The 57,671-nt window shown below is 42.6% G+C and carries 56 protein-coding genes (1 of these 56 only partly in view); 23 read left to right on the top strand and 33 right to left on the bottom strand.

Annotation, left to right across the window (positions count from 1 at the left end; genetic code table 11):
* Positions 1–150 precede the first annotated feature (150 nt).
* The 13 genes from IEW93_RS11600 to IEW93_RS11540 form a co-directional block, all read right to left on the bottom strand.
* Positions 151–648 carry a DUF3833 domain-containing protein gene (locus tag IEW93_RS11600; protein ID WP_223420116.1) on the bottom strand — a complete coding sequence of 166 codons (498 nt, stop codon included), beginning with the start codon at positions 646–648 and terminating at the stop codon, positions 151–153.
* A gap of 111 nt (positions 649–759) precedes the next feature.
* On the bottom strand, positions 760–1,404 hold the full coding sequence (locus IEW93_RS11595; protein ID WP_188739482.1) for a chalcone isomerase family protein: 645 nt from the start codon (positions 1,402–1,404) through the stop codon (positions 760–762).
* Complete coding sequence (locus IEW93_RS11590; RefSeq protein WP_188739481.1) at positions 1,401–1,919, bottom strand: DUF2878 domain-containing protein; 519 nt, start codon at positions 1,917–1,919, stop codon at positions 1,401–1,403. The genes IEW93_RS11595 and IEW93_RS11590 overlap by 4 nt, the downstream gene beginning before the upstream one ends.
* Before the next feature lie 24 nt (positions 1,920–1,943).
* Complete coding sequence (locus tag IEW93_RS11585; RefSeq protein WP_188739480.1) at positions 1,944–3,182, bottom strand: SAM-dependent methyltransferase; 1,239 nt, start codon at positions 3,180–3,182, stop codon at positions 1,944–1,946.
* Positions 3,183–3,291: 109 nt separating this feature from the next.
* Positions 3,292–4,104, bottom strand: a complete 813-nt coding sequence (locus tag IEW93_RS11580) for a DUF1365 domain-containing protein (protein ID WP_188739479.1) — start codon at positions 4,102–4,104, stop codon at positions 3,292–3,294.
* Positions 4,101–5,369 carry an NAD(P)/FAD-dependent oxidoreductase gene (locus tag IEW93_RS11575; protein WP_188739478.1) on the bottom strand — a complete coding sequence of 423 codons (1,269 nt, stop codon included), beginning with the start codon at positions 5,367–5,369 and terminating at the stop codon, positions 4,101–4,103. The genes IEW93_RS11580 and IEW93_RS11575 overlap by 4 nt, the downstream gene beginning before the upstream one ends.
* On the bottom strand, positions 5,370–6,146 hold the full coding sequence (locus tag IEW93_RS11570) for an SDR family NAD(P)-dependent oxidoreductase (protein ID WP_188739477.1): 777 nt from the start codon (positions 6,144–6,146) through the stop codon (positions 5,370–5,372). It lies immediately after the preceding gene.
* Positions 6,146–6,544, bottom strand: coding sequence for a nuclear transport factor 2 family protein (locus IEW93_RS11565; RefSeq protein ID WP_223420118.1), 399 nt, complete (start codon positions 6,542–6,544; stop codon positions 6,146–6,148). The genes IEW93_RS11570 and IEW93_RS11565 overlap by 1 nt, the downstream gene beginning before the upstream one ends.
* A 318-nt stretch (positions 6,545–6,862) precedes the next feature.
* Positions 6,863–8,272 (bottom strand): ammonia-forming cytochrome c nitrite reductase subunit c552, encoded by a 1,410-nt coding sequence (locus tag IEW93_RS11560; RefSeq protein ID WP_188739475.1) that lies wholly within the window; start codon positions 8,270–8,272, stop codon positions 6,863–6,865.
* Positions 8,273–8,358: 86 nt separating this feature from the next.
* Positions 8,359–9,570, bottom strand: a complete 1,212-nt coding sequence (locus IEW93_RS11555; RefSeq protein ID WP_188739474.1) for an NnrS family protein — start codon at positions 9,568–9,570, stop codon at positions 8,359–8,361.
* 238 nt (positions 9,571–9,808) lie between these two features.
* The gene (gene phrB / locus IEW93_RS11550; RefSeq protein ID WP_188739473.1) at positions 9,809–11,242 is read right to left on the bottom strand and encodes a deoxyribodipyrimidine photo-lyase; all 1,434 of its coding nucleotides are present in this window, start codon (positions 11,240–11,242) and stop codon (positions 9,809–9,811) included.
* A gap of 11 nt (positions 11,243–11,253) precedes the next feature.
* Entirely contained in the window at positions 11,254–12,216 is a 963-nt protein-coding gene (locus IEW93_RS11545; RefSeq protein ID WP_188739472.1) for a YbgA family protein, read from the bottom strand.
* Between the two features lie 337 nt (positions 12,217–12,553).
* Positions 12,554–13,489 (bottom strand): polyprenyl-phosphate transporter, encoded by a 936-nt coding sequence (locus IEW93_RS11540; protein ID WP_463008540.1) that lies wholly within the window; start codon positions 13,487–13,489, stop codon positions 12,554–12,556.
* A 150-nt stretch (positions 13,490–13,639) separates the two neighbouring features.
* Between IEW93_RS11540 and IEW93_RS11535 the strand changes: the two genes are divergently transcribed.
* From IEW93_RS11535 to bamJ, 6 genes are all read left to right on the top strand, one after another.
* Positions 13,640–14,119: a hotdog fold domain-containing protein gene (locus IEW93_RS11535; RefSeq protein ID WP_188739471.1), complete on the top strand. Its 480-nt coding sequence runs from the start codon at positions 13,640–13,642 to the stop codon at positions 14,117–14,119.
* A gap of 47 nt (positions 14,120–14,166) precedes the next feature.
* Positions 14,167–15,054 (top strand): prohibitin family protein, encoded by an 888-nt coding sequence (locus IEW93_RS11530; RefSeq protein WP_188739470.1) that lies wholly within the window; start codon positions 14,167–14,169, stop codon positions 15,052–15,054.
* 160 nt (positions 15,055–15,214) lie between these two features.
* Entirely contained in the window at positions 15,215–16,384 is a 1,170-nt protein-coding gene (locus IEW93_RS11525; RefSeq protein ID WP_223418659.1) for a DUF418 domain-containing protein, read from the top strand.
* A gap of 28 nt (positions 16,385–16,412) precedes the next feature.
* Positions 16,413–17,039 (top strand): YceI family protein, encoded by a 627-nt coding sequence (locus IEW93_RS11520; protein ID WP_188739469.1) that lies wholly within the window; start codon positions 16,413–16,415, stop codon positions 17,037–17,039.
* 20 nt (positions 17,040–17,059) lie between these two features.
* The gene (locus IEW93_RS11515; protein WP_223418661.1) at positions 17,060–17,416 is read left to right on the top strand and encodes a DUF1294 domain-containing protein; all 357 of its coding nucleotides are present in this window, start codon (positions 17,060–17,062) and stop codon (positions 17,414–17,416) included.
* A 112-nt stretch (positions 17,417–17,528) separates the two neighbouring features.
* Positions 17,529–17,999, top strand: coding sequence for a BamJ family beta-barrel-assembly machinery protein (bamJ, locus tag IEW93_RS11510; RefSeq protein WP_188739468.1), 471 nt, complete (start codon positions 17,529–17,531; stop codon positions 17,997–17,999).
* A gap of 77 nt (positions 18,000–18,076) precedes the next feature.
* On the opposite strand, the gene IEW93_RS11505 is transcribed toward bamJ, so the two are convergent.
* Positions 18,077–19,291, bottom strand: a complete 1,215-nt coding sequence (locus IEW93_RS11505) for a M24 family metallopeptidase (RefSeq protein ID WP_188739467.1) — start codon at positions 19,289–19,291, stop codon at positions 18,077–18,079.
* Positions 19,292–19,496: 205 nt separating this feature from the next.
* On the opposite strand from IEW93_RS11505, the gene IEW93_RS11500 reads away from it, so the two are divergent.
* A complete protein-coding gene (locus IEW93_RS11500) occupies positions 19,497–21,284 on the top strand; it encodes an aminopeptidase P family protein (protein ID WP_188739466.1) in 1,788 nt (595 codons plus the stop codon).
* A gap of 234 nt (positions 21,285–21,518) precedes the next feature.
* On the opposite strand, the gene IEW93_RS11495 is transcribed toward IEW93_RS11500, so the two are convergent.
* Entirely contained in the window at positions 21,519–21,881 is a 363-nt protein-coding gene (locus IEW93_RS11495) for a LysR family transcriptional regulator (protein WP_188739465.1), read from the bottom strand.
* Between the two features lie 423 nt (positions 21,882–22,304).
* On the opposite strand from IEW93_RS11495, the gene IEW93_RS11490 reads away from it, so the two are divergent.
* From IEW93_RS11490 to purT, 3 genes are all read left to right on the top strand, one after another.
* Positions 22,305–23,606, top strand: a complete 1,302-nt coding sequence (locus IEW93_RS11490) for a DEAD/DEAH box helicase (RefSeq protein WP_188739464.1) — start codon at positions 22,305–22,307, stop codon at positions 23,604–23,606.
* Positions 23,607–23,766: 160 nt separating this feature from the next.
* Entirely contained in the window at positions 23,767–24,396 is a 630-nt protein-coding gene (locus tag IEW93_RS11485) for a peroxiredoxin-like family protein (RefSeq protein WP_188739463.1), read from the top strand.
* 260 nt (positions 24,397–24,656) lie between these two features.
* On the top strand, positions 24,657–25,832 hold the full coding sequence (purT, locus tag IEW93_RS11480) for a formate-dependent phosphoribosylglycinamide formyltransferase (protein ID WP_373284915.1): 1,176 nt from the start codon (positions 24,657–24,659) through the stop codon (positions 25,830–25,832).
* A gap of 102 nt (positions 25,833–25,934) precedes the next feature.
* On the opposite strand, the gene IEW93_RS11475 is transcribed toward purT, so the two are convergent.
* From IEW93_RS11475 to IEW93_RS11460, 4 genes are read right to left on the bottom strand one after another with little or no spacing between them, the layout of a single operon-like run.
* Positions 25,935–26,888 carry a D-2-hydroxyacid dehydrogenase gene (locus tag IEW93_RS11475; RefSeq protein ID WP_188739461.1) on the bottom strand — a complete coding sequence of 318 codons (954 nt, stop codon included), beginning with the start codon at positions 26,886–26,888 and terminating at the stop codon, positions 25,935–25,937.
* 45 nt (positions 26,889–26,933) lie between these two features.
* Positions 26,934–27,707 carry a co-chaperone DjlA gene (gene djlA, locus IEW93_RS11470; protein WP_188739460.1) on the bottom strand — a complete coding sequence of 258 codons (774 nt, stop codon included), beginning with the start codon at positions 27,705–27,707 and terminating at the stop codon, positions 26,934–26,936.
* Positions 27,708–27,738: 31 nt separating this feature from the next.
* Entirely contained in the window at positions 27,739–28,425 is a 687-nt protein-coding gene (murU, locus tag IEW93_RS11465; protein ID WP_188739459.1) for an N-acetylmuramate alpha-1-phosphate uridylyltransferase MurU, read from the bottom strand.
* Entirely contained in the window at positions 28,422–29,459 is a 1,038-nt protein-coding gene (locus tag IEW93_RS11460; RefSeq protein WP_188739458.1) for an aminoglycoside phosphotransferase family protein, read from the bottom strand. The genes murU and IEW93_RS11460 overlap by 4 nt, the downstream gene beginning before the upstream one ends.
* Before the next feature lie 144 nt (positions 29,460–29,603).
* On the opposite strand from IEW93_RS11460, the gene lptD reads away from it, so the two are divergent.
* The 7 genes from lptD to IEW93_RS11425 all read left to right on the top strand — a co-directional run bounded on the left by lptD (position 29,604) and on the right by IEW93_RS11425 (position 38,698).
* Positions 29,604–31,904, top strand: coding sequence for an LPS assembly protein LptD (gene lptD / locus IEW93_RS11455; RefSeq protein ID WP_188739457.1), 2,301 nt, complete (start codon positions 29,604–29,606; stop codon positions 31,902–31,904).
* Positions 31,905–32,048: 144 nt separating this feature from the next.
* Positions 32,049–33,356, top strand: a complete 1,308-nt coding sequence (gene surA / locus IEW93_RS11450) for a peptidylprolyl isomerase SurA (RefSeq protein ID WP_188739456.1) — start codon at positions 32,049–32,051, stop codon at positions 33,354–33,356.
* Positions 33,357–33,365: 9 nt separating this feature from the next.
* Positions 33,366–34,349 (top strand): 4-hydroxythreonine-4-phosphate dehydrogenase PdxA, encoded by a 984-nt coding sequence (pdxA, locus tag IEW93_RS11445; RefSeq protein WP_188739455.1) that lies wholly within the window; start codon positions 33,366–33,368, stop codon positions 34,347–34,349.
* A gap of 9 nt (positions 34,350–34,358) precedes the next feature.
* Positions 34,359–35,165 carry a 16S rRNA (adenine(1518)-N(6)/adenine(1519)-N(6))-dimethyltransferase RsmA gene (gene rsmA, locus IEW93_RS11440; RefSeq protein ID WP_188739454.1) on the top strand — a complete coding sequence of 269 codons (807 nt, stop codon included), beginning with the start codon at positions 34,359–34,361 and terminating at the stop codon, positions 35,163–35,165.
* A 54-nt stretch (positions 35,166–35,219) separates the two neighbouring features.
* Positions 35,220–35,600, top strand: coding sequence for a Co2+/Mg2+ efflux facilitator ApaG/CorD (gene apaG, locus IEW93_RS11435; RefSeq protein WP_223418736.1), 381 nt, complete (start codon positions 35,220–35,222; stop codon positions 35,598–35,600).
* Between the two features lie 3 nt (positions 35,601–35,603).
* Positions 35,604–36,422 (top strand): symmetrical bis(5'-nucleosyl)-tetraphosphatase, encoded by an 819-nt coding sequence (locus tag IEW93_RS11430; protein ID WP_188739452.1) that lies wholly within the window; start codon positions 35,604–35,606, stop codon positions 36,420–36,422.
* A 254-nt stretch (positions 36,423–36,676) separates the two neighbouring features.
* Positions 36,677–38,698 carry a methyl-accepting chemotaxis protein gene (locus IEW93_RS11425; RefSeq protein WP_188739451.1) on the top strand — a complete coding sequence of 674 codons (2,022 nt, stop codon included), beginning with the start codon at positions 36,677–36,679 and terminating at the stop codon, positions 38,696–38,698.
* A gap of 213 nt (positions 38,699–38,911) precedes the next feature.
* On the opposite strand, the gene IEW93_RS11420 is transcribed toward IEW93_RS11425, so the two are convergent.
* The 7 genes from IEW93_RS11420 to rplU form a co-directional block, all read right to left on the bottom strand.
* A complete protein-coding gene (locus tag IEW93_RS11420) occupies positions 38,912–39,319 on the bottom strand; it encodes a DUF3718 domain-containing protein (protein WP_188739450.1) in 408 nt (135 codons plus the stop codon).
* A gap of 97 nt (positions 39,320–39,416) precedes the next feature.
* Complete coding sequence (gene folA / locus IEW93_RS11415) at positions 39,417–39,899, bottom strand: type 3 dihydrofolate reductase (RefSeq protein ID WP_188739449.1); 483 nt, start codon at positions 39,897–39,899, stop codon at positions 39,417–39,419.
* A 189-nt stretch (positions 39,900–40,088) separates the two neighbouring features.
* On the bottom strand, positions 40,089–40,559 hold the full coding sequence (locus IEW93_RS11410) for a threonine/serine exporter family protein (RefSeq protein WP_188739448.1): 471 nt from the start codon (positions 40,557–40,559) through the stop codon (positions 40,089–40,091).
* Positions 40,559–41,317 (bottom strand): threonine/serine exporter family protein, encoded by a 759-nt coding sequence (locus IEW93_RS11405; protein WP_188739447.1) that lies wholly within the window; start codon positions 41,315–41,317, stop codon positions 40,559–40,561. Before IEW93_RS11405 ends, IEW93_RS11410 begins: the two co-directional genes overlap by 1 nt.
* Before the next feature lie 20 nt (positions 41,318–41,337).
* Positions 41,338–42,504 (bottom strand): Obg family GTPase CgtA, encoded by a 1,167-nt coding sequence (gene cgtA / locus IEW93_RS11400; protein WP_188739446.1) that lies wholly within the window; start codon positions 42,502–42,504, stop codon positions 41,338–41,340.
* Positions 42,505–42,706: 202 nt separating this feature from the next.
* Complete coding sequence (gene rpmA, locus IEW93_RS11395) at positions 42,707–42,961, bottom strand: 50S ribosomal protein L27 (RefSeq protein ID WP_011621691.1); 255 nt, start codon at positions 42,959–42,961, stop codon at positions 42,707–42,709.
* Between the two features lie 16 nt (positions 42,962–42,977).
* Positions 42,978–43,289, bottom strand: coding sequence for a 50S ribosomal protein L21 (gene rplU / locus IEW93_RS11390; protein WP_188739445.1), 312 nt, complete (start codon positions 43,287–43,289; stop codon positions 42,978–42,980).
* Between the two features lie 449 nt (positions 43,290–43,738).
* On the opposite strand from rplU, the gene ispB reads away from it, so the two are divergent.
* On the top strand, positions 43,739–44,710 hold the full coding sequence (gene ispB / locus IEW93_RS11385; RefSeq protein ID WP_188739444.1) for an octaprenyl diphosphate synthase: 972 nt from the start codon (positions 43,739–43,741) through the stop codon (positions 44,708–44,710).
* Between the two features lie 49 nt (positions 44,711–44,759).
* On the opposite strand, the gene ung is transcribed toward ispB, so the two are convergent.
* Complete coding sequence (gene ung, locus IEW93_RS11380) at positions 44,760–45,422, bottom strand: uracil-DNA glycosylase (protein WP_188739443.1); 663 nt, start codon at positions 45,420–45,422, stop codon at positions 44,760–44,762.
* A gap of 287 nt (positions 45,423–45,709) precedes the next feature.
* Here ung and IEW93_RS11375 point away from each other — a divergent pair, with 287 nt between their 5' ends.
* A complete protein-coding gene (locus IEW93_RS11375; RefSeq protein ID WP_188739442.1) occupies positions 45,710–46,027 on the top strand; it encodes a DUF3144 domain-containing protein in 318 nt (105 codons plus the stop codon).
* A 62-nt stretch (positions 46,028–46,089) separates the two neighbouring features.
* On the opposite strand, the gene IEW93_RS11370 is transcribed toward IEW93_RS11375, so the two are convergent.
* Positions 46,090–46,707 carry a LysE family translocator gene (locus tag IEW93_RS11370; RefSeq protein ID WP_188739441.1) on the bottom strand — a complete coding sequence of 206 codons (618 nt, stop codon included), beginning with the start codon at positions 46,705–46,707 and terminating at the stop codon, positions 46,090–46,092.
* Between the two features lie 98 nt (positions 46,708–46,805).
* On the opposite strand from IEW93_RS11370, the gene IEW93_RS11365 reads away from it, so the two are divergent.
* Positions 46,806–47,333 (top strand): thioredoxin family protein, encoded by a 528-nt coding sequence (locus tag IEW93_RS11365; RefSeq protein WP_223418740.1) that lies wholly within the window; start codon positions 46,806–46,808, stop codon positions 47,331–47,333.
* Positions 47,334–47,388: 55 nt separating this feature from the next.
* On the opposite strand, the gene IEW93_RS11360 is transcribed toward IEW93_RS11365, so the two are convergent.
* Complete coding sequence (locus IEW93_RS11360) at positions 47,389–49,962, bottom strand: TonB-dependent receptor plug domain-containing protein (protein WP_188739439.1); 2,574 nt, start codon at positions 49,960–49,962, stop codon at positions 47,389–47,391.
* A 468-nt stretch (positions 49,963–50,430) separates the two neighbouring features.
* On the opposite strand from IEW93_RS11360, the gene IEW93_RS11355 reads away from it, so the two are divergent.
* Positions 50,431–52,029 carry an AMP-binding protein gene (locus IEW93_RS11355; RefSeq protein WP_188739438.1) on the top strand — a complete coding sequence of 533 codons (1,599 nt, stop codon included), beginning with the start codon at positions 50,431–50,433 and terminating at the stop codon, positions 52,027–52,029.
* 61 nt (positions 52,030–52,090) lie between these two features.
* Here IEW93_RS11355 and IEW93_RS11350 read toward each other — a convergent pair whose 3' ends face one another.
* The gene (locus IEW93_RS11350) at positions 52,091–53,884 is read right to left on the bottom strand and encodes an ABC transporter transmembrane domain-containing protein (RefSeq protein WP_188739492.1); all 1,794 of its coding nucleotides are present in this window, start codon (positions 53,882–53,884) and stop codon (positions 52,091–52,093) included.
* A 330-nt stretch (positions 53,885–54,214) separates the two neighbouring features.
* Here IEW93_RS11350 and IEW93_RS11345 point away from each other — a divergent pair, with 330 nt between their 5' ends.
* Complete coding sequence (locus IEW93_RS11345) at positions 54,215–54,706, top strand: prepilin-type N-terminal cleavage/methylation domain-containing protein (RefSeq protein ID WP_188739437.1); 492 nt, start codon at positions 54,215–54,217, stop codon at positions 54,704–54,706.
* A 148-nt stretch (positions 54,707–54,854) separates the two neighbouring features.
* Here IEW93_RS11345 and IEW93_RS11340 read toward each other — a convergent pair whose 3' ends face one another.
* Both IEW93_RS11340 and IEW93_RS11335 read right to left on the bottom strand, forming a co-directional pair.
* Entirely contained in the window at positions 54,855–55,016 is a 162-nt protein-coding gene (locus IEW93_RS11340) for a hypothetical protein (protein WP_188739436.1), read from the bottom strand.
* 145 nt (positions 55,017–55,161) lie between these two features.
* A complete protein-coding gene (locus IEW93_RS11335; RefSeq protein WP_188739435.1) occupies positions 55,162–55,572 on the bottom strand; it encodes a hypothetical protein in 411 nt (136 codons plus the stop codon).
* A 189-nt stretch (positions 55,573–55,761) separates the two neighbouring features.
* On the opposite strand from IEW93_RS11335, the gene IEW93_RS11330 reads away from it, so the two are divergent.
* Positions 55,762–56,907, top strand: a complete 1,146-nt coding sequence (locus tag IEW93_RS11330) for a methyltransferase (protein WP_188739434.1) — start codon at positions 55,762–55,764, stop codon at positions 56,905–56,907.
* A 434-nt stretch (positions 56,908–57,341) separates the two neighbouring features.
* Here the strand turns inward: IEW93_RS11330 and IEW93_RS11325 are convergent, their stop codons facing one another.
* On the bottom strand, positions 57,342–57,671 hold the 3' portion of the coding sequence (locus IEW93_RS11325; protein WP_188739433.1) for a FadR/GntR family transcriptional regulator. The gene runs 411 nt beyond the window's last position; only the last 330 of its 741 coding nucleotides appear in the window; its start codon lies off the right edge, out of view; its stop codon occupies positions 57,342–57,344.

The following is a 57,671-nucleotide window of genomic DNA, read 5'->3' as shown; positions in this document are numbered from 1 at the left end:
AGTGTTAGTGGCCGAAAACCATAAAAAGTAAAACGCCTGGGTCCCGGCTCAAAAGCATTGCCGGGACGACGTGAGAGTTGGACGGCGAGAAAGTAGCTAAAACACTTTTACCCATAAATCAGTTAGCAAATGCTCAACGAGATCATTCTCTTACATTTGCTTTGATATCACTAACGTTACTTGCGCAACTGTCACGCCAAACTTGATAATGTCGCTTTTATTAATGATGGTATTTTGGTCAACCAAAAACATCCAATCGTCAAAATGCACTTCGTATTCGCTGCCATCGACTGGCAAAATCATATCGTAACGCCAGCGCAATGCACTGCCCTGCGCTTCGCCTTGGGCAATACCTAAAATGTCATTGGCGGAGCCTTGATATTTACCGTTGCCTTTATCGATGATAGTCCACACTCGTGTTTGCTTTTCTCCATCATCATAAACAAACCACTCATTGATCACCCCTTGTTTACCTTGTGGGGTATCGCTCCAATGTGCTTCCATGGTTACGGTAAATTTACGTGTCACCTTGCCTGAGAAATCTTGCACAATACCGGCAGCGGTTAGCTTACCATCAAAAAATTCTGCTAGATCGAGCCCTGGAGTGGTATCTGCATAATCATCTATCGATGCTGACGAACATGACATAACGCATAGCACTAATAGTGAAAATAACGCTGTTTGACGCCAATTTTTTAGCCACGATGTTGTGCGCACAAATGGAGTGATTTTAGCTATCATATTTCAACCTTAGTTTGTTCAGTTCATGCCAATCAATTGCTGACGCAGTTTAGGCCGACTGGTTTTTTCAGATAACCATATCGCCAAAAAATCAGCAGGAAAGTCTGCATTTGTCACGCCAAAGTAAGGCTTATCATTAAATAAAAACTCAGCTTGAGTGGCTGAGTTCACCATAAACGTTAACCTGTCGCCCTCTTTCACATCGGGCCATGCCTGAGCTAACTGGTCGTGATACTCATCAATTTTTTGCTTTGATAACCCTATGTGCAACCATTGATCAACAGTGGCGTCGATTAAATCTTTGGCTTCAATGTCGCGGTGATATTCTATTTCAAGCTTAATTGGCAGTTGGTTGGCTTGGTATTTACCGTCGAGGCTGTATAAAGTTGCACTGTAAATATCTAACCACAGCACGCTCATACTCGCAGCCCCAACTTGCAATAAAGCCGTTGGTGCTGTTGACATGCTAACGCTATTTTTTACACCATTGGAACTTTTAAGGCTACTCGCATTGTTTGCTAAGGTTTGATTAGCCATAGCATCGCTTATGCTTAATGCCACAACAAGCATCACTACCACGGCCCCTACAACACCAAATAGCAACTCAACTAACCATTGATAGGCATTACGGGTCACATTAACTGCTTCATTTACCGATTTCATTGCCGAGTCCTCTGTGTAATGTTAGGCATGTATTCACCGCGACTTATTAACAATAATACGGGAAACAACACACTCCAGATCACCGCAAGCACAATACCGCTAAACCAATGACCGTGTGGTAACACTACCGCGCCAAACTCAGCACCTGCGATATAGCTTAGCGCCCCAAATATGCCACCAAACAATGCTTGTAATACTAAATTAAGCTGCTGAAAAAACACTAAACTGTAACCCAAACTTAATGCGAAAATTAACCAAAGCAACGCTAACCAATAAGGCGTTTGAGCAAACACAAACAGACCAAACCAGGTTAATAATGTATCGACACTCATGCCAACTAAAGCACAAAAACACATTAACTGGGCGTCTTTTTGGGGCGATTGCGATAACAGAAAGTGCCCAGCAATAAGCAGAATAGACAATAAAATAAGCTGATTACCCGCCAGCACACCTGCCCACCAAACTAACTGAAACGATAACGCGTTTAGGATAATAAATAGCTTGGGGTTAGGCATAAGCACCTCGTCGCATCAGCAAGTTTATTTCAAGCGATATTGCGGCCTAACGGCAACCAAGTGCACAGTACTGGTTGTACGTTCTAAAAAGCCGCCTTCGCAGTAGCTTAAGTAAAACTTCCACATTCTGATAAAGTCATCGCCGTAATTTAACGCTTTAATTTTATCGTAAGCTGCATCAAAATTTTCATGCCAGTGTTTTAACGTACGAGCGTAATCTTTACCCATGTCACTCACAGACCAGGTGACCATGTCTGTTTTTTTGGCAATGTGTTTGGTCATTTCGCTCACTGAGGGTAAGCAACCACCAGGGAAAATATAACGTTGAATAAAATCAACACCCTTGCGGTAGCTGTCGTAACGCTGATCTGCAATGGTAATGGCTTGAATAAGCATAAGACCATTGGGCTTGAGTAGGTTTTGTAGCTTTTCGAAGAACCCAGCGAGGTATTCATGACCAACCGCTTCAATCATTTCGATTGATACCACACGGTCGTATTCGCCCGTTAACAGGCGATAATCTTGCTTAAGCAGGGTTATTTTGTCTTCTAACCCTTCTTGCTTAACACGGGCAACAGCATAGTCATATTGCGCGTCAGAAATAGTTGTGGTGGTAACATTAACGCCAAAGTGCTTAGCTGCATAAATGGCTAATGCGCCCCAACCTGTGCCGACTTCAAGCAGGGTTTGCCCAGGGGTTAAATCTAAACGCTCACAAATGGTGTGCAGTTTATGAATTTGCGCTTCGTTTAATGTACTGTCATCGCTAGGATATAACGCACTTGAGTACATCATTTCTGGGTCTAAAAACTGCTGATACATGTCATTACCTAAATCGTAATGCGCCAAAATATTGCGCTTAGAACCCGCCTCAGAATTACGATTTAGCACATGTTTTACACGGCTAATGCCGTTACTTAGCCACGAAAAATAACGCTCAATGTTGTCGAGCAAGGCTAAGTTGCGCGCAAACACTTGCACCACTTTTGTTAAATCAGGGCTGCACCAATGGCCTTGAATATAGGCTTCACCGGCACCAATTGAGCCCCCAAATACTACCTGACGGTAAAAACTAGCATGCCTAACTTGCATTACGGCATGAATATCGCTTTTAGTGTCGCCAAAAGCTGCGGTATCCGCCCCATCGACAATTGTTAAATGACCTTCTGCAAGATGCGCCAGTGCACGTAATAAAATCTTTCTTGCAAGACTGTCTGATAAACCAGCTTGAGCCATGCTACTTTCTGTGGCCGTATTTTCCATTTTTTGTCTCCAGTTCATCACTGTTATAGGCTTTTTAACCTTATTAAGTGTTTATACGCTGCAGTTGTCCATTTGGTTTACAATTGATTGTTGGCTATGGGTGCTCAAATTACAAAGCTTTGGTGGCTTGTTTACTCACAAAAGGAATACGTTTTAAAAATAGCTTTAATGCCTGCCAATAAATACCTAACATAATGTTTGCTGTCATCAGCGGAAAATGCAGCATAAAACCTCGGATACTTTTCGCGCTTATCTCCTGGCGTTTAAGCACCACACCAGCATCAAAGAGTTTATCGTTGCTCGCGTTGCGGTTTTCAATGGTCACCTTTAAAAACTTAGATGGCGCGGTAATTCGCCATAAGTAATGCATGTCTAAATTCATAAACGGCGACACATGAAACACCTTGTCGGTGTGGGTAGTATTGGCCATGTCCACTAGATAGCAATGGCGTTCATTCCAGGGGGTATTACTTACCTCTGCCAGCATATAAACCATTTCATCTTGGTGGTAACAAAAATAAAAATTCACCGGGCTAAAATAAAATCCGCAATGACGAATTTGCCCCGAAAAAATCACTTTATCGCATACTTGGCTCGCGCCTAAATGCTTAATGGTGGCTAACACCCGGTGTTTTAACGCACTGGCATCATCACCATGACAGGCTGGCGGCAACACGAATGCATCAGCAAATTGCTTATCCAATTCGTTAAGGTAGTCGCTTGGTTTAAATTTAAGCGGAGTAAACCTGTCTGTCGAAAACAGCTTACTGCTGGCACATATGGCATCGACTTCATCTAAATCAATTGCCATCATCGCCAACTTGTAACCAAAACTGTGCACTTTAGGCACGTGGCGACGATGGCTCACCGTACCGGTATAAATGCCGCTATGTAAGGTCTGTGGCGATGATGTTAATGTCATAAGGTGATCCCAAATAAGTTACATACGTCAACTGCGCTTCGCACCCCGTCTTCATGAAAACCATTGTGCCAATAGGCGCCCGCATAATAAGTATGACGTTTTCCGTTGATTAGCGCTTTTTTAGCTTGAGATTTCATGCTGGCGTCATTAAACACCGGATGAGCATAATTAAATTTACGTAAGATTTTAGTTTCATCAATTAAATCAGTTTGATTTAACGTCACACAAAAGGTTGGCGCATCTTTGGGTAAACGCTGCAATATGTTCATGTTATAGGTGACGCTCGCTGGACGCTGGGCAACATCTAACTCATTTTTACCATCAAGACGATAGTTCCAACTTGCCCAAGCCGCTTTGCGTTTTGGCAATACATTAATATCAGTATGAAGCACGACCTCATTATTTTGATAGGCCATTGGTGCCAATATATCTGTCTCGTCTTGGCTTGGATCGCAAAGCATGGCTAATGCTTGATCGCTATGGCAAGTTAATACCACATCATCAAACTGTTGCCACTCGCCATGAGACACTTGCACCTGCACGCCATCGTCACTGCGTTTAATGCCTGTAACGGGTGAGTTAAGGTGAATGCGCTCTTTAAACGGGGCGGTTAATGCCGGAATGTAACTGCGTGAGCCGCCTTCAAGTACATACCATTGTGGGCGGTCATTAATGTTGAGCAGACCGTGGTGCTGAAAAAAACGAATAAAAAACCGTAATGAAAAACTGCGCATATCATCAATACTGGAAGACCAAATTGCTGCGCCCATGGGCAAAATATAATGCTCGCAAAAAAAGGCAGAAAAGTTGTTTTGATCTAGGTATTCACCCAATGTGGCGTTAGGGTAGTTGTCGGCTTCATAAATCGCTTTACAGCCGTTATTAAAGCGCACGATTTCGCCAAGGAATCGATAAAAGCTGGGGCGGAATAAATTTCGGCGTTGGGCAAATAAACTCCATAAATTATGACCATTATATTCAAGCCCTGTAATGGCGTTGTTTACACTAAAACTCATTTCAGTCGGCATGGATTTAACTTTGAGCTGCTCCATGAGTTTTTCAAATCGTGGGTAAGTACGGTCGTTAAATACAATAAAACCGGTATCAATGGCATACGACTTACCTGCCACTTCAACATCAACCGTTGCTGTGTGTCCGCCAATATAATCATTAGCTTCAAACACGGTAACATTGTGTTTGCGGCTCAATAGATGTGCGCAAGTTAAGCCAGAAATACCCGTACCGATCACGGCGATATTTTTCATTTAATCATCCTTAGTGCTATTTTTGTTATTTTTCTTTGCTAGTAAAGACACCAGCAATGACTCTGGTAATAACGAAGCCAATTTAAGTAACCAGGTAAATTTGCCCGGAAAGTGAATTTCATTACGTTGGCGTTGCATGCCGTTATAAATAGCCACTGCTGCTTGCTGAGCAGTAATTTGCATTGGCATGGCAAAATCGTTTTTATCGGTTAAAGGAGTTTTAACAAATCCTGGGCAAATAACACTCACGCCAATATCGTGCTCGGCCAAGTCGACCCGTAAACTGCGACCTAGATAACTAATCGCCGCTTTTGATGCTCCATAAGCTTCAGCCCGAGGAAACGGTAAGTAGGTCGCACTTGAACTCATCAACCCAAGTTGAGCGCCACGGCTAAGTAACGGTAAAAAATGTTCTAGACAATAACCCATCGCAATCACATTAGTGTTAATCACTCGGGCAAATAATGCCGAGTCAAAATGCAATGCATCGTCGATATATTCGCAACTGCCGGCATTGAGTATCACGTGCTGTAATTGCCAATGGTTATCGAGCAACAACCGCTTAAGTTCAGTGGCCGCAATTTGCACTTGTGCATTGTCGGTAATATCAAATGCAAGTGGTGTCGCGCCGCTAATGTTTTGCAGCGCCTCGCGGTTACGACCACAAGCAATCACTTGCATACCTTGAGTAAGGTAATATTCTGCCAACGCAAAGCCGATGCCTGAGCTAGCACCAGTGATGAGTACTGCCGGCGTTTTAGCGGTTGTCATCACCATTACTTGGCCGCCCGATTTTTTAACAGACCAATCAACCCACCTAAAAATGGCACCTGTTCATACAACATTTGCCCAAGGTCAAAATAGTCGCGATGGGCATAGATTTTGTCATCAAACTTAAGTTGCGACATGCCGTCAACCTGAATCTGCTGGCCTTTGTTTAACTTAGGGTGCGAATAAGTCATGGTCCAATATAATGCCGCCTGGCTATTGTTATGACTCACAACCACTTCTTTAATATTAAATTCAATGTGGGTAACGTTAAGGTACATATTGGCAAAGTAACGAGTGAGATCGTCGATGCCATTAACCTGATGCATAGGATCGCGAAAAGCGATATCGTCGCGATAAACTTGGCGTAGCAAATGCAAATTGTCTTTGTTAAGTTGCTGATACATATTAATAAATGCATCTACAATAGCAGGGTAGCCATGACTAGACGTTGCATTTACGCCATTTGATGGTTCAGCTGATATATCAACTACCGATTGTGCACCTTGCATTAACCAACTCCTCTAATGCTATTCTTGTGAGCATAAAATAAACAATGCCTTAAATCACAATAAGATCAAAGTGTTTCATGCATTCAAATTCAGACTTATTTAATTAAGAGATAATACGAGATAAGGTAAAATACAGATCACTATGGTAGATAAATAGCAAAACGCCCAAGCTAGGCTCGGGCGTGTGGTTATTCAAAGGGTTAACAAAGCAAATTAATAACCGGTTTTAGCCACCGGATGCCAATGCTTATCCACTTCGTCTTTAATAAACGCTTGTTTTGCTTTAATCGCGTCGGCTTCAATAAATCCTATAGCAGCATGGGCAGTTTGCTTTGTCGAAATATCAGGATACTCAACTTGAGTAACCGAAAGTTGCGCTAAAATTCGAGCTAATGCTTCACGACCATAAGTAATTTGCTCTGTTGCTACGCTCAACAGTGCCACACCCTCTTTAGGGTTATGAGCATATAATCCATGTGATGCCATGGCAAAATCCCAACGCCACTGCGCATGACGGATAGCCATAATAGAATCATTCATTTGTGGCCATGTCGCGCCTGCATCCCAAGCAGCTTTTGCTTCGTAATGGGCTTTAACCAGTAATAACTCTAGATTTCGTGCCCGCTCGTTTATGTCATTTTTAGCGTTATCGAGTTTCTTGGCTAATGCGGTTTTACTGCTATGACAACTAATGCAGGTTTTATCAAAATTATCCATGGCGCCAGCCACTTTATGATCGGTAAAGGTTTGCCCTTTATCATCGCTCACTTGTGGCATATGACAGGTAATGCAAGTCACCCCTTTTTTAGCGTGAGTAGAACGACTCCAGTGTTCAAATTCTGGGTGACGAGCCTTTAATATAGGTGTTTTTGAAATAGGGTGGATCCACTCATAAAAGCGGCGAGTGTCATAGTATTTTTCAATGTCATCAGCTGTGCTGCCAAAAATCCACGGTATATTTACCTTATTGCTTTTTTCTGGCTGAAAGTAATACGTTACATGGCATTGGCCGCATACCTGCGCCCCTTGCATTGTGCTGTCTTGCTTATCAAATGGCAGTTTAATTTTTGCCATGGCATCTTGAGCATATGGACGAGGTAAGGTTAACTCCGCACTGCCATCGACATGGCAATCACTGCAATACACGACCGATTTTATTTCACGGCCTAAATCGACAAAATTAGCACCAGAATACCCTTCAATCCCCATTTGTTTCATCAGTCTTGGGGCGTCTGGTGTTTTACAGGTCCAGCAACTGGCTGATAAGCCTTTGTCACCTTCAGCCACTGCAACACCAGTACGTAAAGTATGAGTAACGTCTGCAACCGCAAACTGGTGGCCACGTGGGCTATGATATTCTTTGGCAAAAGATGAGCCTGCCCACAAAATAATACTGGCAGGATATTGCGCCAACATATCTTCGCTTTCGTCCTGCTCTACTGTGGCCTCCCAAGATGCAAACTGATTAGGAAACTTAATCTGATTTGGGTCGAGCTCTTCACTTTGTAAAGACCAAGAGGTCAGTGTCAATAATGCCAGCCCTGCGACCAGTATTGTAATCCCTGTCTTGCTACGTAATGGCCGAGAAACTTTCATCATCACGTCTACTAATAAATTAATCATACCGTTGCCTTAATACCAATCAGTAATCTCTAATCACTTATTTATCCTGATTGATATAACAGATAAATGTGACACATCAGTTGGCGTTACCCAGGGCGGCCATCAAGCCTTGGGCGAGTTAAAATTGGCGCATAAAACCACACAAACATACCAAAGCCAACAAACCAAAACGCCCCAGCAATCCACAACCACATTTGGGTGTGCTCTGGCATTAGCAGCGGCATAATCGCTCGAAACACCGCAGCCAAAGCAAGGCTCATAAATGCAAACGCCATATTGGGGCCTTGATAAATATTGCGACTGGTATGCCCAAGAGATACACGAGAGATCATTGATAAACACAATGCTGCAATGCCGCCAACAGCAAAGAGATGCAACAAGGTTCGATAGGCATATTCGTTGTTAATGTTAATTGCCATCAAAATAAGCGTGATTGGCAATGACACATACGCCAAATGCAAAGACCATAACATAGGCTCTTTCAAGGTTTTATGCGCTTGCCATCGAGCAAAACGAACAAGGTGTAATCCACCAGCCGCCGCCAATAACACTTGCTCTACACTTTTAGGAAACCAATGTGTAATTGCTTGTAAAAACAATAATCCCATGGCCAATAATAATGTATTTTCTAATACACTTATGGGATCTGGCTTGGGTTGTTGAATACGCATGGCGGTAAAAAACGGAATGACTCGTCCCCCCACAATGGTAATCACTAACGCTAGCCACCAAATCATGGCTTGCCATAGCTGAGTCGAAAGCGAAAAGTCTCGTTGGTATAATGCATAGTAACTGGCTAGATTGACCACCAGAGCCACCATAAGCAGAATAGGAAACCCGATATTTCGCCATTGCTTAACCGGATAGATACAACGCCATAATGCAAACGCACTGAAGCCTAAAAATAAGCTGTCAAAGAGTGCCGGAAGCACTAATGGAATATTCATGGGTAATAGCAGCATGAGCCTGGCGATTAACCAACAAGCAAATGTCAGCATCAAACTTCGGCCTTTAATGGTCGGTTGATTAGTCCAGGCTTGCACTGCGGTCAGTAAAAAACCACACACAATTGCCATGGCGAAACCAAATAACATTTCATGTGGATGCCACCATAACGGCACAACATTAGCCCAAAACTCACTGTTAAATAAGCTATATTGCGGCGTAAACCAGCCCATTAACCACAGTGGAATATACAGCGCAGCCACAGCAGCCCCACCAAGAAAAAACGGCCTAAAGCCTAAACGCCAGATTGCAGGGGTGTTATCAACATCAGCAGGATCATCAATATTTAGCATAAGTAGCACACTCATTTAGTGAGTTAAGAGCACAAGATTTAAACATGCATTATATATAAATCTTTAAGTAAGGCTATTGTATGCTGCCCATTATGTTACTTCAATCATTACTCATCGCTAATGCAAACTAGGCAGGTCATAGTGTGATCTAACGCAAAAAAGCCAACACCGAAAACGGGTGCTGGCTTTATATAAAACGATATCTACGGGGATTAGCGAGAAAGGATTAATGAGGAAACTAACCGCGCTTTAATGCACTTAGCACTTCAATGGCTCTTAAGCGTGCCATTTTGTGTTCAACAATTGGCTTGGGATACCCTTGATTATCTGGCTGGGCAAATAAGTCGTGCATATTAACCGATTTAGGCTCATGGATATCTTTAATAGACCAGGAGGCAATTTCAGGAATGTAGCGTTTAATAAAGCTGGCATCGGGGTCAAACTTGCTACTTTGGGTCATGGGGTTAAACACCCTAAAGTAAGGCTGCGCATCACAACCGGTTCCGGCCGACCATTGCCAGCCGCCATTATTAGCGGCTAAATCACCGTCAATCAATTGTTGCCTAAAATAGCGCTCGCCCCAACGCCAATCTACCAACAAATGCTTGGTTAAAAAACTGGCCACCACCATGCGTAAACGATTATGCATCCAGCCGGTTTGATTTAACTGACGCATTGCGGCGTCGACTATCGGGTAACCAGTTCGGCCTTCGCACCAGGCTTGAAACTCCTCAAGGTTATTGCGCCACACAATGCCATCACCTAACTCATTAAAGTTTTGTGCCATCGACAACCGTGGAAACGCCACCAGCAAATGGCGATAAAACTCTCGCCAAATAAGCTCGTTGAGCCAGGTTTTAGCTGGACTGGTATCGTCAACTAATGCTTCAGGGTAACGCGTTAAAACAGCCGCAACACATTGGCGCGAACTAATAACACCCAGAGCTAAAAAAGGCGATAAACGACTGGTGCCCTCCAGCGCAGGGAAATCTCTTTCGTTTTGGTAGTCGGCAACTTGACTGGCTAAAAACTGATCTAAAATACGCTTGGCAGCCCCCTCGCCTGCAGCCCATTGCTCACTACTGCGTTTATTGCACTCAAACACAATAGCCTCAGGTTGTGCTAATGCTGGCGCAACGGGTGCCGGCGCGGCAACTGGCAATATGGCTCGTTGGCAGGTGATACTTTTCCATTTTTTAGCAAATGGTGTAAATACCTTGTACATGTCACCCGACAAATTTGACACGTCGCCGGCTGCAAGCACACAATCTTGCTCGAGTAATCTCAGTGGTACGCCCTGCTCGATTAACAGAGCATCGCGGCGTCGTTCATTTATTTCGGGCTCACTTCCTGCAAACACCGCACTGATGTTGTGTTGTTGCAAATAATCACTCAATGCTGCATGGGTATCACTAAACCAATGTAAATGCAGCACGTCTAATGCAATGCCTAATGCTGCAAGCGACTGAGCTAATAAATTGACATGACGTTCAATAAAATCAATCTGAATAGGCGCAACATCATGCTGCGCCCATTGCTGTGGCGTCACTATGTATAGGGCTCTCACATTGCCTTGATGTTGCTTGGCAAACTCACAAGCCGCCACTAACGCAGGGTTGTCGGCAACGCGCAAATCTTGTCTAAACCACATCAAGCTATTCATGTTAATCATTAACCCTCAACCTAGTATGCATAACGAAGTTTTAACGCTTCAGGATGCGGATTTAAATACACTTGATCTTCAATATAAGGAGTATGAAACTCACGAACATAGTGGTTAATCAAGGTAATAGGCACAAGTAAAGGCAGTAATCCCTGACGGTATTTTAAAATTGATTCGGTCAGTTCTTCTTTTTGATCTGCACTTAATTGCTTCTTAAAATAACCTTGAATGTGCTGCAAGGTGCTAGTGTGATTTTTACGCGTCGCGATGATTTTAAGTGCCGTCATAAAGCCCTCAAAATACTGTTGTGCGGTTTGCTCTAAATCTTGAATGTCAGCCAACATTGGGCCTAATTCGCGATACCATTTAGGGCTGTGCGCCATCAGTAAATATTTGTAACGCGAATGAAATTGCATCAATTTGTGCTTAGTTAAGCCCGACTCAATCATCTTTTTCCAATCGTTGTAGGCAAACACGCGAGTAAAAAAGTTTTCTCGGATGGGTAAGTCATGCAATCGGCCTTCTTCTTCTACCGGTAAAAATGGATAGCGTTCCATTAATGCCTTAGCAAAAACACCAACGCCGGTTTTTGAGCCATTGTTCGTGCCGATTTTATATTCTGTAACCCGCTCCATTCCGCAGGTGGGTGATTTGGCACATAAAATATAACCACCAAGATAGTCGAGCTCTTCTACTTTATTTTTAGAATACTCATTGAGCTTATCAGTAACATCTAGGGTCCCATCTGCACTGCGAATATACACAATATCGCCATCGCGGATTTGACGAACACTTTTACGTGGTGCGCCCATACCAATGGCCATTTCTGGGCACACTGTGGTGTATTCAAAAAACGGTTCAATTTCTTGCTTGCAGTAATATGAGTTTTTATGGCCGCCATCAAAACGAACTTGATTACCCAAGAGACAACTACTGATCCCAATTTGGATTTTTTCTGGCACAAATGTGGCTGTATTTGGCATGCTTTACACTCCTGGACCGAATGAGATTTTGCCTATGATTGGCAAATTATTATGTAACTTTAACCATGATTAATAGCATAGTTATTATGGCTGACAATACGACATTTGAATCAATTAAGTTCATTATTAATAATATGTTTCTATTAAAAATTGAAGTAATACTAGGCTTGCCAATCTTTGCTGGTTGAATTTTATTCAAACTAAAACGTGCTAATCGAGGCGAATGGATTGATGCCAGTCATCAACGCTGTAAAGAATCGCTCAACAAAGCAAATACGAAAAAAAGCAGAACCTAAGTTCTGCTTTGATGACCTAATTTAGCTTAGCTTCAGTTAGCTTAGGTTGCCTGAGCCTTGGCTTTGCCGCCTACATACTCTAGGCCCCACACCAAACCTATGCCGACACAGGCGCACAAAACCGCCAAGGCAATTTGAGAGGGTTCGCCTGTAACCTGCTCAAACTGAAACGGCGATAAATTTTGCTCTAGCAAAGGCACTTGCTCACCTTTGCTGTTTTCACGCCAGCTAATGACTTCTTTCCAGGGCCAAATTTTACCTAAAGTACCTAGCATTAATCCGGTTAAAAACAACACGGTTGCATCGTGAAACTTACGCAATAAGGCCGACAATACATGGCTAAAACACAGCAAACCGATAGCGGCACCAGCAGCAAAACACGCCAAATACACAATATCAAAGCTCTTTGCCGCAGCTAATACCGCAGGGTACATGCCTAGCAACAGCAAAATAAAACTGCCAGAAATTCCAGGTAAAATCATGGCACATATGGCAATAGCGCCACAAAAGAAGAAGTTAAGGTAGGTTATCTGGATTTCAATTGGGTGTAATACCGTGATTGACCAAGCAAACACAACCCCAAGAATAAACATCACGATGCGCATTGCGGTGTATTTGTCGACCTGTTTAACCATGTGTACAACAGAGTAGATAATCAACCCAAAAAAGAATGACCAAACCGGAATAGCATGGGTTGCTAATAACCACGAAATCAACTTAGCTAGAGTAAAAATACTGGTTAAGATGCCGCCAAACACACAGACTAAAAAGGGACCATTAATGTGCATAAAGGCCGCTTTAATCCCTTGCTGCTTAATAATCCCAAACAAAGATAAATTAATTTTACGGATACCATCTAGCAACGGGTCTAAAATACCGGTAATAAATGCAATGGTTCCGCCAGATACACCAGGGACAACATCAGCCGCTCCCATGGCCATGCCTTTGATATAATTCAACAACAGGTTCGATTTCAAAATTTATCCTTAAATAAACAACGCTAGCAAAATTATACCTGTAGCTAAGCAAATGAGCGATGAAAAAGAGTGGTTGTCACTTCACCCAAGGTTACAACAATGTTAACCTCGTCCGACCAGATAGTTTTTCTCACACGAAAAGAGTTTTATATGACACCAACAAAACCTAACAAAGTCATGTCGCTTTACAAAAAAGTGACATCATACCCTCTTGGAAAACACATTTTCTCTAAAATGGTCGCCCGCATGGCACCTTATTTTGGCACCATTCACCCTTACATTAGCGACTTAAAAGTTAATCGTTGTGAATGTCTTATTAAAAAACGTAAAAAAGTGCAAAACCATATTGGTACCGTGCACGTGATTGCAATTTGTAATGGCTTAGAAATGGCAATGGGCACCATGGCTGAAGCCTCCATTCCAGCTCATTTACGCTGGATCCCTAAAGGTATGTCGGTAGACTATACCGCCAAAGCAGGGACCGACATTTTATGTGTCGCAGAGGTAAAACCAGAGCAGTGGCAAGTCGGTGATATGTTAGTCGACGTAAAAGCCTATGACACGAACGGTATAGTGGTAGTACAGGGCCATATTAAGCTGTGGATTTCTGAAAAACCCCAAAAACACTAAAACATCCATAAAATGATATTCATTTTATTTTTTGCTAGGGAAGCACAATGTTAAAAAACGATCTTTCAAAAGTCAGCACCAACCATTTAGGTAAAATTATTCCTGTGTCGATATTGCTAATATTACTTATTGGCTTGTACGGCAGCTGGTATACGATCGACCAAGGTGAGCGTGGTGTGTTATTGCGCAACGGTAAAATTATCGACACGGCTGAACCTGGGCTTGGATTTAAAATTCCGCTAATGGACACTGTTGTAAAAATCTCAACTCAAACGCACACCGCAAGCTATCAAGCATTACAAGCCTATAGCCGCGATCAACAACCCGCAACGTTGCGCGCGTCAGTGACGTTTAGTGTGCCGCCCGATCGCGTTGAAGAAGTCTATGCCAAGTTTAAAGGCATCGACTCTATGGTGTCGCGACTACTCGATCGCCAAGTACCGACGCAAGTGGAGAACATATTTGGTAAATATACGGCGATTTCTGCAGTACAGGAGCGGATTAAGTTTGGTATTGATGTGACCGAGGCTATCACTAAATCAATTAAAGGTCCGGTAACCATTACCTCAGTACAGATTGAGAATATCGACTTTTCTAATGCGTACGAAAAGTCAGTAGAAGACAGAATGCGCGCCGAAGTCGAAGTGCAAACACAATTGCAAAATCTTGAAAAAGAACGTGTTAGCGCACAAATTGCGGTCACTCAAGCACAGGCTGAAGCAGACTCACAATTAGCCCGCGCGATTGCAGAAGCTGAAAGTATTCGTATTAAGGGTAACGCTGAAGCCTCGGCAATTAAAATCCGTGCAGAAGCGTTAGCGCAAAACCAAAATTTAGTTGAATTGACCAAAGCTGAGCGCTGGGATGGCAAGCTGCCAACCACCATGCTGCCAACGGGTACGATTCCGTTTTTAGAAGTACAAAAAACGAAATAACGCTTCTACAGCGTTAAAGAATAACCCGCAGTAAAAACCAAGCTAAGTGCTTGGTTTTTTTTATTATGGTGAAATCTGATTGACTGGCATGTTTACAGTATTGATGATGTAATCAACCTCAACTTAACATTTAGTGGTCGCGTATTATATAAGGAATTCTGTGATTAACAGTAACACCAACATGGATGAACATAGCGAGCCAACGCCCAAAAAACGTCTAGCCAACCTTGACGCCATTCGTGGTGTGGGTGTGCTGGGTATTTTCTTTTTAAATATCTATTTTATGGGCAATAGCTTTTATGGCTATGCCCCCCATGCTGTACAGCCGGTTAGCGATATTGCCATAGAGCTTACGAGTAACTTTTTCTTAGAAGGACGCTTCTTTAGCTTATTCGCCATCATTTTTGGCGCGGGTATGTTAATTCAATTTGAAAAATATCAATCTCAGTTAGCACTGCCGTCAGCACAAAAGTCACTTAAACAACAAAAGTGGCGTTTATATTGGTTGATTCTATTTGGGGTTATTCACGGGGTTTTTATCTTCCCGGGCGATATTTTACTGTCGTATGGTGTCAGTGGATTACTGGCTTTTAAATACCGCTATCTCGATGCAGATGCGTTAATGAGGCAGGCTAAATGGTTTATCTTTTTGTCGCTTATTCCTATCGCGTTGATATCACTAACGCCAGACGAGCAGGTGTACCTGCGTGGTTCAGCTTTATTTATTGAACAATTATCGGCATGGACAGGCAGTTATTCTGAGCAATTATTAATGCATTTAATGATGTTTGGATACATGATTTTGGTCATTCCACTCACGCTAATGTGGTTTATTGCTGGGCTGATGTTACTTGGCATGGCGCTGTATAAACGAGAGGTATTTAGTCACGGTTTTGATAATATCACAGTCAAAAAATGCATTTTTTGGGCTGTATTATTGTCGGTAATTGACTCACTTTTTAGTTTCAGTGAAAACCCCATGCTGGTCAGTTTTTCTGATGTGGTTTTACTGCTCAGTGCCATAGCCTGTGCTTTGGTGTACATCCATATTATTTGCCTAGTTTGCCGCAACAAACCAAACCGTTTAACAGCACTGCAAAATGTCGGCAAATTAGCTTTTAGCTTATACATATTACAGTCAATCGTCGGCATTTTACTCTTGCGTTACTTTGCCCCGCAATGGCAGCAAGAACTCGACCGTATTGGCTATCTCTCTATTGCCATTATTTACAGCATGGTGCAATTAGGGTTAGCGCAGGTGTATTTACGCCACTTTAACCAGGGGCCGTTAGAAAAGCTTTGGCGTTATTTGGTGTTAACACGTGGATAATCGACAGCAATATTAAGGACACAGCACCATGAAAATCACGTCTCGTTCATTAGCGTTGGGCTTAAGCTTCGCGCTGTGTTTTAGTCTCAGTAGCTGTGTTAGCTGGCTGGCACCCTCGGTTAACGCAGATCTCGCCACACTGGAAACCGGCCAATATAAACTCGACCCAAACCATGCGGCATTAATATTTAAAATACAACATTTAGGGTTATCGACCTATTTAGGACGCTTTAACCAATTTGATGCCAGCTTACGTTTTGATCCGCAAAATATCAGTACATCCCGTTTACAGGCGCTGGTCGATATCCCTTCAATTGATGTCAACAACCCAGACTTAGCCGACACTTTACAAGGCAGCGATTGGTTTGACAGCCAACAATTTCCTCAAGCCCTATTTATCAGCCAAGGCGTTAACCCTTTAGTAGATGAACAATTTGAATTTTATGGCCAACTCACCTTGCATGGTGTTACCCGCCCTGTCAGTTTTATTGCTCGTTTTCATGGTGGTGCAGATAATTGGATGACAGGAAAATACACCTTGGGATTTAGTGCAACAGGCACCATAAAACGCTCAGATTTTGATATGGCAAGTTACATTCCGTTAGTTGGCGACGAAGTGCAACTCGAGATTTACGCTGAATTTTTAAAACAATAACCCATAAGATAATCATTCATATGAATAAATTTGCTTGGCTAATGTTGGTGATATTGACACTCAACAGTACACTTATTGAACTTTGGCTTGGCGTAGCATTTTTGATACTTAACTTACTCACGTTGGGTTTGTATTACATCGACAAGCGCGCATCAATAAAAAGTCATCAGCGGATCAGTGAAAAAACATTACATGCTGCCGCCTTACTCGGTGGCTGGCCTGGCGCATTGCTAGGCCAACACCACTTTCGTCATAAAACCCAAAAGGCATCGTTTATTCGTATTTTATGGTGCTGCATATTAGCCAATATCGTAATGGTTAGCGCTGCGAGCTATTTATTTTATTCATGGTTCAAATTGCAATACTCATTTGCCTGAACTCAGAATATAAAACGCCAGTGTTCTTGTGGTTTTGGCTACACCAGCAGTGTTAGCCTAGGTTGTTTTACGGTAAACTCATGCTACATAAAACCAATAGTAGAGAGCGACTATGCGTATGATTTTGGCCGTGGTGGTCATTGCTGGAGTGATTTTTTATTTTTTTACTCAGGCAAACAACTCAAAAGCAGCGAAAGAAAACATCGAAAAAGGTAAGCAGTTTTTAGCTGAAAATGCAAAACGCGAAGGCGTAGTACAAACCTTGTCAGGTTTGCAGTATGAAGTCCTCACCAAAAGCGATAACACAGAACACCCAAAAGCCAACAGTAAGGTGACGGTACACTATCATGGCACATTAATCGACGGCACTGTATTTGACAGCTCAGTTGATCGCAATGAAACCATTAGCTTTGGCCTAAATCAAGTGATTAAAGGCTGGACAGAAGGCGTGCAATTAATGACTGTGGGTGACAAGTTCCGTTTTTATATTCCAAGCCAGCTTGCCTACGGTAACCGCTCAACTGGTAAAATTGTGGGTGGCTCGGTACTGATATTTGATGTTGAGTTATTTGCGATTAATTAATCTAGTGCTACCGACCAACATAAAAAGCCTCCGTAATGGAGGCTTTTTGGTATCAACAAATTAGCTTTAACCTATGCTCAAGCCAAATAAAACGGATCATCAATTGATTTGGCAGGTGGCGTAAACCACTTTGGCCCTTGAGCCGTCATGTAAAAATGGTCTTCGTGTCGAATACCAAACTCACCCGGCACGCACAACATGGGTTCATTACTAAAACACATACCACTGGCCAGTAAAGTTGAGTCATTACCCACTAAGTACGGCCATTCATGTATGTCTAACCCTATGCCATGTCCGGTGCGATGTGGTAAGCCAGGTACCTGGTAACCTGGGCCAAAACCTGCATTTTCTAACACCTTGCGCGCAGCAACATCAACCTCACAGCAAGGCGTACCGATTTGCGCAGCAGCAAATGCCGCAAGCTGTGCATCTTGCTCTAATTGCCATAACTGGCGTTGGCGTTCATTGGGTTCACCAAACACGTAAGTGCGAGTAATATCTGAGTTATAACCATGCAACTGACAGCCGGTATCAATCAGCACTGTATCATTAATCGCTAACGACTTTGGCGACTTAACTCCGTGCGGATAAGCGGTATCTTCGCCAAATAATACAATACAAAAATACGAGCCTTTTGGAGCACCTACCGCATAATGTGCTTGGTCGATAAAGTCTTCAACCTCAGCGGTGGTAATCCCTTCACGCAATATACTCGCAGCCGCTTTATGCACCTCAAGCGTCATGTCTTTTGCGCGTTGCATTAAGGCGATTTCGGCAGCAGATTTAATCATTCGACAACCTGCAGTAACGGTTGTTGCACTAACAAGTCGATGTTGAGGCGCAGCTTGAGCGATGCCGTCGCTAATAAAAAACGGAGTCGATTCATCAATGCCGATCTTGGCTTGCTTAAGGCCCATTTTATCAAGCAAATGGGCAAATAATTGATAGGGGCTTTGATCTTCATGCCAGGTGTTTACTTGACCTTTAATGGCCATATACCCTTGCAAAGTATCTAGCTCAAACGCTGGGGCAATGTACTCAATCGCGCCCTCTGCCGGAATGATAGCCCCGACCATACGTTCACTTGAAAACCAGCGTGTACCGCTAAAATAATACAAGTTAGTGCCCGCATTAACATAAATAGCATCTAAGCCATGTTGTACCATTAACTCTTGTGCACGCTTTATGCGTTGATTAAATTCATCCTCGCTTATGGCTGCAACACCGTCTGTCATTTTACATAATTTAGCTAATGCCTGCTGCGGGCTAACACCACCAACACCGATTGTCATCACGAGTCCTTTATTATTGTTATTGTCAGATAAATGCCGATAAGCATAACGCCTACAATGTAGAGTTACCATTGTATACAATATAAGTTTACAATTTAAGCCAAGCAAATCTTAGCAACTACGCTTGCAAGGCTGCTGTTGCCCTTGCGATAATTGCACCTCATTTACAGAGCTGAGTTCATCAGTCGCCTCCAACGGAGAAACCATGTCCAATATTATTGCCACCCGCCTTAGTGCTATTCGCCAACAACTTGAAGTTAACCAAATCGATGCCTTTATTATTCCCCGCGCCGATGAATACTTAGGTGAATACGTGCCTGCCCGCAATGAGCGTTTACACTGGGCTACTGGCTTTACCGGCTCAGCAGGTATGGCGATTGTATTAAAAGACCGCGCAACCATTTTTACCGACGGTCGTTACACTGTGCAGGTGCGCCAGCAAGTGGATGGCAGTTTATTTGAGTATTTAAGCCTGCATGACGACCCACAAATTGACTGGCTAATCGACACCTTACCCGCTGGAGCAAATGTGGGTATCGACAGCCGTTTACACACTCTTGCCTGGTACCAACAAACCAAAGCGCAATTCGATAAAGCTCAAATCAACTTGGTTGAAGTAAACGACAACCCGATTGATGTGAGCTGGCGAGATCGCCCTGCACCATCAGCATCAACCATGACATTATTTAGCCATGAAGGTGCGGGCCGCAATAGCATTGAGAAACGTCAACAAATTGGGGCATTAGTTAAAAAACAAGGTGCCGACATGGCACTTATCGCGGCATTAGATTCATGCTGTTGGTTGTTAAACATCCGTGGCAACGACGTGCCACGTTTTCCGGTTGTCTTGGGCTGTGGTTTACTATCTACCAATGGCGACATGACCTTCTTTACCGACTTAGGCAAAGTACCGCAAAATATTGCCGAGCATGTGGGTGAAGGGGTGAGCTTTAAAGAAGAGTCTGAATTAGCCAGCGTGTTAGCGCAAATGGATGGGGTTAAATTGCTAGCCGATCCTCATTCTGCCAATGCATACTCACAATTATTAGCGCAAAAAGGCGGTGCCAAACTTATTGCTGGGACAGATCCTGTTGCATTACCTAAAGCGCAAAAAAATAGCGCAGAACTTGCCGGTATGCGTGCCTGCCATATTCGTGATGGTGTTGCGGTTAGCCGCTTTTTAGCCTGGTTAGACAGTCAGGTTGAGCAGCACATCATGCACGATGAAGCACAACTGGCAGACAAATTAGAAAGCTTTAGACTGCAAGACCCACTGTATCGTGAGCCAAGTTTTGACACTATCTCAGCCACCGGTGCTAATGCCGCCATGTGTCATTACAATCATAACAATGGCACCCCAAGTACTATGACCATGGACAGCATTTACCTGGTTGACTCTGGCGCACAATATATCGATGGCACTACCGATGTCACTCGCACTATCGCCATTGGTAAAGTAACCGACGAGCAGAAAAAAATGGTCACCTTAGTATTAAAAGGTCATATTGCACTTGATACTGCACGTTTCCCTAAAGGCACCTCGGGCCAGCAACTTGATGCCTTTGCACGCCAATATTTATGGCAACACGGTTTTGATTATGATCATGGTACCGGTCATGGTGTAGGCCACTTTTTGAGTGTACACGAGGGCCCACAGCGTATTGGTAAAAACGTCAATGGCGTTGCGCTGTTACCTGGCATGGTATTGTCGAACGAGCCTGGTTATTACCGCGCCGACGGTTTTGGTATTCGTATCGAAAACTTAGTGGCAGTACAACCTTGCCAAGCCCTGCAAGGGGCTGAGCGTGAAATGTATGAATTTGATGCATTAACCCACATCCCAATGGATGCACGCTTAATCGACAAATCATTATTAACTGATGTTGAAGTAAATTGGTTTAATCAATACCAACAAAAAGTACGCAACACCCTAGCGCCATTAATGCAAGGCGATGAACTAGCCTGGTTAAATAAAGTGACTAAGGCGATTTAAGCGCTAGCTTTCAATAGATGATAAAAGGCTTAGAGTAGTTATCTCACCTAAGCCTTTTTTAATCGCGTTAATATATACAACATTGACAAAGGAAGCCGCTGTTTTTGTGTTTAGGTTTAGTGTGGAGTTTTACTAACTCACATTTGTCCTCAACCTTATATTGCTATCAATAAAAATGAACGTTGCAGCAAGGAATATTTTAAACAACGTGCCGGTAAAGACGAGCAACAATGACTAACGTTTTTTGAAACGCCCGATTAATTTTGCTATGCCAACCGTAATTAACATGGGCACGCCAATTAAAATCAACTCTTTAACAAAAGGTAATATGTACCTCAGTATTGAGGGCATGTTTCCTCGACCTTCCCCATCGCCATGAGAATATCCCTGGGCATTTATTTGCTCAGCCCAACTTGTCCACTCTAGTGATACCAGCAAGATGTGTTGGTCATCAAAAAGCACTCGCAGCTTTGCCAAAGACCGACTAATTGATGGTTGGCTGATACCTAACGTTAATGCGGTATTACTGATATGCTTTTCTTCAAGTAACTGTTTTAAAATAATCAGTAGATTAAGATCGAGTTGATTTATATTCATAAAAGAAGGTTGCTACGTCGATGATGCACTTGATGTCATAGTCTATCATTGATTTACCATGCAATTTAGCAAACATTTTTACCTCCCTCTACTCAAGAATTTGCGTTTATGTGAAACACCGCCTAAACCGCAATAACAACAAAAGCGCAAGCTTAAAAAATCTTATGAGTAAACACAGATAAAGTTCAGGATTTAGGCAAAAGTTTGTTATACTCCGCGGCCGCTTATCGATGGCGTCCCAATCGGGTATTCTGCTCAAGCTTAACGTTTTTCAACTATCCTATGAAGTTAACAACATTGTTAAGCATGAATTTAGCCATCGAGTAAGGCTAACGGGCCCAATTATCTAGATTTACCTTGCTCAGCTAATAAGCTGGACGTAACTAAATCGCTTTGTTTTGATGTACATACAGGAACCGCACCATGAAATTCGAATCTTTTAGCTTCGCCCCAGAAATATTACGCGCGATCGCTGAGTGCGGTTACCAATCGATGACACCAGTTCAAAAACAAGCGATCCCAGCTATCCGCCGCGGCGAAGATGTACTCGCCAGCGCGCAAACGGGTACCGGTAAAACCGCAGCGTTTGCTTTACCTATTTTACAAAAAATGTGTGAAGTGCCAAAAGAGACATTACCATCAAACACACGCACGTTAATTCTTACACCTACCCGTGAACTTGCGGCACAGGTTGCAGACAACATCAGTGCTTACAGCAAACACCTTAACTTCACCGTATTAACCATTTACGGTGGCGTTAAAATGGACACGCAATCGCAAAAGCTAAAACGTGGTGCTGATGTTATTGTGGCCACCCCAGGCCGTTTGCTCGAGCACATCACAGCTTGTAACTTAAGTTTGTCAAACGTTGACTTTTTAGTGCTCGATGAAGCTGACCGTATGCTTGATATGGGCTTTAGCGCCGATATTAAAAAAATCCTCCAAGCGGTAAACAAAAACCGCCAAAACATGTTGTTTTCAGCGACGTTTTCTAGTGAAGTAAAAAAACTCGCTAACGACATGCTTGATAAACCTAAAGTCATTACTGTAGATAAACAAAACACCACGGCGGCGACCATTAGCCAGGTGATTTATCCGGTTGAACAACGCCGTAAGCGTGAATTGTTGTCTGAACTGATCGGCACAAAAAACTGGCGTCAAGTACTGGTGTTTACCGCCACTCGTGACGCAGCAGACACCTTAGTAAAAGAATTAAACCTTGACGGTATTCCATCAGGTGTTGTTCACGGAGAAAAAGCTCAAGGTAGCCGTCGCCGTGCATTACGTGAGTTTGTTGAAGGTAAAATCCGTGTATTAGTGGCCACTGAAGTTGCTGCTCGTGGCCTTGATATTCAAAACCTTGAATACGTGGTTAATTATGATTTACCGTTTTTGGCAGAAGATTATGTCCACCGTATTGGCCGTACAGGCCGTGCAGGTAAAACCGGTGTGGCTATTTCGTTTGTCAGCCGTGAAGAAGAACGCACGTTAGCCGACATTGAAAAACTTATTGGCCAACAAATTCGCCGTATTACCGTACCGGGTTATGAGGTAGGTAGCCGTGAAATGTTGCTTAAACAAATTGAAAAGCGCCGTAGCTTCGCTAAAAAACAGCAACGTAGCGACAACGTTGGCGCTCAAATGATTGCCGAGAAAAAAATGGATGGCCGCCGTGTTAAAGTGGGTAAAGCCAGTAGCACAGTAAAATACAAAAAAATTAAGTAACTTAGATTCGATATATTTTACCTTTCCCGCTGTAAAGGGGAGGCAAACTAAAAGACGCTACGGCGTCTTTTTTGTCTTTGAATGAAATTTATTTTGTTATAACGTATGCGTACTATTGTGATATCGAGTACGTTAGGACAACACCACACAAGGACTTATCATGTTAAAAACTTTGCTTATTGCTAGCGCGTTAATGTTAACCAGCTTTACCAGCATAGCTAAACCTATTGCCAGTGACGAAAACAATGTCATGCCACTGCTCAATGGCCACCAAATTCCCTCGGTCACTTTGCAAGATGTTGATGGCAATGCCGTTGATTTAGCTAAATTGGTGTCACAAAAACCCACTATTTTCTTTTTTTACCGTGGTGGTTGGTGTCCATTTTGTAATTCACAAATGGGACAACTAAAAGCCATTGAACCAAAACTTATCGACATGGGATTTCAACTTGTGGGGATTTCACCCGACACGCCCGAAAAAATGCGTGCATCACTGAACGATCAAAAGCTTGATTACTTATTGCTATCAGACAGTTCAATGGCCGCATCACAAGCCTTTGGGTTAGCCTATTACACCAGTGCCGATATCACAAAAAAATACACAGCCAGTGTAGTTACCAATGAGTTATTTACCACGCCACAAGGTGACAAACGCCTGGTGTTGCCGGTACCTGCTGTGTACTTAGCAGACACAAAAGGCTTAATTCATTTTCAATATGTAAACCCAAACTACAAAGTGCGCCCAGCCCCTGAGCTTATTTTGGCCGCGGCAGGTCTTTTAGCGAAATAATCTGCACGCAATCATTATCAAGCCAGTATTGGTTTTACTGGCTTGATAACCTCCACTTATATACCCACTCGTATTAAGCCTACTCAAACCACTTATCGCTATTAAACACAATCTCACATCACAAAAAATCATACCTATTGCCATAAAATAGCGATTTATTGGTTTTTGTATTGGATTTTTTATCCTAGGGATCGTTACACTGTTCGGCATATAAAAATATCCCTACATAAAGGCCATAAATCATCATGTCCATTCCTACTATATTCGGCACGGCAAACACACCTGGCACAGTAAAAGCCATGTTATTAGGTTGCGGAGAGCTTGGTAAAGAGGTCGCGATTGAACTGCAACGTTTCGGTATTGAAGTGATTGGGGTTGACCGCTACCCTAACGCCCCGGCAATGCAAATTGCGCATCGATTTCATGTGATCAATATGCTCGATGGCAATGCGCTAAAAGCGGTTATCGAATTAGAAAAACCAGATCTGGTTATCCCTGAAATTGAAGCCATTGCCACTCAAACCTTAGTAGAATTAGAGCAGCAAGGCTTACATGTTGTGCCAACGGCAAACGCAGCTAAATTAACCATGGACCGTGAAGGCATTCGCCGCTTAGCGGCTGAGACTTTAGCCTTACCTACGTCAAAATATTTCTTCTGCGATACCCAAACCGAGTTCGAGCAAGCTGTTGCAGACATTGGTATTCCTTGTGTAGTTAAGCCGGTCATGAGCTCGTCAGGTAAAGGCCAAAGTGTGATTAAGTTGAGCGATACCATTGCCAAAGCATGGGCTTATGCGCAAGAAGGTGGCCGCGCAGGGCAAGGCCGAGTGATTGTTGAGGCCTTTATTCCATTTGATTATGAAATTACGCTACTCACCATTAGCGCAGTGAATGGTATTCATTTTTGTGCCCCTATTGGTCACAGGCAAGAAGACGGTGATTATCGCGAGTCTTGGCAACCACAAGTCATGTCTGATGTTGTGTTACAAAAAGCCCAGGTCGTGAGCCAAAAAGTGGTTGAAGCCCTAGGCGGTTTTGGCTTATTTGGTGTTGAACTGTTTGTGAAAGGCGATGACGTGTATTTTTCTGAAGTGTCTCCAAGACCTCACGACACAGGCCTAGTAACGTTAATTAGCCAGGACATTTCTGAGTTCGCGTTACATGTACGTGCCATATTGGGTTTACCAATAAGCAATATTGTTCAGCATGGCCCAAGTGCTTCTGCGGTCATTTTAGCCGAGGGCACCTCGACCAATATTCGTTACCAAGGCATGGCACAAGCGTTAGCGCCAGTCGACACTCAATTACGCTTATTTGGCAAACCTGATATTGATGGTCGCCGCCGGTTAGGTGTTGCCCTAGCACGCGACAACTCAATAGAAAGCGCCATTGAAAAAGCCAAAACGGTTGCCAGCCACATTAACGTGTTATTTTAATCTTTACAGCTTTGAGCTTGTTATAGCCCTTAAGATAAGCAAACAGCCTTGAGCAAAGCCCAAAAAAAAGCCGCAAATCATTGCGGCTTTTTATTGCGTAAGTCAACCGTTTACACAATTAACCACATCCTCCAGCAGGAACTGCTTAATATTATTAACGGCAATGTTGAGCAGGTTTTGTCTTGCTTGTAATGTTGCCCAGGCGATGTGCGGCGTAATGGTGATATTGGCGGCACTTAATAACGGATTGTTTGGGCTTGGCGGCTCAGTTGATAACACATCAACAGCAGCAAAGCCGTTATTTTGATTTAGCCATTGTGCTAAATCGGCTTCGTTAATTAAATCGCCGCGAGCGGTGTTCACCAATAAACACCCCGCCTTAAGCAAGGCCAAACTGTCACGGTTTATCATGTATTTGGTGGCTGCCGTGAGCGGGCAATGCAGCGAAATAATGTCTGCTTGTTTAAGAAGAGTATCGCGCTCACACCACTGAATAGCAGGGGGGAGATCCGTTTTAGGCTTGGCACTGGTCACCAACACCTTCATTCCAAATGCGGCACCTAAATTAGCCACTTGCTGGCCAATATCACCATAACCCACAACCCCTAGGGTAAGTCCTTTTAGCGACGTTAACGGCGATAAGGTAAAGCAAAAGTCACGATTGCGGCTCCACTGCCCTGCTTTTACCGCTTGGTCGTGCAATGAAACCTGTTGATGGTGATGTAAAATATGGGCAAACACCATTTGCGCCACAGCATCTGGGCCGTAAGCGGGAATATTAGTGACGCAAATACCATGTTGACTGGCACAAGCAATGTCGACAACATTGGTCCCTGTTGCTAATACGCCAATATATTTGAGTTGCGATAATTGGCTGAGTATTTGTGCATTTAACACGGTTTTATTGGTTAATACTATTTGTGCATCCTGGCAGCGCGCCACCACCTCATCTGCTAGGGTATGATCGTAAATAGCACACTCACCAAGTGACTGTAACCCTTGCCAATCTAAATCGCCCGGGTTGAGCGTATAACCGTCTAATACTACTATTTTCATTTATGGCTTAGCCTCTATTAAACATCAATTACTGCACCCTTAGATTTAGCGCATTCCCCGAGCCGTTTTAATGCGCTCATAGGCGGCTTGAATGTCTTGTGCTTTGGTTTTGGCAAGCGCCATCATTTCTTCTGGTAGCCCTTTAGCCACTAACTTATCAGGGTGATGCTCATTCATTAATTTACGATAAGCCCGCTTAATGTCTTGATCAGATGCCGAATCAGCAAGTCCTAACATCACATAAGCATCAGTCAGTGGCATTTTATTGCCCTGTGGCGATTGATGGTGGCTAAACTCAGCTTGCCAGCGCGCTAGCAGCGCATCAAGTTGCGATGCCATACCCAGTTTGTTGGCAATAGTCGATAAGATTTGTTTCTCATTAGCGTGCAGTTCGCCGTCTGATAGCGCGGTCTGAATTTGAATTTCTAAAAACATTTGCGCTAATTCAGCACGACCTTGAGTGACGTGACGAAATTGCTCTAACTGCTTAGCTAAATCAAAGTCAGCCTGGCGCCCTTGCCTAAAGGCTTGTTGAGCATCAAGGCGCGATTGGCCCGATAACTTCATCTGATCCATCAGCATGGTGGCAATACGAATGTCGTTTTCAGTCACCCGGCCCGACGCTTTAGCAACATGGCCCATTACAGCAAAAGTCGCGTTAAAGAACATCGCCTGACGTTCACTACCCTGGCGTATTAATGATGATAACCCCTGACGTTTGTCGTACAAATGCCCCAGCCACAAGCCTAAAAACGCACCAAAAATACGGCCAAACATAAAGCCAATAATAAACCCAAAAACTTTGCCCCAAATGCGCATTTTACCTTCCGCGATGTCTATTTTGTCATTGTTAAACTAAAGCCTGTAATCGACGCTCTAGCTGCTCAAGTCTTGCTAACGTGCCCACGTCACACCAATACGTATTAAAATAGGCACCTTTGACTTGCTGTTTAGATATTGCCTCTTTTAGTAAAGGCCCAAGAGCTTGCTTACCTGCTGGTACAGGGTTAAAAAATTGAGGATGATAAACACCTATTCCTGAAAAAGTCAGCTTTTGGCTATCATTCACACTCAGTGTAGAGGCTGCATCAACCGAAAAATCTCCCTGAGGATGATGCTCAGGATTGTCAACTAACCACAAAAAAGCGGCTGCATGCCCCTGGCTAACTTGCTCAACAGCCCAGTTAAGATTACCTGGTAACGTATCAATAAAAATATCACCATTAATCACTAAGAAAGGATCGGTTCCTAGCAAAGGGAGTGCTTGTTTTATCCCACCTGCGGTTTCTAATGCTTCGGTTTCGCCACTGTAGTGGATTGTAATCCCCCAACGCTGGCCATCACCTAGCACTTGTGGCAATTTATGCCCTAACCAAGCGTGATTAATCACTACCTCTTTAACACCTAATTGTGCAAGTTTTTCAAGGTGATATTCAATGAGTGGTTTGCCTGCTACATTCACTAATGGTTTGGGTAACGTATCTGTCAGTGGACGCAAACGCTCACCTCGCCCTGCGGCTAAAATCATTGCTTTCACAGCGCGCCCTCTTTATCACAAGCAGAATGTTCACCAGCTTGCTTAACCAGTGGCACAATAATTCGCTTTACCCATGCACTAAACGCTTTAATTTGAGGATAATCAGCTCCTATATCGACGATATATTGCAAGGTTAACGGAATATCGGCCAAATAGCCGCGCTTACCATCACGATGATATAAACGCGCAAAAATACCGGCTGCTTTAATGTGTCGCTGCAAGCCCATTAAATCAAACCATTGTTGATAAGTAGTAAAATCAACGTGTTGGTCAATCAATTGCTGTGATTTAAGCTGCTTAAAATGATACTGCATTAATTCATGCACCAACTCAGCTGGCCAACGAACATAACAATCTCGCAGTAATGACACCGCATCGTAGGTAATGGGGCCTAGCACAGCATCTTGAAAATCAATCACGGCCAGAGCTTCGCCATTGAGCAATAAATTACGACTGTGGTAATCACGATGCATGCCAACTTTAGGCTGAGAGAGCGCACTTTGCGTTAATGCCTCAAACGTGGCGTTAATCATTTGCTGCTCATGGTCCGAAAGCGTGTAATCTAAGTGGGTATTTACCAGCCAATCAACAAATATTGCCAGTTCACGTTGCACAAACGCTGCATCATAATCTGTTAACGGACCTAGCTCTGTATGAGTGACTCTTGCGATAGTCGGTAGCAAACTGAGTGCCTGTTTATAATAGTCAGCGACATTATGTTGATTAAGTACAGATAATAGTTGCTGCTCACCGACATCCGTTTGCAACACAAAGCCTTGTTCGTAACAGGTGGCCAGTACTTCTGGCACCAACAGCCCAGCCGTTTGATACGCCTTTGCTATCGCGACAAATGGCGCAACTGGCACCAGTTCGATAGGTGAGTCTGACACAATATAATGCTTGCCCAGATGCTCAATACGAAAATAACGACGGAAACTGGCGTCACCACAAATCAACTTGGCAGTTACCTGCCCTGCAAAATATTGATTTAACCAGTGGCTTAAGGCGATAAATCTTGTGTCAGATAAACTCATCTCAATGGCTCTTCACGAAAAATTGCTTTATTATAGCCAGCATAACATTTGGAAACAGCTAAAGAATTGAATGTTTTGTTTAGCTGAGTATCTTTTTCTCTCCAAACTTTTTTCTGAATACGAAATCATAAATTATTGACAACAATGCAGATCCGTTATTTTCTGGCATTATGCCTACTCCCCAATATCGTTCTAGCTGAAGAAGCAGAAACGACCGAACTGCCAACATCGCAATGCGTTGTTGAGCCTCCGGTTTCCCGTTCATTTGAAGACAGAGCTGCATTAACCGGTATTGATGATAATCAAATTGTGATTATTAGTGATTATTCCAACGCTGCATTTAACGACAAAGCCCAATTTACTGGTGATGTGAGTTTTAGTCAGGGGCAACGCCATATTGCAGCCGACAGTGCCGTGTTAGATCAAAAAAACCAACGATTAAATGCTGACGGAAACCTCATTTTTAAAGATGAGTTATTCACCGTCACGGCACAGTCCCTTGAAGCTCAAATGAGCACCAATAGTGCCACATTAGAAAAAACCCAATACTGGCTCCATGGCCAACAAGTGCACGGAGATGCCAGTAAATTACAAATTACCTCTGAAAACAATTTACTGCTAACCAAAACCAATTTTACTACCTGCCCCCCCGGGGATGAATCGTGGCTGCTAGAAGCAGACATGATAAAAATCGACAGTACTGAAGAATGGGGTGAAATTTGGAATGCAAAATTAAGAATAGCCGACGTGCCTATACTGTACATTCCTTACATGACTGTACCGGTATCAGACAAACGTAAAAGCGGTTTTTTGTTTCCTAGCTTCAGCACTAGTACCACCAACGGTATTGAAGTCAGCACCCCTTATTACTGGAACATAGCGCCAGAATACGACTTAACCTTTAACCCTATTTTTATGTCTTCACGCGGCCTGTATACCAAAACAGAATTTCGTTATCTGGCGGGCGAGCAACAAAGCGGACAGTTTAACGTAGAATATTTAGACAGTGATGATAATTCAGACTCTAATGCCAATCGTTATCTTTACCACTGGAGCCACTCGGGTGCAATTAACAAAAACTGGCGGGTACGATCAGATTTTACTGATGTCTCTGACAATAATTACTTTAACGATTTAGACTCGGACGTTAATCAGTCTACAGACAACCAGCTATCGCGGATTGGCGAAGCCAGTTACTTTGAGCGTAACTGGGATTTCAACATGCGAGTTCAAGACATTAAAGTGCTTGGCGAAGATGAAAAACCCTATCAGGTCATGCCGCAATTAAACTTTAATTATCGTACATCGGATATTATCGACTCTATCGATTTTAAATTTAATTCAGAACTCACCAACTTCAGCCATCAAGATAACGAGTACAACACAGCAACACGAGTGCATATGGTACCGAGTTTACTTTGGCCTATTCAAGGCCCTGCTGGGTCATTCACCAGCGAAGTCAAACTAATGCAAACTCAGTATTGGCAGCAAAACCTTGATGAGGATGCAACACTAGACGATTCAGTTAGCCGAACAATCCCCCAGGCTCGTCTTCACGGCCAGGTAAACTTCGAACGTGCTACGCAACTGTTTGACAGTCAATATCGCCAAACGTTAGAACCGCAAGTGCAATATCTTTATGTGGGATACGATGACCAATCAAACATTGGAATCTACGACACTGCAGAACTACAAGAAGATTACTATGGCTTGTTTCGTGATAGACAATACTCTGGACTTGACCGTATAGCAGATGCCAATCAATTTACCTTAGGTTTTACCACTCGGTTATTTGACGATAATAATCGAGAACAATTTAAGTTCAGTGTTGGCCAGATTATGTATTTAGAATCCTCTAAAGTCACACTAGATGACACCTTTGCTGAAACCTCACCGTCTACCTCTGTACTTGCTGCTGAGTTAGATGCGCAATTATACAACGACTGGTTTATCAGTGGGTCTGTTCAACACGACACAGAAACAGGTGAAAACAAGAAAAATGAAGTCACATTAGATTTTCGTCCAAGCAATGACAAACTATTACAGTTAAGTTATCGTTACGTGCCTGATTTATTGAATACCAACACCAATGATCAGGTCGATATTTCTCAAGCTGGTCTCAGAACATCTTGGCCACTTAGCGACAGCTTATATTTTGTGGGCAACTACTATTACGATCTTAACGAGTCTCGTAATATTGAAACCTACACAGGTGTGCAATACGAAGCATGCTGCTGGGCAGTTCGTCTCAGTTATCATTACCGTATAAAAACCAATTATGACGATGATTTATCTGATTCAGACATCACTAGTGAAGAGTTCGAAAGCGGTGTATACCTTAACTTTGTGATCAAGGGGTTAGGTGGCTCAGGTCCATTAGGCGTCGCAGACATGCTAAACGAAGGGTTATTTAACTATCGTAAGCCACTTTACTTGAGGAATTAGTTATCTTTTATGATAGATTGCTGAACCTAGCGATAAACTCATAGTCCAATAACAACAAACATACTGTTGAGTATGAAATAGTAACCTTATTTTGGCGATAAATTGCCAGTTTATATTGAATCGAATGTGCCAAGGATTTTGTGGATGAAACACAGTAAAAAAATGATTTTTGCGTTACTTGCACTGGCAATGAGCCAAACCAGTATTGCAGCACCAGTGCCATTAGACAGAGTATCAGTCCAAATTAATGATGGTATTATTCTCGAAAGTGAAATCAAAAATATGATTACCACGGTCAGAGCTAACGCAAAAGCGGCTAATCAAACTCTGCCATCAGATCAAGCGCTTCGCACACAGGTGATCGAACGTCTTATTTTAACCCATTTACAGATGCAAATGGCTGAACGCATTGGTTTACAGATCGGTGACTTACAACTTGATCAAACCATTGAAAACATCGCTAAAGAACAGAAAATAACGGTAGCTCAAATGCAACAAGCTATCGAAAGCGAAGGCAGTAGCTTTAGCCAATATCGTGAACAACTACGTCAGGAGATCACTTTAGGTGAAATACAACGTATTCAAGTTCAACGTCGTATTCAAGTTTCACCACAAGAAATCAATGGCCTGGTTAAACTCATCGAAGAGCAAGGTCTAAAAAATGTTGAATTCCAAATTGGCCACATCTTAATTGAGATCCCAAACGAACCAAACAGTGAGCAATTAGAAAACGCCAGCCGTCGCGCCGAAATCGTATTGAAGCGCCTTAATGCAGGTGATGACTTCCGCAGTACTGCGATTGCATCCTCATCGGGCCCTAAAGCCCTTGAAGGCGGTATTTGGGATTTTATGAACATCAATGAAATGCCAACCTTGTTTGCCGAAGTGGTAGGCGGGGCTAAAAAAGGCGACATTATTGGCCCAATCAAATCTGGTTCTGGTTTTCATATTATTAAAGTCATGGACACTCGTGGCCTGCAAGTACAAGAAGTCTCAGAAGTTAAATCTCGCCATATTTTGTTAAAACCGTCACCGATTTTATCGGAAGAGCGTGCTAAAGCCATGCTAGATAACTTTTTAATTCAAATACGCAATGGCGAAGCCGACTTTGCTAAGTTAGCCAAACAGTATTCTGAAGATCCTGGTTCAGGCGCTAAAGGCGGTGATCTAGGCTGGGCAGACCCAACGATTTATGTGCCTGAGTTCTCACAAACGTTGGCAAACCTAGATGAAGGGCAAATCAGTGAGCCATTTCGTACCACTCATGGTTGGCACATTGTACAACTTGAGTCGCGTCGCAAAACCGATGCAACAGATCAATTTAACAGCAATAGAGCACATCAGTTAATTTTCCGTCGTAAATTTAACGAAGAATTACAAAACTGGTTAGATGAAATGCGCTCTGAAGCCTATATTGAAATTATTGACCCTATAGAAACACAAAGAGGTTAAGCAAGCTCAATGACTAAACGTATTGCCATTACTCCAGGTGAACCAGCAAGCATTGGTCCAGACTTAGTCATCAAACTCGCTCAGCAGGCTTGGCCTGCTGAGTTAGTTGTTTGTGCTGATCCAAATTTGTTAATGAGCAGAGCCAAATTACTTGGTTTACCTCTACAGCTCAAACCTTATCAGCCTTCGCAAGCACCAACACCGCAAGAAGCAGGCACCTTAACCATAGTGCCATTTGCATTAGCAGAGCCTGCTGAATGTGGCGTATTAAACGAGGCTAACAGTGCCTATGTTGTTGATACGTTACGCTACGCTGGCGAAAAAAATATGTCTAATGAGTTTGATGCCGTTGTCACTGGTCCTGTTCATAAAGGCATTATTAATCAAGCAGGTATTCCCTTTAGTGGCCATACCGAATTTTTTGCATTACAGGCAAACTGTGCTGATGTCGTGATGATGCTAGCCACCCCTGGTTTACAAGTGGCATTAATGACCACACACATTCCATTGGCCTATGTGTCTAAAGCCATTACTCGCGACAGACTTCATCATATTATCAGTATTTTACATCGTGAACTGGTCAGCAAGTTTGGTCTAGGCTCACCTAAAATCTATGTGTGTGGACTCAACCCCCATGCAGGAGAAGACGGCCATTTAGGCCGTGAAGAAATTGATACCATTATCCCCGCGCTAAACGAGCTACGAGAGCAAGGAATGGATATTGTTGGCCCATTGCCAGCCGATACACTATTTCAGCCTAAGTACCTTGAACAAGCAGACGTGGTGTTAGCCATGTATCATGACCAAGGATTACCTGTGCTTAAATCATTAGGATTTGGCAAGTCGGTCAATATCACCTTAGGTTTACCTTATATTCGCACATCAGTTGACCATGGTACCGCACTCGAACTTGCTGGTACCGGCAAAGCGGATAGCGGCAGTTTTACCTGTGCATTAAACAAAGCCATTGAGTTGGCTTCTAAAAGTAAGTAACCCATTTTAATGAGTAATAAAGTACATTTAGGCCATACGGCCAGAAAACGTTTTGGACAGAACTTCCTTACCGATGAAGGTGTTATAAGCAGTATTGTCGGTGCAATTGCCCCCGATAACGATCATGTGATGATTGAAATTGGGCCGGGGCTTGGTGCATTAACCGAGCCAGTTGCCGATATGGTTGATAACCTCAGTGTTGTAGAGTTAGACCGCGACCTGGTAGAGCGTTTACAGCAACACCCAATCCTCAAAGATAAACTGACAATTAATCAAGGTGATGCACTGCAGTTTGATTTTTCAACGCTGCAGCAACCCGGCAAAAAAATGAAAGTGTTTGGTAACTTACCTTATAACATTTCAACGCCGTTGATGTTCCATTTGTTTGAGTTTGCTGAACAAATTGAAACAATGCACTTTATGCTACAAAAAGAAGTGGTACTTCGTTTATCAGCGAGTCCAGGCACTAAAGCTTACGGCCGCTTAACCGTTATGGCCCAATACTTCTGCCAAGTGGTTCCAGTACTTGAGGTACCACCACACTGCTTTACTCCACCACCCAAAGTGGATTCTGCAGTGGTACGTTTATTGCCATATGAAGTTAAACCTTGGCCATGTAAAGATGTCAATGTGTTACGCCACCTGTGCTCCACGGCATTCAGTATGCGTCGTAAAACATTGAGAAATAACCTTAAAGCCTTGCTGTCAGATGATGATTTTAACGCATTAAATATCGACTCCAGCATGCGGCCAGAACAAATCAGTGTTCCACAATATGTCGCAATGGCTAATTTACTGTGTGACAACAAAAAGTAATAATAAGGGCATGCCAATACGAGCATGCCCTTTTGTTTTAAGACAGGATGTGAAATGAGCCAAGTCGAATCATCGATAAAAGTCAAAGTCGACACCCAATACCTAGAACAGCAATCTCATGCTGCTGATAATAAATACCTGTTTAGTTATACCATCACTATCATCAATTTAGGTGACAGCAATGTCACACTTAAAGACAGACATTGGATAATTACCGATGCAAATGGCAAAGAAAGCGAAGTAAAAGGCCCTGGCGTTGTTGGCGAAACGCCCACCATTAGCCCCAACACTGCCTATCAATATTCAAGTGGTACTGTCATGGAAACCCCAGTTGGGTTTATGCACGGTTTTTATGGAATGGAAGATGCTAAAGGTAAGCGCTTTTTAGCGTCTATCCCTGCGTTTCGATTAGCGGTTCCAGGGATACTGCAATAAGTTATGGCACATTATTTTGTAGGTGATGTTCAAGGGTGCTTTGCAGAACTCAGTCTACTCTTACAAAAAGTAGACTTTAACCCTTCAACAGATGAATTATGGGCTGTAGGCGATCTCATCGCCAGAGGGAGCGAATCCTTAGCGACACTGCGTTTTTTTAAATCTTTAGACAACTCAGCCAAAATCGTACTAGGTAATCATGATCTGCATTTGCTGGCACTTCATGGCAAATTAAAGCGCCCCAACCCACAAGATAATTTAGCTGAATTACTCAATGCATCAGATATTAATTCACTCACTGATTGGATAAGGCAACAGCCTTTAGTGAGAACGCTGCCAGAGCACAATATCATTATGACGCACGCAGGGGTGCCGCCACAGTGGGATGTCAGTACCCTATTGCAAGAAGCAGAACAAGTCAGTACCGCCCTGCAACAACATGACTACTTAACAGCTTTAATAGCAAAAATGTATACCGAAGATTCACAGCAATGGTCTAGCGACTTAGCAGGCATTGATAGACTACGGTACTGCATTAACGCTTTAACCAGAATGCGTTTCCTTTACCCTGATGGACGCCTAGATTTTAAATGTAAAACACCACCACAACAGCAAGCCCATGCAAGTTTAAAACCTTGGTTTGAATTTCCGTCACGGTGCGCGCCTAAAAACACACTGGTTTTTGGCCACTGGGCCGCATTGATGGGGCAAACAAATCACCCCCATTACATGGCACTCGATACAGGCTGCTGCTGGGGAGAACACCTGACATTATGGCATCTTGAAAAGAATGAAAAAATTACCCAAAAAAGGTTGATTTAACGTTAAACTAAAGTAGCAATTTGCCGATAATAATAACAATCGTATTGATTATCTAACGATGCCGCATAAGCTCGAAGTACCCTATAAATAAACGAGATCTTAAACAGCAGCGCAAGTAGCAACCCATAACACGATAAACATACCGTTGAGAAGTGATGAAACAAACCTGAGTAACATCATTTCGCTGATAAACTGATATCAAAATCACATTCAGAACTAACGCCAGGATCAAATAATAATAGTCGGAGTATCGTATGAAAATTAATGTAGCGACCAGGGTTATTGGTGGTTTCACCGTAGTAACCCTGTTACTTGTGGTCCTTGGGATAGTTACTCTACTCAGTAACAACAGTATCAAAGATGGCACCACCACGCTTAAAACGGTCAGCTTACCCGCACTAGAAGCCACCAGTATTTTGAGTGAAAACCTAAGCACCCAGCAAATTGAAGCCATGCTTGCTTACTACAGTACGCACTCATCTAAAATTCCAGCCATCGAAAAAAAGCTATCAGAACTCAATAACAGCTTTAAAAATGACTTAACTCGTTTAAGTAATTTGGTGAGTCAACAAACTCAACTTGCCTCACCTTTAAACGGGTTAACGAAAAGTTATAACGTTTATGAAGCCAGCGAAACCGCCATGCTTAACGAAAGAGAAAGCGCGCTTAGCTTGCAAGAACAGTTATTAAAAATGCGCAGTAATTTAGAAAATGCCGCAGACGACTCATCGTCTATTTTACTTGACGTAATAGATTTAGAAACAAGCGAAGATGACACAGAACGCAGTTTAGCCGCTTCGGCAAGCCTAGTTGATGGTACCCTGATAAATATTATTACCACTATTTACGATTTAGTCGCCGCCACAGAGCAAAGTAAATATGACCTTATCATTAAAGAACTTGATTATATGGTCAGTGAAGCAAAAACTAAAATTGATTACATAAACCGTCAAGGTACCGGCGTTATTAGTCAATCTATATTAGAAGACTTATCAAACGAGAGCAGCAAAGTATTTACATTGCTCGAGGGTGGTAGCTCCATTTTGTCACTAAAACAGCAACAGCTTAATCACGAGTTTGCCGCAGCTAAACTGTTTAATGAAACACAAATCGCTGCAAAAGATGTCAATATGAAGATGACAATGCTCGCAAAATCAATTGACACATTTACCGCAGAAATCAGCTCACAAGCACTCAATATTATCGATTCAGCATTCTATAAAACCCTAGGTGTAGTGCTGTTTGCAATCGTTGTTGCCATTGTGGTGAGCATTGCTGTTATTACCCCATTAACCAAATCTTTAGAAAAAGTGAACCAAGCACTTAATGTATTAGCGTCAGGTGATTTAACTCATAAATTAGATGACTCTGGTCATGATGAATTTGCCGAACTCGCAAAAAACTGCAACCGTTTAGTCGACAGTTTACGAAGCTTAATTGTGGGTATTGTTGACAGGGCAAATCAACTGGCTGCTGCCGCAGAACAAACCTCAGCGATTACGTCACAAACAACAATCGGTATTCAAGAGCAAAAAAGCCAAGTTGACCAAGTTGCTACTGCAACAACACAATTAAGCTCCAGCGCTCAACAGGTGTCAATGAGTGCAGACCAAGCTTTAAATGAAATCAAACAGGCCGACCAAGAAGCCCAACACATGCGCTCACTTGCAGAAGAAAGCAAGAACACCATTCTGGCATTGGCAGAAGAAGTCGCCAAAGCAGGCATTGTTATTAATAAAGTTCATTCTGACAGCGCCTCTATCGGTTCAATCCTTGACGTGATCAGAGGCATCGCAGACCAAACAAATCTATTAGCCCTTAATGCCGCCATTGAAGCAGCAAGAGCGGGTGAGCAAGGTCGAGGCTTCGCTGTTGTTGCCGATGAAGTACGCAACCTTGCGTCACGCACTCAACACTCTACCCGTGAAATTCAGCAAATGATTGAAGTTCTGCAGGTAGGCACGCAAGAAGCCGTAGCCGTCATGGAGTTTGGGCGTACGCAGGCAAGCAGTTGCGTAGAGAAAAACGAGCAAGCCAACCTCGCTTTAGAAACCATCAGCAAATCTGTTCATAGAGCCTACGACTCTGGTAACCATATTGCTCAAGCAGCTCAAGAGCAAAACATTGTCAGCCAGCAGGTTTCTGAAAAACTAGAACACATTGCATCTATTTCTGAAGAAACAGCCACTGGGGCGGATCAAACAGCACAGTCTAGCCACCAGGTTGCAATGCTTGCTGAAGAGCTACAAGCCTCTGTACGTGAGTTTAAAGTGTAACGCACGTGTGCTACAGACTCTTTTTTTAAAGCTCCTTAGGGGGCTTTTTATTTTATATCAATCAGCTATCTCTGGTCATTTCCCTGATTGGTATTAACATCAATCAGCACGATAATGTGATCATTTTCCTGATTGGGATAATGAGAAAAAGGCAAAAAAATACCGATAAACATTTATCGGTATTTTTATTTACTCAATCAAAAAATCTAACGATTACTCGTCATCATCTCCGCCAGCACCACCAATACGACCTTTAATTGCATCGGTAATAGGACCGCTGCTATGGCCGTTAGCTGAAGCCCAATCTAAGATGGTTTTACCATCTGCTTCAGGGGCTGCAAGGTCAGACGATGGCATACGTTTTGCGATAAACTCACCGACATCATTCGCATTTGAACTGTAGGCAGTACGCAATAAACTGCTGCCATCACAAGAAATGCTAGAATAAACGTTACGTAATTTGACGCGGCTTTCTTTCATCTTTTTACGTAAGCGGTTTTTGTCGTCTGACTTAACATAATCACAAATGTTTGCTACTAATTGTTCTGTATTAGCAACAGCAGGGGCTGACACAGAAGATGCTGCAATCAGGGCTGCAATAGCCACAGGCAATAGACGCATCTGACACTCCTTTATCTTTATAGTTATATAGCTATACATACTGTAGACAGTGAAGTTTACAGTTGCATATTAATTTCAGGGTATAAACGTGATTAATTTAACACTTTTTTACTAAGGTGTTAAAGCTATATTGCAATCCTTTGTCGTTTGTTGCAGTTTCTGAGTTCTCAATCTCCCACGAACCATCGTCCCAATCAGGAAATACCGTATCACCCTCAACATCTAAATCAATCAAGGTAAGATATAACACATCAGCTTTAGGTAATAATTGTTCGTAAAGTTGGCCGCCACCAATCACAACGACTTCTTCACAGTCACCCGCAGAAACTAAAGCCTGTTCGAAGCTAGTTACACAGGTTACACCATCAATAACTAACCGATCATTACGGCTAATCACTATGTTATGACGACCGGGTAAAGGACGACCTATAGACTCGTATGTTTTGCGGCCCATGACGACAGGTTTTGATAATGTCATTGCTTTGAAATGACGTAAATCTTCAGGCAAATGCCAAGGCATTTTGTTGTCTTTGCCAATCACTCTATTATTTGCCATGGCGGCAATCATCGCGATACGCATTTAAAAGTCCTTATGTTAAAACGGCCATACATCTCGTTTAGCTAGCCAGATGATGAGTTCAGATATCACTATGCTCCATCCTCAGCGCTAATTGCGCCAACCCAATATGATAATGTTATCGTGCTTGAAGTATTAACAGCGATATTTAGGTTGAACGCGCGGTGCAAACTGTGTCAAAAATTGATTACATTAAATAATTGGACGAGTGCGATAATACAATAAACTCGGTAAAGCCAAACCAACCGCAAGCGCACCTAGTATAAATACTGTCTTTAAGCCATTAAGGATAACCTGTGCAGTCAATTCCGGACTTACCTGGCTTTGAGCTGTTAACTGAATAAGCGCGATCACAGTATTAAAAGCATAAGTTCCTGGTACCATTGGAATAATAGCCGCAACGGCATACATAAGAGGCGGAGCAAGATGGCGTTTTGCAAACCTTATGGTGATGACCCCCACAAGGGCAGCAGCAACAAAAGTAGCCCATTCAATTGGCATAGAAAACTGCAATAACAAGGTTCTAAAACTATGACCTATAGCGCCAGCAATAGCACAATATAATAGATAACGTTTCGGGACATTAAACACCATCGCAAAACCCACTGCAGGGATAGCAGAAAAAAAGGCGTCGTGAAGTAAGGTGGTTAGTAAGGATAGCATTAAAAAATCCCACCCATTTGCATTGCAATGGTAATACCTATCACCGAGGCTAATGTGAGTAAAGAGGCATGTCCCCAACGAGAAATACCCACATTCATATGGCCTTTTACCATATCAGAAATCGCATTAATTAACGGAAACCCAGGCACCAACATCAGTACACTAGCAGCCATTGTTGCTTGTGGAGTTGCGGTAATCGGCCAAACATAACCAATTTGAGCAACAGCAGTAATAACAAAGGCAGTAATTGAAAAGTTCACCAAAAGATTGAAATGTCTAGATGCTAAAAATAACCTCACCATCATGCCGATAGCAGAGGCAAAAAAAGTGATCAAACAAGCAAAAGTGTCACCATCAAATAAGTGACAAAAACTAGCACAAGAAAGGCCAATCATAGGGACAACAGCAACAGCGGGATAACTCTTAGGTTTTATGTGGGCTAGACGACGTCGTACATCATTTGCACCATAAATCCCTTTTTCAGCTAGGATACAAATGCGTTGCAGTTCGCAAATAACCATCATATTAATGCCATGAGCACGAATACGACGAGTAGTTGTTATACAGCGCCCATGAACCAGACTGGTTAACACTAATGCATTAGAAGAAATAGATAACTCAATACTTGCAAGCCCAAGGGCTTTACCAAGGCGCTGACTGATTTCTTCAACAAGATCAGACTCAGCGCCATAGGCTAACAATAACTGTGCACAGCGCACTACAAGGCGAGTAATATCATTTTGACTATCTGCGTACACAATTTTCTCAAATGAGTATGTTAACGTTGGTATATGATTTCGACATCATAATCATCATCGTCGAAATCATCATCAAAGTCATCATCATAATCTTCATTGATGCCATCATCAGCACCTTTATGATAGTTATCCCACTTAAACTCCACATCGGCGTCGGCAGTGATTTCTTCTTCAACCACAGGGATACTCTTAATGTAATCAAGCATCTTAATGCTCAACTCTTCAGTACCGGTGCGATTGTAAGCAGACATAGTGTACACGTCACCTTGCCAATCTAATTCTTTAACAATAGCATCAACTTTTTCTTGTAACTCTTCTTCAAGCAGCAAATCAGTTTTATTAAAAACTAACCAACGAGGTTTGGCTGCCAATTTTGGAGAATACTTTTCAAGCTCGCCTACAATTGCACGAGCAGAATGAACAGGATCGCTACCATCGACGGGTTCAATATCGATGATGTGTAACAACATACGACAACGCTCAAGATGCTTAAGGAAACGAATACCTAGACCAGCACCTTCAGCAGCACCTTCAATAAGACCAGGAATATCGGCAATTACAAAGCTTTGACCTGGACGAGGGTTAACCACGCCTAAATTAGGTACCAAGGTAGTAAATGGGTAATCAGCCACTTTAGGTGTTGCACGAGATACCGCGCGAATAAATGTCGATTTACCCGCATTTGGCATACCTAGCAAACCCACATCAGCAAGTAACAATAACTCCAACTTTAGCGAGCGTACCTCACCTGGAGTGCCTAATGTTTTTTGGCGTGGTGCGCGATTAGTACTGCTTTTAAAACGAGTATTGCCTAAGCCGTGGAAGCCACCTTTAGCAACAAGCAGTTTTTGACCATGGGTTGTTAAATCGCCAAGTGACTCTTCGGTTTCTTGATCAATAGCACGAGTACCAACAGGCACTTGAAGAATCAAATCTGCGCCACCCTGGCCTGTACAATCACGACCACGACCATTTGATCCTCGTTCAGCCATATGGAAACGAGTAAAACGGTAATCAATCAGAGTATTGAGGTTTTCGTTAGCCTGTAGATAAACACTACCGCCATCACCACCATCTCCACCATCTGGACCACCATCTGGAACATATTTTTCGCGTCTAAAACTCACGCAACCGCTTCCGCCGTCACCTGCTTCTACGCGAATATTCGCTTCATCAACAAACTTCATACTGACTCCTGACGCCACTTATTCTGTAATTATAACCCCAAATCAATGGGATTTGCAGGAAAGCGCTGAAGATAGCATTCATCACGATATCGCCTACTGCATATAAACTAAAATCATCAAACTTCCCATGGAAATTTAATGATATAAAAAACACAAAAGCCCCACCATAGGCAGGGCTTTCGAGATCTAGCGTTGTAAAGAATTAAGCTTCGATGCTAATAAACTTACGGTTATTAGGACCTTTAACTTCAAACTTCACTTTACCGTCTGTTAATGCGAATAGAGTGTGGTCACGACCAACACCTACATTAACACCAGCGTGGAATTTAGTACCACGTTGACGAACGATAATGTTACCAGCTAGAACTGATTCACCGCCAAAGCGCTTAACACCAAGACGTTTACTTTCTGAATCGCGGCCGTTACGAGTACTACCGCCAGCTTTTTTATGTGCCATGAGTTAGACTCCTAAATTATGCGTTAATCGCAGTGATTTTAACTTCAGTGAACCACTGACGGTGGCCCATCTTCTTGTCGTGGTGCTTACGACGACGGAACTTAACGATAGTTACCTTTTCGCCGCGACCGTGGCCAACAACTTCAGCTACGACTTTACCGCCAGCAACTAAAGGAGCACCAACATGTACTGTTTCACCATCAGCGATCAATAAAACTTGATCGAATTCTACGGTTTCACCAGTAGCAACTTCTAATTTTTCTAAACGAACTGTATGACCTTCAGCAACACGGTGTTGCTTTCCGCCACTTTGAAAAACAGCGTACATAGCTATTTTACTCCAAATGACTAACACGCTAACTCGTATAATTGACGAGACTAGGTGCTAAAAAACTTTTAATGACAATGGGCGCGGATTCTACGCGAAGAATTGCCATCAGGCAAGCCCTAATTCACATTCAAATAAAAAAGAGCACATAACTGCACACTATTCATTAATAGCTAATGTGCCCTTGCTAAAAATTAGCTACCATATTAGCGCGACATAACAAGATTCACAAAAATAAATAAACACAGTGATTGAAGCGGTTTAACGCCATCTTTTTAAGCTAAGTGGATAAAAAATAGATTAAAGTAAAACAGTATCAGCATTGCGTAATACAGGTTTGATACAATACTTACTTTGAAAAATAGCGTTGATATCCTGTAAGATATGCGCTCAAATTCGATATGATAATTAAGGGTGTAAACCCTGTCGTCCAACAACCAGAGACTATTATGGATTTAAACGCCATTCGTCAACTGGCTGACACTGATATGCAAGCAGTCAATCAGCTGATATATAAACAACTTGAATCTGATGTAGCCTTGATAAACCAACTAGGTTATTACATTATCAATGGCGGCGGTAAGCGTTTACGTCCGTTATTATCAGTACTCGCCGCCAAAGCGGTTAACTACAAAGGTGAGCATCACCTTAAGCTTGCAGCCATTATCGAGTTTATTCACACAGCATCATTGTTGCATGACGACGTAGTCGACGAGTCAACCTTGCGCCGCGGTCGCGAAACAGCCAACGCACTTTTTGGTAATAGTGCCAGCGTATTGGTTGGTGACTTTTTATACACCCGTTCATTTCAAATGATGACAGAGCTAGACAGCATGAAAGTGCTTCAAGTCCTGGCACATACCACTAACATCCTTGCTGAAGGTGAAGTACTGCAGTTAATGAACTGTAACGACCCCAATACCAGCGAAGAAAATTACATGCGGGTTATTTATTGCAAAACCGCTAAATTATTCGAAGCGGCAACTCAACTAGCTGGGGTATTAGCCAACGTTAGTGCTGAACAAGAACAAGCTCTTGGTGACTATGGCAAATATTTAGGTACAGCCTTTCAGCTAACTGATGATTTACTTGACTACACAGCCAATGCTGATGAATTAGGAAAAAACATTGGTGATGACCTAGCTGAAGGCAAACCAACCTTACCGCTAATTTACGCTATGGAAAATGGCTCTATTGCCGCGAAAAAGCTGATCCGCGAAGCGATTGAGCAAAGTGATGGCACTAAAGCTATTGATGAAATTTTAGCTGCGTTACATGAGTCTGGTGCATTATTGTACACTCAAGAAAAGGCCCAAGTCGAAGCACAAAAAGCCATTGATGCATTGGCTATTTTCCCTGAAAGTGAATACAAGCAAGCATTGATATCTTTAGCCCACTTATCGGTTAACCGTAACAATTAATCCCAATGTCGGCGCATTTATCATTGTAAATGCGCCTCATCACACTACGTTAAACTTGCCAGTCAATCTGTGTGTCACCCTGCACATGGAGTATTTTATTAATCTTTGAAAAGTGCTGACAACCAAAAAATCCTCGATATGCCGACAACGGAGACGGGTGTGGCCCACTTAACACGGTATGATGCTTCGCGTTAATTAATCGGCCTTTCTGAATTGCGTGGTTTCCCCAAAGTACAAAAATAATGGGCCTATTTTGTTGGTTAAGCACATTTAACACTTCATCAGTAAATGTTTCCCACCCCGCTTTAGCGTGTGAATGAGCAGCGCCTTGCTCAACAGTTAACACGGTATTGAGTAATAATACTCCCTGCCGAGCCCAGGTAGACAAGTCACCGTGTAAAGGGATCGTAAAGCCCTCAATATCATTGCTGAGTTCTTTATAAATATTGGCTAATGACGGAGGTGGCTTAACCCCTTTTTTAACCGAAAAAGACAAGCCATGTGCCTGATTGGGGCCATGATAAGGATCCTGACCTAATATAACGACTTTAACCTTGTCTAGTGGCGTTAAATCAAATGCAGTGAACACTTCACTATCCGGTGGGTAAATCACCTTACCTTGAGCTCGCTGCAACGCAATAAACTGCTGTAGTTGTTGATAATATAATTGTGCTGCTTGCTGTTTACATAATGCTTGCCAGCTGGCGACCATAGTTTCTCTCTTCACTGTATAAAACGACTTAGTAAATATGATGCCATGACATGCGACTAAACACGAGCGATAGGCCGTTTTGCCCTCCTTGTATAAAGGGTCAGTCCGACATCAACCTTATCAAGGCAACCCGTTTTTGTTAATAAGCTGACAGCAAATCAATAATAGCGATATATCCATCCAAGCTTTAGATTGGCTACACCTCTCATTAGTTAACTTATTACCTGATATTTTATATAGAAATCGTTACACTCAAAGCAAACTTACTCATTAACAAAGTGGATCTAATGTCTGAAGAAAAAACTGAACTCACCATGTACCAAATTGCCGATCAATTTATCGCATTAGCCAATCAACTAAGCCAACAAGAAAATGATATTGGCAAAGTGGGCACAGCAATGAGATTTGCGGCGGCTCGTTATAACGCATTTGAAGCCGCAATTAAGTCAACCGACTTAGCAGCAGAAAAAGACAATGCCTTGGAATGGTTTTCTAACGAATTTAAAGCCATGCTAAATGAAAACTTAGATGACCATATAGTCAATCCACCAGTCCCCGCTCAGAAACCAGCGGATGATGGCGTACAGGTATTTAACGGGGAATAACACCCCATAATATCAAAGGCAAAAAACCATCTCATTGATGGTTTTTTGGCTTGTCGAATGCATTAAAGCAAAGAATAAATCACTCTTATCGACAATAAAATCAGCACAACACCAGACAAACGGTCAATTAATTGCGACTTTTCACGCAACTTAGGCAATACCGCAGCGTGTGATAACACAAATGCGATGATGGTATACCAAAGACCGTCAACCACTAACGGAGTCAAAACGATTAACCCCTGACCAACAGTGGTTTGAGCAGCAAGCACAAACTGGCTAAATAATGCTAAAAAAAACAATAAAATTTTAGGGTTAAATAATGAAATAGCAATGCCATCACGTGCGGCCTCCCACAAACGGCTCGGTTTTCCGGCAGCTAATTTTTGCTGCATCCCTCCTTTAGATCGCAATGACTGAATCCCTATCCACGCTAGATATAGCGCACCCACAACGGCAATTGCATTAAACATCACAGGCGAAGCTTTTAATACCGCAGCTAAACCAAGTAATGTGATTAACGCATAAACACCAATCCCAATCGAGTGTGCCCAAGCACATACCACGCCATGTAAACGGCCTCCACTCAAGGTATGTTTTACTACCATAGCTAAGCTCGGGCCTGGCGACATCGCCCCCAAACAACAAATTGCCAACAGTCCTAACCAAGCACTAAATGTCATAACACCTCTGTCTTTATTTTTAACAACCAATTAAGCGTGCGTTGCTAATGTTACCTCACTTTGCACTATCATAAATAACAGACTATATGACAATTTTAATGATGATATTACTGGCGGTATTATTTACTGCTGTTGTGGGCCTCATTTGGGCCAAAACAAAAGGTAAGGCTATCCCAACACTTGTGATTATTATGCTGGCATTCATGGGCCTTTGTTTTGCTGGGGTGATTGCATTTATCAATAAAGGCGAGGATTATCTCGCTTATCAAGCGCTACGCTGGCAACCACTGCAACCAGACAAAATTGCCCAATATGTATCTCAAGACAAAATCGTATTTGTTGACATTACGGCCGACTGGTGTGTGCCATGCCAAACCAATAAAGCCAATGTGTTGCACCGCGAGCAGGTGGTAAATCAATTAAATCAACCTAACATTATCTTAATGCAAGGTGATTGGACTCAAGCAGATACCGTAATCGAGCAATACATGGGGCTACAATCAGTAGCGGGTACGCCCTTTAATAAAGTGTATAGCTCCGTTTACCCAAACGGCATTGAACTCCCTAAGGTATTGATGATTAAAGACATAAACTATGCTCTATCACTAGCCCAGCCGCACAATTGATAAAAAATAAAAAAGACTGCCGAAGCAGTCTTTTTCAATTCAACATCACGTCTATTTAGAAGCGATAGTTTACACGGCCATAGTAGAAGCCACCGTTGTAATCAAATGGACCACTTTCGTAGTACACAGCACCTAACTCACCTAAAGTACCATCTTTTAGCTTCTCAGCTTCTTGATCGAAGATGTTGTTAGCGCCAACAGAAACAGTTAAGTTATCCATTAATGCGTAGCTCACTTCAAGGTCAACCGTTACAGCAGAACCTGCCATTTCAGAACCCCAATCAGAAGTGTCATCAGCGTGAGTTGCGTAGTACTCACCAAAATAGTTAGCACGAACAGACGTGCTAATATCATCCCAGCTTTGTCCCCATGTCAATGTGGCACGGTGAGCAGGAATACCGTCCTCTAAACGACGCACTTTGCCTGCATCGGTTGTAGCTTCGTCGTATTTATCAACGTTAGTATCAGTCCAGCCGTATGCTAGGCTAAATTTAGCATCACCAGAAAACAGGTCCATGCTGTAAGAACCAACAATATCAACACCTTGAGTTGTGGTGTCAAAGTCATTGGTATAGTAAGTAACCGCTGAAATTAACTCAGGGAACTCTACGCCAGCCGCTCTTAATGCATCATAGTCGCTTTCTTCAACCGTAATTTGGCTAGATTGCGCAATACGACCTGTTACTTCAATGTTGTAGTAATCAACGGTTAAGAATAGGTTTTCGTATTCATACACAAAACCTGCCGCATAACTGACAGACTCTTCAGGGTTTAACGTTTCGCCACCATAAAATGCGGCTAGCGGGTCTGTTGGTGGTGCAATAAAGCTTTGGATCAAATCACCGTTAACAATCGATGTTTGAGTATTTACTACGTTTTCTTGACCAACCGTTGGTGCGCGGAAACCTGTGCTGTGAGATGCACGGAAAGACAACTCATCGGTAGCCATGTACTGTGCAGTTAGCTTGTAGTTTAGCGTGTCACCAAAGGTTGAGAAGTTTTCGTAACGAAGCGCAAAACCAAGTAAGAACTCATCGGTTAAGTATGCTTCAACATCAGTATAAACCCCGATATTGTTACGCTTGTTTTTACCCGCCGACTCAGGACCAAAGCCTTTAAAACCATGCGAACCAATGTTAAAGCCTTGCTCTGCGTATGGGCCAGCAATCCAAGAAGCTTCATCGCCTTGACCAATTTCAAACGACTCTTCACGCCATTCAAAACCAGTAGCAAAGCTAATGTCTTCTAAACCACCAATAGTCACAAAACGATTCATATCAACGTTAAAGGTTGTTTCAACTTGCTCATAAGAACCTGTATCGAAATCGGTTGGTGTCGCTAAACCCAATGATGGGTTAAGTGAATTTTTTAAACCGAAGCTGGCTTTGTTGCTACCTGTACCAGCACTCACATCATACATCCACTCGCCTGACTCACCTTTAATACCTGCAAAGAAAGACATGTCTTCAATTTTACCAGTAAACTGAGGTGTATAGCCGCCCGGACGGATTTGGTTCATAGAGAAACAGTTAGGGTCGGCCACCATGGCTAAATATTCAGGTGTATCAAGCACGTTATCAACGTTTGCAGGCACATTTCCTACCCACGAACATGACGCAACACCATTCTCAGCCAAACCAACATCACCCACTAATAAGGTTTCGCCGCCATCGTTTGAATAAACGTTGCCACGATTATGTGGGTTACGATAATAGAAACCACCCGTTGCTTCGCGTGATGAAACGTTACCAAATGCGTACAATTTGGTGTTGTCGTTTAGGTCATACCCAGAGTTTACAAATACGGTGAAATCATCGTTGATTTCTGGGTTACCCCAGGTTTGAGCAGGGTCTTGAATGAACTCATTACCCGCCGCAGAAAGTGCTGCCGCATCTGGGCGCTGAACACTGCGACTGGTTGCATCTGCGGTTTTATATTGCGCACTGATGTTAACAAAACCATCATCAGACAAAGGTAAACCTATGTTACCGTCGATGGTTGTTGCCGCGCCATCACCTTCGTAATATTCACCTTGGCTAACCGTAATAGAGCCGCCATCTGAGTCATCTTTTAAAACGAAGTTCATTACACCGGCAATCGCATCCGAACCGTACTGCGCCGCAGCACCGTCACGTAGAACTTCAACCTGCTTTAAAGCAACACCAGGGATAACAGAAATATCTGGGCCTTGAGCACCATCGTTAATACCACCACCCTGGAAAGCAATAACAGATGCGCGGTGACGACGTTTGCCGTTAACCAAAATAAGAGTACTGTCTGATGGTAAACCACGTAAGTTTACAGGACGAACAAGCGTTGCAGCATCACTAATGGGTTGCGCGCGCGAGTTAAAAGACGGTACCGAAGTTACTAACATATCAATCATGTCAGTTGAACCGTTTTTCTTTAGATCATCACTGCTGATAATATCAACTGGTACTGGTGAGTCGCCAATTGAACGAGGTGCTGCACGAGAACCTACAACAGCAATTTTTTCAACATTTTCTTTCACTGCTGCTTCGTCGTCAGCAGCAAAAGCTTGAGTGCTGATTGCTGTTCCGGCAAGTGCAAATGAAATGGCTAAACTCAATGAGCTCACACCAAATTTAGATTTTTTTGATTGCATCATTATTATCTTCCCAACTACTTATTATTGTTGTGTTTGAACTGCGTTATAGGTGATTCATTCCTAAAACTAGTTTTGTTTAAAAGTGAAACAGTCCTTATTTCAATTACATTTTTATAACAACAAAAACACAATTGCTAACACTTTCTGACATTAATAAGCAGAATCTAAAGAATAAATCGCCCTAAAAAACAGTAAGTAACTGATTTAAAGTGATATATGTCACATAATGATTTTTTCTCATTATTTTATTTTTTGCTGACAAAATAACCAGAAAATATCTTTGTATACATAAATTTACACGTTTGTGACATTTCTCATTTTGTCTTTAATCCGTTTAAATCCGCTAAAAAACATGGCATTTACAACACAATCTTTGCCAATTAGGCATGACCCGTGTAGGTTAGCTAAAAGAACTAAACGTACGTTTGATTTAATCACAATAACAACCCAAAACCAGAGGGGATAAGCATGGCCTATGATGCAGATTCAACACTTGATTTACAGCAGTATTCATCCATCGTCGAACTCATCGAGAAAGCTTGTCACAAGTTTGCTGATAACATTGCATATTCATGCCTAGGAAAAGACACCAGGTTCAGTGAAATTGAACAAGACTCTCGTCATTTTGCCGCTTATCTCCAGCATTGCACCCAGTTGCAACCAGGTGACAGAATTGCATTGCAACTACCTAATATTACACAGTTTGTCATTGCCGCTTATGGTATTGTTCGCGCAGGTATGGTGTTAGTGAACACAAACCCTATGTATACCGAACGAGAATTAACTCATCAATTTAACGACTCAGGCGCAAAAGCCTTAGTGGTACTGTCTGATCTACTACCTACACTCACAAATGTCGTTAATAACACCCCCGTTGAACTGGTAATTTCAACTCATGCGATGGATCTTATCCAGCCACAACCGCAGCCAGATACACCGTTTGCCAAAGTGACATTTTTAGATGTGTTAATCGAGGGTGCAAAACATCCCTACCTGGCCGTTAAACCAACTCACGATGACTTGATAGCCCTTCAATATACCGGCGGTACAACGGGGTTATCGAAAGGAGCCATGCTCAATCATGGCAACCTTTTAGCCAATTCAGCCCAAGTTAAATCACGCATTGCAAGCACAATGAATCAAGGCCACGACATATTTGTTGCCCCATTACCGATTTATCATATCTATGCGTTTATGGTTAACTTAGTGCTGTATTTTGAGTCAGGAAGCTGCTCAGTGTTAATTCCTAATCCACGCGACATAGCAGGATTAATTAACACCATGAAACGCTACCCTTTTACTGGTTTCGCTGGTTTAAATACCTTGTTTGTCGGCTTGTGCCATCAACCAGAATTTAAAGCACTAGATTTCAGTAAAATGACCATTACCATTTCAGGCGGCACGGCTTTAACCAGCGCTGCAGCCAACCTGTGGCAACAAACTACAGGATGCATGATTTCAGAAGGATATGGTTTATCAGAAACATCCCCCGTCGTTAGTTTAAACTCACCTGGGCATCAACGACTTGGTACGATAGGAAAACCGGTTTTAGGTACAGAAGTTAAGGTACTTGATATGGACGATAACGAAGTGGCAATTGGCCAAGCTGGCGAACTGGCGGTTCGTGGTCCACAAGTCATGCAAGGCTACTGGAACAAACCTGAAGAAACTGCCAAAGTGATGACAAAAGACGGCTTCTTTAAAACGGGTGATATCGGGATCGCAAGCGAAGATGGTTATCACACCATTGTCGATCGCAAAAAAGACATGATTATTGTGTCAGGTTTTAATGTGTATCCTAACGAAGTGGAAGACGTACTATCAACACATGAGTTAGTGCTCGAATGTGCGGTGGTAGGCGTTGAAGATGAACGAACCGGCGAAGCCGTAAAAGCCGTTATCGTGTTAAAATCTCCTTCAACAGACATAGAGGCAACTAAAAAAGTCATCAATGATTATTGCCGCAGCCAACTCACCGCTTACAAGGTTCCAAGGATTATTGAGTTTACTGAGCAACTCCCCAAAAGTACCGTAGGGAAGATATTACGTAGAGAGCTGCGCAAATAACAAAAAAGTCGTGATAACAAAAAAGATGCCTCGGCATCTTTTTTGTTGCCAAACATCCCCGCTACACAGCATCGATATCCATTAAAAGCTGTAAACTTGCAAACTCCCGATACAACTCATTACTTTCCATTAACTCGCTGTGAGTGCCACTCGCCACCAACAGCCCTTTATCCATAACAAAAATCCGATCGGCATTGATAACGGTTGCAAGTCGATGAGCAATAATCACTGTAGTACGATTCGCCATTAGTGAATCAAGAGCTTGCTTTACTTTAACCTCACTGACGGCATCGAGCGCACTAGTTGCCTCATCTAGCAACAGTATTGGCCTGTCGGCTAAAATAGCTCTAGCGATAGCAATACGTTGTTTTTGGCCACCCGATAATCTCACCCCCCGCTCACCTAAATAGGTAGCGTATCCATCGGTAAATTCACGAATAAACTCATCGGCTTTTGCCGCAATACAAGCCTGTATAACTTCATCGTCGGTAGCGTCCAAACGCCCATAACGCACGTTATCAAACACATCCATTGCAAAAATCACCGACTCTTGTGGCACCAAAGCGTACTGCTGGCGTAAATCAGTTAATGATAAAGTCGAAATATCAACATCATCTAACAGTATTCGGCCTTCTTTAGGTTGATAAAACCGCATCATTAACTCAAACAAGGTACTTTTACCCGCACCACTAGGGCCAACAAGTGCGACTCGCTCACCCGGTTTTATCGTTAACGTCAGCTGCCGAATAACGTCTTGCGCATTGTCGGATGGATAAGCAAACACCACATTGTCAAAATGAAGCGCGCCTTTTACCGGTAAGGCTAGTTGATTAGGTACTGATTGCTGAGGGATATCAACAGGGGTAGTCACTAACTCCATTAAGCGCTCAGCAGCTCCAGATGCACGTTGGATTTCACTAAAAACTTCACTGATGGTCGCCACCGCCCCAGCAACCATAACGGCATAAAACATAAATGCAGATAGCTCCCCACCTGTGATATTGCCATTCATCACATCTTTAGCACCAACCCAAGTCACAAATGTAATTGCGCCGATACTTAACAACATCACAGACGAAATCAATAAAGCTCGATATGTAATTCGGCTTTTAGCCACCGCCATTACAGCTTCGACACGATCGGCAAATAATTGGCGATCTTTTTGCTCATGGGTATAAGCCTGCACGGTATGAATTTCATGCAAAGTTTCATCAATATAAGCCCCTAAATCCCCCACTCTATCCTGGCTTTTACGTGATAGGAGCCTTACTTTACGACCAAAAAAACTCACAGGCCCCAACACCAAAGGTACAGCCAATAGCACTAATGCTGTCAGTTTTACACTGGTAAACCCCATCATAACGATACCGCCCAAAACGGTTACACTCGATCTCAATGCCATTGACAAACTTGACCCAACAACACTTTGGATAAGCGTACTGTCGGCAGTAAACCGAGAGATAACTTCACCTGTTCGCTGCGTGGCAAAAAAGCCTGGCGATAACGATAATAAGTGCTCATAAACCTGCAAACGAATATCCGCACTCACTCGCTCCCCAAGCCAGGTCATTAAATAAAATCGACAAAACACCGCAGTGCCGCTGATTACGGTAATACCAAAAATAATAAGCATAATTTCATTGAGTCTTGCTGCATTGTCGGCAACAAAGCCCTCATCAACCATTAGTTTTACGCCTTGTCCGAGCGACAACCACGCTAACGAGCCAATAAACAAAAAAATAATCGCAGCAATCACTTTCATTTTATAAGGTGATAAAAACTGTATTATCCAAGGTAAAACGCGGTAGGGTAGAGAAGCACTTTTAGATGAGACTGTTGCAGTCGTAGAGTTCATCACAGTATTAACCAACAAATAAATCTAAGATAAATCGATAATAACAACAAACGTGCAGTAAGTAACCTGAGCTCTGGATAACAAACACCTCTTAAACAACCCTTTGTCTTTCTAACTGCGTTACTTGTATACAATAAGATGAGGCTTGCTATTGGCGCGTCAATTCGCCTTGATTAGAAAACAAATGACAAGCTTGAAAGTTGGCCAAGATTAAGGTTTTGATTTTGAATTTAACATCATAAACTCATCTCTTATCCAGACATCCGCTTAAGTAGATCAATGATCTTTGATTTAACAACTTAGTGGACTAATAAATAACAAAAATTACCTATGAAAAACTTACGTAATGCTATGTCTAAAGCGTCTGCAGGGTTCAGTATTATCGAACTGGTTGTGGTAATCGTGGTGTTGGCAATACTTGCCATCGCCGCAAGCAGTCGCTTTATTAATTTGCGCAATGACGCGATAGTTTCAACAATGATCGGTATGGAAAGCGCAATGCAATCTGCTGCCACACTAACCTACTCAAAAGCCGCTATCGCTGGAGTGGAAAGGCTTGAAAGCACCACGCTCAATATTGATGGTGTCGATATTGTGCTTGCCTATGGTTACCCAAACGGCACCGCCGCAGGCATAGATTTACTCATGGACCTACCGGATGGTGATTGGCAAAAACGCGCAAGTGTATTCGATGGCGCCTGGATTTACTGGCATGGCGTGATAGCAGAAGATGCAGGCGTTGCACAATGTTATTTACGTTACAGGCAAGCCACATCATCCACTGCACGGCCAGTTATCGATGTACAAACAAGCGGCTGCTAATTGCACATTGCTTAAGCATCTGGGTAACGATTATCAATGGCTTTTAATGAGCGTAAAACAAACCAAGCCCTCCAATATTAGCACTGCACGCCCGCTCTCGGTGTACAAGCATTGATGTAAAAACAAGCGGCAGCTAATTGCACATTGCTTAAGCATCTGGGTAACGATTATCAATGGCTTTTAATGAGCGTAAAAACAAACCAAGCCCACCAATATTAGTCACTGCACGCCCCGCTCTCGATGTACAAGCATTGATGTACAAGCATTGATGTAACAACAAGCGGCAGCTAATTGCACATTGCTTAAGCATCTGGGTAACGATTATCAATGGCTTTTAATGAGCGTAAAAACAAACCAAGCCCACCAATATTAGTCACTGCACGCCCGCTATCGATGTACAAGCATTGATGTACAAGCATTGATGTAAAAACAAGCGGCAGCTAATTGCACATTGCTTAAGCATCTGGGTAACGATTATCAATGGCTTTTAATGAGCGTAAAAACAAACCAAGCCCACCAATGCTGAGCACTAAAATAACAATTAAATCAAAGGCACTCATGTAAGTAAAACGAAAATTAATCGAACTTATCACCCCAAAAATCAGCGCAATAAGTGCACCAAAAGTGAGTAGCCAACCAAATGGGTTTTTAGCATTGTAAAACATCATCCCCACACCAAAAATAAAGGGGATCATCACCATTCCACTGGTTAACCCAAAGCCACCAAATTGATATAAATGACTGCCAAGTCCAAAAGAACTAGTGACCTTAATGGCATTCAGTAACATATAAAATCCGCCACACATCATGGCTAAACCAATAAAAAACTGCCCAATACCACCTGACGTTCCACCAGCACCTTTCATCACTATCCCTTGATATGTTTTATGTATTTACAATTTACTCAACCCTTTGGCCAATAGCAATCTTATACTCAATCAACCTCGCGCTATTAAACGATATCTGAGATAATGTTCAGAGCTTTTGTCATTAAAACTCGACCGATAAACGGCATCTTGCATTCATCAACATTCTTTTATTTAGGTAATAAACCCATGACTACTCAATTTGCTTGCGCAGGCATTGAACTTGAGCTTTTTCGCTACCCTACTCAGCAAGCTTCAAATTTACAAGCATGGGACGCAGCCGATGAACACCTAATTAAACATTTAGTCGATGTCCAACAGAGTGCAATTCCCACGGCAATCCTCAACGACAGTTTTGGCGCCTTGTCTTGCGCCTTGGTATCTATTGAGCCTCAGTGGCCTATTACACTGGAAACCGATGCAAAAACCAGTTTGCTTGGTTGCCAATACAACCTGCAACACAATCAATTAACCCCAGCGTCTTTACACATTATCAATAGCCGTGAAATCCTACCAAAGCACACACAATTGGTATTAATGAAACTGCCTAAAAACTTGCATTATTTTGCTCAACAACTGGCACGTTTGTCAGCTGTTTTGCCCGCGGGAACCCAAGTGCTAATTGGTGCTAAAGCAAAATCCATTAATGCAGCGTTACTCAGTATCATCGAAAAAAACTTAGGTACCGCAAGCGCCAGTTTAACCTGGAAGAAAACACGAGTAATCACTTGTGTCAGTGACGGCAAGCCACGAGAGTTAGCAAACCCCGTGAGTTGGAAAGTAGATGAGTTAGGGCTGACAATCACCAACCTTGCCAATGTGTTTGCAGCCAACAAACTCGATATTGGTGCGAGGATCATGCTCGACAACATGCCTAAAGGCGACTTTAAGCAGGTGATTGATTTAGGCTGTGGTAATGGCATTTTAGGGTTGCATGCAAAACAATGTTACCCCAATGCAAGTATTCACTTTGTCGATGACTCAGATATGGCCATTGCATCGGCGCAGCACAACTGGCAACACAATAAGTTAGACAGTGATGATGATTTACCACAAGGGGTGTTTTATTGGGACGATTGTTTAACTCACCTTCCTGCGCACATTAGCCCAGATCTTGTGCTCTGTAATCCCCCTTTTCATCAAGGCGAAGCGATTACCGATCATATTGCGTGGCAAATGTTTGTTGATGCTTACAAACGTTTAAAAACTGGCGGCATTTTGCATGTTGTAGGTAATAGACACCTGGCCTATCACGTTAAAATTAAGCGTATTTTTAATAACTGCACGACCATCGCCTCTAACGGTAAGTTTGTCATTTTACAAGCCAAGAAATAACCCATTCCAAGCATGGTATATACCCATTCAACCAGACTATTAGGTATATACCAAGCTATCTAAGATGGGCTTAACGACAATTAACCTAAGCCCCAAATAAACACTGCGCCACCTTAACCAATCTAAATTGGACTTACCAAAAAAAAATAATTGGTTGACACAATAAATAACCAAAGCCTAAAATCATTTTACCCGCTAAAGGTGTTTACGACTTAACTGCATGGCAACTCCCAGCAATCTTAAACACAGATTGGCTTAGCTTACGAACATAACTGTATGACAACACTCGACATGGATGTCGCTTATTTAGGTTGAGCTCCTCAGTCTCATACCATTAGTCGGCCCCTTAGTTTTCTTTGGGGTCTTTTTTTTTATTTGTTGACATAAAAAAACGCACTGACGATAGCGACAGTGCGTTTATAGTGATAAAAACCTTAGCCTTTAATTTTAACTAAATTTTCAATTGAATACAGATCGCGATTAGCACTGTTTTTACGGCGTACTTCTTCTAAGGCTTGCTGCTCAAGCTTGTCAAATAATACGTTAATTAACCGATTAAAATGTTTATGCATTGCTAAGCGTGCCTCTGCTGCATCATGAGCAGATAAAGCTTCGTAAATGGCTGTATGCTCAGCTAAAGTCTTATTATTGTCGGTGCTACACACAATATTGTAATCTTCGATAATTTCATTGCTCGAAGATCGCAACGCCCACATGTTTTCAAATAAATTAATCAGTGCACCATTGCGGGTAGAGTGCGCAAT

Source organism: Shewanella inventionis (assembly GCF_014641855.1).
Classification (GTDB): Bacteria; Pseudomonadota; Gammaproteobacteria; order Enterobacterales; family Shewanellaceae; genus Shewanella; species Shewanella inventionis.
This window is presented reverse-complemented; position numbering and strand designations above follow the sequence as displayed.

Bases quoted from the DNA above. Each gene is read 5' to 3' on its own strand.
- rpmA (WP_011621691.1), bottom strand. From the start codon at position 42,961: ATGGCACATAAAAAAGCTGGCGGTAGTACTCGTAACGGCCGCGATTCA.
- IEW93_RS11370 (WP_188739441.1), bottom strand. From the start codon at position 46,707: ATGACATTTAGTGCTTGGTTAGGACTGTTGGCAATTTGTTGTTTGGGG.
- bamJ (WP_188739468.1), top strand. From the start codon at position 17,529: ATGCGTATGATTTTGGCCGTGGTGGTCATTGCTGGAGTGATTTTTTAT.
- IEW93_RS11340 (WP_188739436.1), bottom strand. From the start codon at position 55,016: ATGCTTAAGCAATGTGCAATTAGCTGCCGCTTGTTGTTACATCAATGC.
- IEW93_RS11330 (WP_188739434.1), top strand. From the start codon at position 55,762: ATGACTACTCAATTTGCTTGCGCAGGCATTGAACTTGAGCTTTTTCGC.
- surA (WP_188739456.1), top strand. From the start codon at position 32,049: ATGAAACACAGTAAAAAAATGATTTTTGCGTTACTTGCACTGGCAATG.
- apaG (WP_223418736.1), top strand. From the start codon at position 35,220: ATGAGCCAAGTCGAATCATCGATAAAAGTCAAAGTCGACACCCAATAC.
- ung (WP_188739443.1), bottom strand. From the start codon at position 45,422: ATGGTCGCCAGCTGGCAAGCATTATGTAAACAGCAAGCAGCACAATTA.
- pdxA (WP_188739455.1), top strand. From the start codon at position 33,366: ATGACTAAACGTATTGCCATTACTCCAGGTGAACCAGCAAGCATTGGT.
- IEW93_RS11365 (WP_223418740.1), top strand. From the start codon at position 46,806: ATGATGATATTACTGGCGGTATTATTTACTGCTGTTGTGGGCCTCATT.
- IEW93_RS11585 (WP_188739480.1), bottom strand. From the start codon at position 3,182: ATGGAAAATACGGCCACAGAAAGTAGCATGGCTCAAGCTGGTTTATCA.
- IEW93_RS11355 (WP_188739438.1), top strand. From the start codon at position 50,431: ATGGCCTATGATGCAGATTCAACACTTGATTTACAGCAGTATTCATCC.
- IEW93_RS11555 (WP_188739474.1), bottom strand. From the start codon at position 9,570: ATGCTAAATATTGATGATCCTGCTGATGTTGATAACACCCCTGCAATC.
- IEW93_RS11360 (WP_188739439.1), bottom strand. From the start codon at position 49,962: ATGATGCAATCAAAAAAATCTAAATTTGGTGTGAGCTCATTGAGTTTA.
- IEW93_RS11530 (WP_188739470.1), top strand. From the start codon at position 14,167: ATGTTAAAAAACGATCTTTCAAAAGTCAGCACCAACCATTTAGGTAAA.
- IEW93_RS11335 (WP_188739435.1), bottom strand. From the start codon at position 55,572: ATGAAAGGTGCTGGTGGAACGTCAGGTGGTATTGGGCAGTTTTTTATT.
- ispB (WP_188739444.1), top strand. From the start codon at position 43,739: ATGGATTTAAACGCCATTCGTCAACTGGCTGACACTGATATGCAAGCA.
- IEW93_RS11565 (WP_223420118.1), bottom strand. From the start codon at position 6,544: ATGTATCAGCAACTTAACAAAGACAATTTGCATTTGCTACGCCAAGTT.
- IEW93_RS11590 (WP_188739481.1), bottom strand. From the start codon at position 1,919: ATGCCTAACCCCAAGCTATTTATTATCCTAAACGCGTTATCGTTTCAG.
- rplU (WP_188739445.1), bottom strand. From the start codon at position 43,289: ATGTACGCTGTTTTTCAAAGTGGCGGAAAGCAACACCGTGTTGCTGAA.
- IEW93_RS11375 (WP_188739442.1), top strand. From the start codon at position 45,710: ATGTCTGAAGAAAAAACTGAACTCACCATGTACCAAATTGCCGATCAA.
- IEW93_RS11485 (WP_188739463.1), top strand. From the start codon at position 23,767: ATGTTAAAAACTTTGCTTATTGCTAGCGCGTTAATGTTAACCAGCTTT.
- cgtA (WP_188739446.1), bottom strand. From the start codon at position 42,504: ATGAAGTTTGTTGATGAAGCGAATATTCGCGTAGAAGCAGGTGACGGC.
- phrB (WP_188739473.1), bottom strand. From the start codon at position 11,242: ATGATTAACATGAATAGCTTGATGTGGTTTAGACAAGATTTGCGCGTT.
- lptD (WP_188739457.1), top strand. From the start codon at position 29,604: ATGCAGATCCGTTATTTTCTGGCATTATGCCTACTCCCCAATATCGTT.
- IEW93_RS11410 (WP_188739448.1), bottom strand. From the start codon at position 40,559: ATGCTATCCTTACTAACCACCTTACTTCACGACGCCTTTTTTTCTGCT.
- IEW93_RS11595 (WP_188739482.1), bottom strand. From the start codon at position 1,404: ATGAAATCGGTAAATGAAGCAGTTAATGTGACCCGTAATGCCTATCAA.
- IEW93_RS11575 (WP_188739478.1), bottom strand. From the start codon at position 5,369: ATGAAAAATATCGCCGTGATCGGTACGGGTATTTCTGGCTTAACTTGC.
- IEW93_RS11515 (WP_223418661.1), top strand. From the start codon at position 17,060: ATGAATAAATTTGCTTGGCTAATGTTGGTGATATTGACACTCAACAGT.
- IEW93_RS11580 (WP_188739479.1), bottom strand. From the start codon at position 4,104: ATGACATTAACATCATCGCCACAGACCTTACATAGCGGCATTTATACC.
- djlA (WP_188739460.1), bottom strand. From the start codon at position 27,707: ATGCGCATTTGGGGCAAAGTTTTTGGGTTTATTATTGGCTTTATGTTT.
- IEW93_RS11505 (WP_188739467.1), bottom strand. From the start codon at position 19,291: ATGACAATCGGTGTTGGTGGTGTTAGCCCGCAGCAGGCATTAGCTAAA.
- IEW93_RS11430 (WP_188739452.1), top strand. From the start codon at position 35,604: ATGGCACATTATTTTGTAGGTGATGTTCAAGGGTGCTTTGCAGAACTC.
- IEW93_RS11495 (WP_188739465.1), bottom strand. From the start codon at position 21,881: ATGAATATAAATCAACTCGATCTTAATCTACTGATTATTTTAAAACAG.
- IEW93_RS11520 (WP_188739469.1), top strand. From the start codon at position 16,413: ATGAAAATCACGTCTCGTTCATTAGCGTTGGGCTTAAGCTTCGCGCTG.
- IEW93_RS11500 (WP_188739466.1), top strand. From the start codon at position 19,497: ATGTCCAATATTATTGCCACCCGCCTTAGTGCTATTCGCCAACAACTT.
- IEW93_RS11490 (WP_188739464.1), top strand. From the start codon at position 22,305: ATGAAATTCGAATCTTTTAGCTTCGCCCCAGAAATATTACGCGCGATC.
- IEW93_RS11600 (WP_223420116.1), bottom strand. From the start codon at position 648: ATGTCATGTTCGTCAGCATCGATAGATGATTATGCAGATACCACTCCA.
- IEW93_RS11420 (WP_188739450.1), bottom strand. From the start codon at position 39,319: ATGCGTCTATTGCCTGTGGCTATTGCAGCCCTGATTGCAGCATCTTCT.
- IEW93_RS11560 (WP_188739475.1), bottom strand. From the start codon at position 8,272: ATGATTAATTTATTAGTAGACGTGATGATGAAAGTTTCTCGGCCATTA.
- rsmA (WP_188739454.1), top strand. From the start codon at position 34,359: ATGAGTAATAAAGTACATTTAGGCCATACGGCCAGAAAACGTTTTGGA.
- IEW93_RS11475 (WP_188739461.1), bottom strand. From the start codon at position 26,888: ATGAAAATAGTAGTATTAGACGGTTATACGCTCAACCCGGGCGATTTA.
- IEW93_RS11425 (WP_188739451.1), top strand. From the start codon at position 36,677: ATGAAAATTAATGTAGCGACCAGGGTTATTGGTGGTTTCACCGTAGTA.
- IEW93_RS11545 (WP_188739472.1), bottom strand. From the start codon at position 12,216: ATGCCAAATACAGCCACATTTGTGCCAGAAAAAATCCAAATTGGGATC.
- IEW93_RS11570 (WP_188739477.1), bottom strand. From the start codon at position 6,146: ATGGTGATGACAACCGCTAAAACGCCGGCAGTACTCATCACTGGTGCT.
- folA (WP_188739449.1), bottom strand. From the start codon at position 39,899: ATGCGTATCGCGATGATTGCCGCCATGGCAAATAATAGAGTGATTGGC.
- IEW93_RS11345 (WP_188739437.1), top strand. From the start codon at position 54,215: ATGAAAAACTTACGTAATGCTATGTCTAAAGCGTCTGCAGGGTTCAGT.
- IEW93_RS11350 (WP_188739492.1), bottom strand. From the start codon at position 53,884: ATGAACTCTACGACTGCAACAGTCTCATCTAAAAGTGCTTCTCTACCC.
- IEW93_RS11535 (WP_188739471.1), top strand. From the start codon at position 13,640: ATGACACCAACAAAACCTAACAAAGTCATGTCGCTTTACAAAAAAGTG.
- IEW93_RS11460 (WP_188739458.1), bottom strand. From the start codon at position 29,459: ATGAGTTTATCTGACACAAGATTTATCGCCTTAAGCCACTGGTTAAAT.